The organism is Mycobacterium sp. E3198 (assembly GCF_001667015.1).
In the GTDB taxonomy this organism is placed as follows: Bacteria; Actinomycetota; Actinomycetes; order Mycobacteriales; family Mycobacteriaceae; genus Mycobacterium.
In genome coordinates this window covers 1-54776 of the sequence record NZ_LZIS01000109.1, presented here as the reverse complement: position 1 = coordinate 54776, position 54776 = coordinate 1, and the positions used below count along the sequence as shown (strand labels likewise).

Below are 54776 nucleotides of genomic sequence, written 5' to 3'. Positions count from 1 at the left end.
CCCGGGAATTCGGCGGGGGCGGCCTTTCCCCCATCGAACAGGTGGTGCTGGCCGAGGAGTTCGCCCGGGCCGGCGCGCCCGAGCGGGCCGAAAACGACCTGCTCGGGATCGACCTGCTGGGCAACACGCTGATCGCGCTGGGGTCGCAGGCGCAAAAGGAGCATTTCCTGCCGCGCATCCTCAGCGGCGAAGATCGCTGGTGCCAGGGGTTCTCGGAGCCCGACGCCGGCTCCGATCTGGCCTCGGTACGCACCAGGGCCCTGCTCGACGGCGACAGGTGGGTGATCAACGGGCAGAAGATCTGGACCTCGGCCGGTCACTCGGCCAACTGGATCTTCCTGCTTGCGCGCACGAATCCCGATGCCCCCAAACACCAGGGCCTGTCCTTCCTGTTGGTGCCGATCGAACAACCCGGCGTCGAGGTCCGGCCGATCGTCAACGCCGCCGGACACTCGTCGTTCAGCGAGGTTTTCTTCACCGGTGCCCGTACGGCAGCCGGCAATGTGGTGGGCGGCACGGGAAACGGATGGCCGACCGCGATGACGCTGCTCGGGTTCGAACGCGGCTCCCAAGTCACCACCGCGGCCATCGAATTCGGCCGCGACCTCGAGCGGCTTTGCGAACTCGCCCGCGAACGCGGCATGAACGCCGATCCGCAGATCCGGGCCGGCCTGGCCTGGTGCTTCTCGCGAGTGCAGATCATGCGCTACCGCGGATACCGCGGCCTCACCTTGTCGCTGAACGGGCGGCTGCCCGGTGCGGAGGCGGCGATCAGCAAGGTCATCTGGAGCGAATATTTCCGTCGCTATACCGATCTCGCCGTCGAGATACTCGGCCTCGACGCGCTCGGTCGGCGCGGTCCGGGAAACGGCGGAGCCCGGTTGGTCCCGCAGGCGGGCACGCCCAACTCCCCCGCCTGCTGGATGGACGAGCTCCTCTACGCGCGGGCCGCGACGATCTACGCCGGCAGTTCGCAGATCCAGCGCAACGTGATCGGCGAGCGGCTGCTCGGCCTGCCCAGGGAGCCACGTCTGGAAGCCGTTCGCTGACATGGATTTCCGGTACGACCACGAACAGGAAGCTTTCCGCGCGTCGCTGCGGGGATTCCTCCGCGATCAAGCCCCTGCGGCGCGGGTGCGCGAGGCGGCGGCCGCGGACGGGTGCGACAGGAAGCTATGGCAGCGGCTGTGCACCGAATTGGAGTTGCCCGGTCTGCACACGCCGGACGAGTACGGCGGAGTGGGCGCCACCCTCGTCGAGACCGCGATCGCGTTCGGCGAGCTGGGCCGGGCGCTGACACCCGTCCCTTTTGCGGGCACGACATTCGCGATCGACGCGATTCTGCAGGCGGGCGATGAAGAACAACGCAAGACCCTGCTGCCCGATCTGCTGTGTGGCGAACGGATCGCGGCGTTCGCCGCCAGCGCGCACGATGTCGCGGACCCCGCCGCGGCGACTGTGCGCTCCGAACGCCGGAACGGCCGCACCGTGCTCACCGGCGAGTGCGCGGCGGTGCTGCACGGGCACGTCGCGGACCTCTTCGTCGTCCCTGCGGTGGCCGACGGGGCGGTGGGATTCTATGTCGTAGCGGCGGACGCTCCGGGAGTCGCGGTCGAGCGGCTGCCCTCGTTCGACATCACCCGTCCCGTCGCCCAGCTGCGGCTGGCGCAGGCACCGGCCGAAGCGCTGACCGCCGGCTCACCCGACAACGTGGCGCGGGTGCTCGACGTGGCGCGCGCGCTGCTGGCCGCGGAGATGCTCGGCGGCGCCGAGGCCTGCCTCGACCGTACGGTCGAATACGCAAGGACCCGAAAACAATTCGATCGGCCCATCGGTTCGTTCCAGGCGATCAAACACGCCTGCGCCGACATGATGATCGAGATCGATGCGACCCGTGCGGCGGTGATGTTCGCCGCGATGAGCGCCGCAGCGGGCCGGGAGTTTCACATCAGCGCGCCGCTGGCCAAGGCGCAGGCCGCCGACACCTACGTCCTGTGTGCAGGGTCCGCGATTCAGATTCACGGCGGCATCGCGTTCACCTGGGAACACGACCTGCACCTGTACTTTCGGCGGGCCAAGACGACAGAGGCGCTCTTCGGCAGCAGCGCCCGGCACCGAGCGCTGCTCGCCGACCGCGCCGGGCTGTAGGACCCGACGATGAACGCCCCGGCATGCACCGGCATCACACTCGGCGACGTGCTCGCCCGGCACGCCCAAGTCCGGCCGGACGACGTGGCGTTCGTCGATCCCTACCGGCGGTGCAGCTTCGCCGAGATGAACGAGCGGGTGACGCGGCTGGCGAACGCGTTGTGCGCGGACGGGGTTGGCCAGGGTGACCGGGTCGCGGTGGTCGGACTGAATAGCCTGGACCTCGTCGAAGTATGGTTGGCCGCGCTGCGGCTCGGCGCCGTCGCGGTGCCGCTGAACTTCCGACTGGTGCCCGAAGAAATCGCCTACGTGCTCTCGGACAGCGGAGCCCGCACGGTGGTCACCGACCGCGCTTGCGCACCCGCTGTCGCGCAGGCACACGCCCAGGCGCCGTCGGTGCGCAGCGCCCGCACGATCGGCGGCGACCTGGACGAAATCGCGCTCGACGCGGGCGATCACGCGGATCCAGGCACTGTGGCAGACGACGCGCCCGCATTCCTCATGTACACGTCGGGGACGACGGGCTTCCCGAAGGGCGCGGTGATCACCCACCGCAACCTGTACCTGCATGCCCTGAGCGTGGTTGCCACGCTGGGCTTCCGAAACGACGACGACCGCTGGATGGCGCACGCGCCGCTGTTCCACATCGCCGGTGTCTCGGGGATGTTGCCGACGTTCCTCACGGGCGGCACGGTGATCATCCCGCCCTCCGGTGGCTTTGATCCGCAGGCCGCCGTGCGGACGATCGTCGAGGAGCGAGTCACGTCGTGCTGGATGACGCCGTCGCAATGGCAGGCCGTCTGTGCACTGCCCAGCCTGCCCTCACGCGACCTGAGCCGGCTGCGGCGCGTGTGGTGGGGAGCGGCGCCGGCGTCGACGGCGTTGCTGCGCACGATGATCGACGCATTTCCCCGTGCCGAGATCGTGGCCGCGTTCGGGCAGACCGAATGTAGCCCGATCACCTGCCTGCTCCGCGGGGTGGACGCGATCGAAAAGATCGGTTCGGTGGGCACTCCGATGCTCAACGTCGAGGTGCGCATCGTCGATGACGACATGAACGATGTCCCGCGCGGCGAGATCGGGGAGATCGTGTATCTGGGCCCGCTGGTGATGAAGGGGTACTGGGGCAAAGAGGTCGAGACCGCCGAGGCGTTTCGCGGCGGCTGGTTTCATTCGGGTGACCTCGTCCGGCAGGACGGCGACGGCTACGTCTACGTCGTGGACCGCAAGAAGGACATGATCGTCTCCGGCGGAGAGAACATCTACAGCGCGGAAGTGGAAAACGTGTTGTCCGACCATCCCAAGGTCGCCGAGGTCGCGGTCATCGGAGTGCCCGACCCGAAGTGGGGCGAGACCCCGATGGCGGTCATCGTGCCGCGCGACCCCGATGACCCGCCGACCGACTCCGACCTCGAGGCGCACTGCCGCGCGCGCCTTGCCGGTTACAAGCGTCCGCGCCGCGTCGCAGTCGTCGGTGCGTTGCCGCGCAACGCCGCCGGCAAGGTGCTCAAGAACCGGCTGCGCGACACCTACGCCGGGGCGGATTCCTACGACGTGGGACCGGTCGACACGCCCCTGCTGGAGGAGACCATCGGGACCAACTTCGAGCGAACGGCACTGGCGTACCCCGGGGTCGATGCGCTTGTCGAGGTCGCCGGCGGCCGGCGCTGGACGTACGCGGAGCTGGATGCCGAGATCGACTGTGTGGCGCGCGCATTGATGGCCAGCGGCATCGAGCGCGGCGACCGGGTCGGCGTCTGGTCGCCCAACTGTGCGGAGTGGACGATTCTTCAGTACGCCACGGCCAAGATCGGCGCGATCCTGGTGGCGATCAATCCCGGTTACCGCACCCGCGAGTTGTCGTACGTGCTGAGGCACTCGGGCACTCGACTGTTGGTGTCGGCGGCGGATTACAAGAGTTCCGACTACCGCCGCATGGTCTCCGAAGCGCGATGCGACGTTCCCGGGCCGGTGGACGTCGTGTTCCTCGGAACGGGCGACTGGCAACGGTTCAAAGAATGCGCCGATCGGGTATCCACGGAAGCCTTGCGCGACCGAATGGCCACGATTTCCCCATCCGATCCGGTCAACATCCAGTACACCTCCGGCACAACGGGTTTACCCAAGGCCGCTACCCTGTCGCATCGCAATATCCTCAACAACGGATTCTTCGTCACCGAGCTGATCGGGCTTCGCCCCGGCGACCGGCTCTGCATCCCGGTGCCCTTCTACCACTGCTTCGGCATGGTGATGGGCAACCTGGGCTGCACGGCACACGGCGCCACGATGGTGATTCCGGCGCCCGGCTTCGACCCCGCCGCCACCTTGACGGCAATCGAACGCGAGCGCTGCACCGGCCTGTACGGGGTGCCGACCATGTTCATCGCGATACTCGGCGACCCGCACCTCGGCGATCGCGACGTGTCGTCGCTGCGGACCGGGATCATGGCGGGCGCCTCGTGTCCGGCCGAACTGATGAGGCGCTGCGTCACCGAACTCAACATGGCCGAGCTGGCCATCGCCTACGGCATGACCGAGACGTCCCCCGTGTCGTGCCAAACGCTGATCGACGACGACCTGCACCGCCGGACCTCAACCGTGGGGCGCGCGCATCCGCACGTCGAGGTCAAGATCGTCGACCCGGACAGCGGCGAGATCGTGAAGCGGGGCCAGCCCGGCGAACTGTGCACTCGCGGCTACTCGGTGATGCTGGGCTATTGGCGCGACGAAGCCAAGACGCGCGAAGTCATCGACGACGACGGATGGATGCGTACCGGGGATCTGGCGGTGATGCGAGACGACGGCTATTGCGAGATCGTGGGCCGGAGCAAAGACATGGTGATCCGCGGCGGGGAGAACGTGTATCCCCGGGAGATCGAGGACGTGCTGCTCACCCATCCCGACGTCGAGGACGCGCACGTGATCGGCGTACCCGACGAGACCTACGGCGAGGAGCTGTGCGCGTGGATCAGGATGCGGCCGAATCGCCCGCCCCTGGACACCTACGCGGTGCGGGCCTTCTGCGCGGGAAAGCTCGCGCATTACAAGGTTCCGCGCTATGTCCACATCGCCGACGAGTTCCCGATGACGGCCACCGGCAAGGTCCGCAAGGTGGACATGCGGTCGGAATCGGTGCGGCTGCTGGGGTTGTGAAGGCTACCCCACCGCCGCCAGCGCCGCGTCGTAGTCGGGCTCCTGCGCGATCTCGGGCACCAACTCGGTGTAGGCGACCTTGCCGTCGGCGCCGACCACGACCACGGCGCGCGCCAGCAGCCCGGCCATCGGGCCGTCGACGATGCTGACGCCGTAGTCCTGGCCGAAGCTGTCGCGGAACGCCGATCCCGTCTTGACGTTCTCGATGCCCTCCGCGCCGCAGAATCGCGCCTGCGCGAACGGCAGGTCGTTCGACACGCACAACACGGACGCGCCGCCGTCCGCCGCGCGCTGGTTGAAGGTCCGCACGCTGGTCGCGCACACCGGTGTGTCGATGGACGGAAAGATGTTCAGCACCACGGGCTTACCGCTGAACTGGTCGTTGCTGACCGCGCCCAGGTCCGTGCCGACCAGGGTGAAGGCCGGGGCCGGGGATCCGACGGCAGGAAGCTCGCCGACGGTGTTGATCGGGTTTCCACGCAGGGTTATCTGTGCCATGGGGCACAGTCTGCCAAGCCCGCTGCGGAGGCGTCGGGGCAGGTCGGCATGTCCTAATTTGTGGGGTACTGGGCGTAGACGCCATGACGGGTCCGGGCCGAGACTGAGTCCATGGCTCGCAAGGTGGTGATCGTCGGCTTCCCCGGCGTTCAGGCGCTCGACGTGGTGGGACCCCACGACGTGTTCACCGGCGCATCGCTGCTCACCGAGGGCGGGTACGACGTCCTGGTGGCCTCGCTCGACGGCCGGCCGGTCACCACCGCCACCGGCCTGGCCTTCCTGGCCCAACCGCTGCCCGACCCGAGCGAAGCGATCGACACCGTCGTGCTGCCCGGCGGCGGCGGCGTCGAGGACGCGCGATCCGATCCCGAGTTGCTCGACTGGATCAAACGGGTCACCGGGAACGCCCGCCGCGTGGTCACCGTCTGCACGGGCGCGTTCCTCGCCGCCGAGGCGGGGCTGCTGGACGGCCGGCGGGTGACCACGCACTGGGCGTTCGCCGCGCGGTTGGCCCGCGAGTTTCCCGCCGTCCAGGTCGATCCGGACCCGATTTTCGTCCGCAGCTCGGACACGGTGTGGACGGCCGCGGGGGTCACCGCCGGAATCGACCTCGCGCTGTCCCTGGTCGAGGACGACCACGGCACCGACGTCGCGCAGACGGTCGCCCGCTGGCTCGTGCTGTACCTGCGCCGCCCGGGCGGCCAGACACAGTTCGCGGCGCCGGTGTGGATGCCGCGCGCCAAACGGGCCCCCATTCGCGAGGTGCAGGAGGCCATCGAGGCCCAACCGGGCGGTCAGCACAGCATCGGGGACCTGGCCCGCCGCGCGGCGATGAGCCCGCGCCATTTCACTCGGGTCTTCACCGACGAGGTGGGTGAGGCGCCGGGCCACTACGTCGAACGCATCCGCACCGAGGCCGCGCGCCGGCAGCTGGAGGAGACCGACGACACCGTCGTCGCGATCGCGGCCCGGTGCGGCTTCGGCACCGCGGAAACGATGCGACGCAATTTCATTCGGCGCGTTGGCATCTCGCCGGACCAGTACCGCAAGGCGTTCGCCTGATCGGAGAAAGGATCACCCCGATGTCCCAGACCCAAATCGCCATCGTGGCCTACCCCGGCTTCACGGCGCTGGACATGATCGGCCCGTACGAGGTGCTGCGCAACCTGCCCGGCGCGGAGGTGCGATTCGTGTGGCACGAATCCGGGCCGATCACCGCCGATTCCGGCGTGCTGGTCATCGGCGCCACCCATTCGCTGGCCGAAACCCCCTCCCCCGACGTGATTCTGGTGCCGGGCGGCCCGTCGACGCCGGTGCACGCGCGCGACGAGGCGCTGCTGGAGTGGCTGCGCCGGGCGCACGCGACCGCCGACTGGACGGCGTCGGTGTGCTCGGGTTCGGTGATCCTGGCGGCCGCCGGGTTGCTCAAGGACCGCCGCGCCACCTCGCACTGGATCGCCCTTCCCGCGTTGAAGGCATTCGGCGTCACCCCCGTGTCCGACGAGCGGATCGTGCACCAGGACAACGTGATCACGAGCGCGGGCGTGTCCGCCGGGCTGGACCTGGCGCTGTGGCTGGCCGGGCAGATCGCCGGGGAGGGCCGTGCCAAGGCGATCCAGCTCGCGATCGAATACGACCCGCAGCCGCCCTTCGACTCCGGGCACATGTCCAAGGCGTCGGCGAGCACGAAGGCCGCCGCCACGGCGCTGCTGTCCAGGGACAGTGTCAAGCCCGCCCACCTGAAGGCCACCACCCTGCTGGCCTGGGATCGGGCGCTGGGTGCGGTCCGGTCGCGCCGACGCAGGCGGGTCACCGCCGCGGCGGCCGTGCCGGTCGGCAGATCGTGATGCGCGCGGGGCTTGACTTCGTTGTTTAGCGATCCCTAAATTTAGAGGATGCTTAACAACGAGTCGCCCGATCCCGTATCGCTCTACCGCGCCGCAACATCGCGTGCCGTCGCCGCCGTGGAAGCGGTCAGCCACGACCAGCTCGGCTGGCCGACCCCATGTTCCGAGTGGTCGGTGCGCCAGCTCATCGACCACCTGGTCGGTGGCGCCGACTACCTTCTCGCGTCGGCGACCGGCGCCGAGCCGGTCCCATCGACCGGCGCGCCCGGCACCGACTACCGAACCGGTGTCGAGCGCGTCCTGACCGCGCTGGAATCGCCCGGCGCGCTGGAGCGCGTTTGCGTGTCACCGCTCGGCTTCGACTGGTCGGTGTCGGACGCGGTCGCCGGGACGTTCATGGACGTATTGATCCACACCTGGGACCTGGCCCGGGCGACGGGTCAGGACGAACGGCTCGACGCGGGCCTGGTGGAGGCCTGCGCGGCGATGTTCCTCCCCGAAATGCCAAGGCGCGGGCGCGAAGCCGGGATCATCGGCCCCGAGGTGGCGCTCGGCGAGGGCGCTTCGGCGCAGGACCGACTCCTGGCGGCGATGGGCCGCACACCATGACCGAGCCGGCCGTCGAGGACGCCATCAGGGCGCTGGCCCACCCGGGCCGGCGCACCATGCTGCGGCTCGTGTGGGATCAGGAGCGACCCGCGTCCGCGCTCGCCGAGGCCGCGGGGCTGTCGAAATCGGCTGCCAGCCAGCACCTCAAGATCTTGCGCGACGCGGGTTTGGTCGACGTCCGCGTCGATGCGACACGTCGTTTGTACCGCGCCGACCTGGCGCGGGTCGCCGAGGTGGCGGCGCTGCTGGACGACTTCTGGGCGGCGCCGCTGCAACGGCTCCGCACCGCCGCCGAGGGCGAAGCGCCGTGAAGCTGGTCATCCAGCAACTGGCGGTGCGGGCCACGCGCGAGCGTGTCTTCGAATTGTTCACCGACCCAGAGCAATTCGGTCAATGGATGGCCGAGGGCGCAGCCTTGGACGCAACCCCGGGCGGCGTCGTCCGCTGGACACACCCCAACGGCGACACCGTGTCGGGGCGCTACGTCGAGGTCGACCCGCCGCGGCGGATCGTGTTCACCTACGGCTGGGAGCGCGCCGACGTCGGGATCCCGCCCGGCTCAACCACCGTCGAGATCGACCTCACCTCCCAGGCCGACGGCACCACGCTCGTCAAGCTGGTCCATCGCGGTCTCGACGACGGGGCCGCGCGAGCTCACGACGGCGGCTGGACTCACTACCTCGATCGGCTGCGCCGCAACGCCGAGGGCGACGATGTCGGCGCCGACCCGTGGGCCGACCGCTGCGTGCCGAGCCGTGCGGAACGACGTCGGTGATCGGCGGGCCCACCGAAGCCCGGTTCTGGTCGGTCGCCGAACCGCTGTTGGCCGACGCCGCCGTCACCCGGTCGACCATGATGGGCCTCCCCTGCCTGCGGGCCGACGGCCGATTTTTCGCCTCTTTCGACCGGCGCAACACCGCGCTGCTCGTCAAGCTGCCGGCGGCCAGGGTCGACGAGCTCGTCGAATCCGGTGCGGCCGAACCGTTCGCGCCGTCGGGTCGGCGCTTTCGCGAGTGGGCCTCCATCGGGTCGGGACGCCCGGACGCGTGGCCCGCGCTGCTTCGCGAAGCGTTCGCGTTCGTCGCGGGCCAGGGGTCTTCGGGCGATTAGCCCTTATGCGCTGGGCTGCAGGAATTCGGTCGACGCCAGTTGGCCGCCGGCCTGCATCCAGGCCGCGACCACCCGGGGCGCGTCCCGGTTCGGGTTGTAGATGTCCTCCTCGCTGGAGAACAGGCCGTCGCCGGCGTAGACCAGCCGGGTCCAGTTGGGGAACCAGAACGGCTCGCCCTTCGGATCGGTCGGATGGTCGAGCAGGTTCTTGATCATGATGACGACGGCGTCGTTGTCGTCGTCGTAGGCAATCCAGTCATTCGGAAAACGCATGTGCGGGAAAGGCGCCATCACCGCGACGATCCAGTCCCGCACCGCCTCGCGGCCGTGGAAGACGCCGTAGTGGTGCTCGGTGTAGACGACGTCCTCGGTGAAGAGATCCGCGAACGGTCTCCAGTCGCCGGAGGCGCTGCACCCCTCGACGACCGTGGTGTAGTTGTCGACGGCTTGCTCGATTTCGGCCCTGCTGAATTTGCCCATAGCGGACACACTAGAACGTGTTTCGATGCAAGGTGACTGCTCTGAATGGGGACAAAGCATGAGCGTGCTGAACTTGTTCGACTTGCACGGCAAGAAGGCTCTGGTCACCGGGGCGTCCAGTGGCATCGGGAAGGAAGTGGCGCTGGCCTACGTCCAGGCCGGCGCGGAAGTGGCGATCGCGGCGCGACACGCCGAGGCCTTGGACGAGGCCGCCGCGGAGCTGACGGCGGCCGGCGGGCGGGTCGTGCCCATCAGTTGCGACGTGACCCGGCCGGACCAGGTCGACAGCATGCTCGACCGGGTGACCGCGGAACTGGGCGGCGTCGACATCGCGGTCTGCAACGCCGGGATCATCACCGTCACACCGATGCTGGACATGGCGCCCGAGGAATTTCAGCGCATCCAGGACACCAACGTGACGGGCGTGTTCCTCACCGCCCGGGCCGCCGCGCGGGCGATGGTCGCGCAGGGGCGGGGTGGGACCATCATCACCACCGCCTCGATGTCCGGACACATCATCAACATCCCGCAGCAGGTCGGCCACTACTGCGCCTCCAAGGCGGCGGTCATCCACCTGACCAAGGCCATGGCCGTCGAGTTCGCGCCGCACAAGATCCGGGTGAACAGCGTCAGTCCCGGCTACATCCTCACCGAGCTCGTCATGCCCATGGTCGACCTGCACGCCCAGTGGGAGCCGAAGATACCGATGGGCCGCCTGGGCCGGCCCGACGAACTCGCCGCCCTGTACGTGTATCTGGCCAGCGAGGCGTCCAGCTACATGACCGGCTCCGACATCGTGATCGACGGCGGTTACTCCTGCCCGTGATCGGGGATCAGGCCACGAGGCACGGGCGACCGAAACGCGCCCGCACGCCGTCGGAAAACAGGGCACGCAGGCGCTCGCCGGCGGGTCGCACCCCGCTCGCACCCACCAACTCGTCGCTCAGGGCGACGATCTCGGCCGCGCGCATCGGCCACGGGTCGTGCTCGTTCGGCACCCACCAGGTGCGGCCGGCCTTGCGGGTGTGCGCGCCCCACCGCGCGGTCAGCCAGACCTCCAGCGGCGTCGGCTCGACCACCTCACCGAGGGCAACCGTCACCCGGTTGCGCAGGCCGCGCTGGGGCCAGCGGCGCACGCTGTCGTAGGTCACGTGGTCGCCGCGGCGCGTCACCCGCATCCTCGCCCAGGTGTAGGGCACGCCGAGGCCGATGCGGATCGCGGGCACCGCGGCCAGGCGCGCGGTTTCGAGCGACCGGAACAACACGCCGTGCCGGTCGGAGGCGTCGATCGAATAGAGCCGGACGTTGGTCTCGGCAAAGCGGCCGAAGTACGGCAGCGGCAGCGCGGTGCCAACCCGGGTGCTGGCGAGCACGAACGGGATCAGCGACACGTAGGTCATCCCGTCGGCGAAGACGTCCGGGCGGGTGCCCGGCGGGTACAGGGCTTCGACGCTTTCCGGCCGCACCGGCCAGTGGATGAAGGTCAGATCGGCCCAGCGCTGCTCGAAGGTGACTCGACCGGGAAGCGGCGGCGGCGCCACCGGGTAGCCGGCGAGACCCGGTGGGGCTACCGGAAGGTCGGGCGGGACGGTCATTCGATCATCGTGGCACGCCTTTGCCGGCTATGACCGTCCGATGCGCGATGATGAGTTCGGCGAACCGTTGCTGGAAACATTGCTTATTTGCGGCCTAAGGTGTCTATTACGGCGGGCGACTTCGAATAGCGGGCCGCCCAAACGCGTAATGGAGCACCCATGAAGATCACCACGATGATAACGACAGCGGTAGCGATGGTGGGCATGGCGACGATCGCTTTCACCAGTGCACCGATTGCGAAGTGTGCCTATCCCAATACCGGCAAACTCGGCAGCGAATTGACCATGACCGATTCGGTCGGGCAGGTGGAACTCGGCTGGACGGTCAGCGACCTCAAGTCCAGCGCCGATACCGTTCCGGGCTATCCCGTGGCGGGCCAGTTGTGGGAGGCCACGGCCACCGTCAAGGCCATTCGCGGCACCGTCACCCCGGCCATCTCGCAGTTCAACGCCCGCACCGCCGGCGGCGTGAACTACCGGGTCCTGTGGCAGGTCGCGGGTCCGAACACGATTAGCGGGGCCACCATCCCGCAGGGCGCACAATCGACCGGCAAAATTTATTTCGACGTCACCGGTCCATCGCCGACGATCGTCGCGATGAACAATGGAATGGAAGATTTGCTGATCTGGGGTCCGTAGCGCGGTAGCCGGGCGGGCTACGGGCCGCCGATAATCCACCGGCGCGCTTCCTCGACCTGCCCGGCGGGAAAGTGCTGGATCGTGGCCGACACAAAGTGCGAGCCCAGATGCTCGGCCACATCCGCGAGGTGCGAGTCGGTGACCACTGCGATTTTCTTGATGTGCTTGTGGTGATCCCGGACGAAGCGGAAGTGGGTGACCATCGCCTTGAAACTGTCCCAGCCGGGGAACGACGGCGCGCTGATGATGAGCCCGGCGAGGTCGCCGTTGGCCTCGATGTGCGGGTCGACGGCCTTGGCGAGTTCGGCGAAGTCGCTTGCGTCGAGCGCGGACTCCGAGTGTACCAGCAGGATGTTGTGCTCGCTGTCCAGCTCGTAATCGATCATGGCGTCATGATGCGCGCAGCCGCCCGCACCGGTTAGAGGCGAAAGTCATCCCTCCAGCTGACCGGAGATCCCCCGTTCGATGCTGGCCTGCGTGGTGGAGGGCAACACGATCAGGCCGTCGAGTTCCTTGCGGGCCAGGTCGAAGGCTTTCTGCCGTTCCTGCGGCGCCGCGGCGGGGTCCGCGGCCACCCGCAACAGGCTCTGGGCGCGCGCGATCCGCTGCCGGCCCTCGGCGGAGAAGTCGCTGCGGCGCCTGCGCGTCGCCTCGGCCTCGGCGACGTTGAACGCGGTCACGTAGTCCTCGACCGCGGATTGATACCGGGTCGCGGACTCCCGGTCGTCGAGGAGGTCTTCGGCCTTGACGGGGCGCAGAAAGTCCGCACGGAGCTTGGCTTTGTGGAAGCCGATCGTGAGTGGATCGCGCATGTCGGTCATCAGCGGGAAGTCGAGCAGCTTGGCGACGTCGAGTTCGTACTCGAGCCACCGCGCGTCGGTGCGGCCGTGCTCCTCGATGACGCGCCGCAGCGAACGCCATTGCGCCGCTTGGCTAGTGGCGTTCCCGACCGGCGCTCCCGCAGCTTCCGCCGGGCGCGTCTGGTCCAGCTCCCGCGGCTGTTCGGCGCGGCGCTTGTTGGCGGTGAACGCCCGCACCGCGGCGATCACCATGCCCGTCAACGGCAGGATCACGATCAGGAGCTCCGCCAACCGGATGATCAGACCCATCCCGCCAGGATGCCACCGCTGCGCCTTCCGGCGGGCTCGCCCGGCCGCTAATGCGCTCCCAGTGCGCCGCTGAGGTATTGCGCGCGGCAGGCTCGGCGGGCCAGTTTGCCGCTGGTGGTGCGTGGAATGCCACCGGCGGGCAGGAAACGCACGTCGGAGACCGGCACGCCGTGCCGGCGTGACACCGCGTTGCCGATCGCCGCGATCGCCGGCCGGGGATCGTCGCGACTGGTGCCGGCGGCGCGTTCGGCGATCACCACGAGGCGCTGTTCACCGTCGCGCGGCACGGAGAACGCGGTCACATATCCGCGTCGCACCATGGGCGAGGCTTCGGCGACGGTGGCCTCGATGTCCTGCGGGTAGTGGTTGCGGTCCGCGATGGTGATCAGGTCCGCGATGCGACCCGTCACGTAGATCTCGCCGTCGAGGTACACGCCGAGGTCTCCGGTCCGTAGCCAGGGCCGCCCGGGCGTCGAGCCGTCGGCGTGGCTGCCGTGGGCGAGCCGCGACCGCAGCGTGGCGCCGAAGGCCAGCCGTGTTTCGTCGGGTAGCCCCCAATACCCGCGACCCACGTTGTTGCCCTGCAGCCAGATCTCGCCGATAGCGCCGTCGGGCAGTTCGGATCCGCTGTCGGGGTCGACGATCACCGCCCATAGGCTGCGAGCGACCCGGCCGCAGGACACCTGCGCCACCGCGTTCGGGGCGTCGGCCGGGACGCGAACCGCGTGACCGGCGCTCAACCGTTCGCGGTCGAGATACACGACGGACGCCTCCGCGGAGGCATCGATGGTCGCGATCATCAGGGTGGCCTCCGCGATGCCGTACGAGGGCTTGAATGCCGTGCGCGGCAACCCATACGGGGCGAAGGCCTTGTTGAAGGTCCGGATCGCCTCGATGCTGACCGGTTCGGAACCGATGATCAGCACGACATTGCTGAGGTCGACGTCGTCGCCGGGTGCGGGCAGCCCGCGCTGGGCCGTCCACTCGTAGGCGAAGTTCGGGGCGGCGGTCACCACCCGGCCCTGCTTCGACCCGGCGGAGAGCGCGTGGACCCAGCGCAGCGGCCTGCGGACGAACGCGGTGGGCGACATCAGGGTGGAGTGCCCGCCGTACACGGCGGGAAAGCCGATCATCGACAGGCCCATGTCGTGGTAGAGCGGTAACCAGCTGACGCCGTGGGTGTTCCGGTCCAGCAGGTCGATCGAGAGGATCATCTGCACGAGGTTGGTGCCGACGGCGCGATGGGTGATCTCGACCCCGACCGGGGGCCGCGTCGCACCCGAGGTGTATTGCAGGTGCGACACCCGGTCGATGTCGAGTTCGACGGGCACGAACAGCTCCCCGGCCGCGTCGGGTATCTCGTCGATGACGATCAGCTGCGGCTTCCGCAAGTCCGGCAGGTTGGCGAGAAAGTTCTCCACCGCCTCTTTCGCGGCCGCGGTGGTGAGCACCGCCGCGGGTCGGGAGTCGCGCAGCGCCGTCTCCAGACGTTCGGCGTGGCCGGGGAGTTCGGGCGCGAACAACGGCACCGCGGTGGTCCCGGCCTTGATGGCGGCGTAGAAGCCGGCGACGTAGTCGATGCCCTGCGGCGCCAGGATCGCCACCCGGTCGCCCTCGCCGGCGAACTGCTGTACCCGCGCGGCGATGGCCCCCAACCGCACCCCGAATTGGGCCCAGGTCACCTCGATGGCGTGTCCTTCGGCGCGGGCGTAGTCCAGGAAGCGATACGCCACGGCGTCGCCGACATTGGCGATGTTGCGCTCGATGAGCGAGATCAGGGTGGTGCCCGGCGGCAGCACGATGCCGCCCTCGGCGTCGAGGCAGTCCTCTATCAGTAGCAGGCCCTTTGGAGCCGCGGCGCTGTGCTCCGAACCGCAATCCATGAGCGCAGTCTAGGTGCCCGGCGGGAAGGCTCCGGCGGCGTGGCGCCGCCGGCGGCGCTCAGCGAGGGACGTGTCGGCGGCCGAAGAGGGCAAGCAGCTGGTCACTCGGCGGGGCGGCCGCCGGTGCGGCCAGCGGTTCGGCGAAGACGTGCGCGGCCAGCCCGGCCCGGGCCAGGGGTGGCGAAACCCACAACAGGGCCGAGGCGATTCCGGAGGGAATGGGCCGATCGATTCCACACGCCTCGGCGATATCCCACGCGTGCACGACCATCTCGATGGCCCCAACGTGGACAACGGTTTTGGCGGGTAGCGTCCGGCCCTGGATCTCGCACCACGGCCCGGCAAACCCGGGCGCGGCCCGGTGCGCCCGGGCCGCGAGCACAGAGTCGACGATCGCGGCCCGCACCGCGCCCACCGGATCGGACGCTGCCGCCGGCCCGGTCCGCTCGGCGAAGTCGCGCGCCGTCAGCACGTCGGCGACCTCCGCCAGCGAGGTGCCGACGTGGCGCAGCAGGCCGCGCAGGTCCCACGCCGGGCACGGCGTCGGCGCCGCGAGGTCGGCCTCCCGAACCAGAAGGAGGTTTTGGAACAGGTAGCGGGCCGCTTCCGTCAGCACGGCCCGCTCGTCGGTGTCGGACACGGTCCGGGCCTTCAGCTCCCCGCCGCCGCGAACGTCTCGGGCAGACCGAACTTTGCCACCAACGCCGCGTCGTTGAAGGCGACGATGCGCGAGATGCGACCGCCGACCAGCGACAGCACGTCCAGCCCATGGGCTTGGAAGGAACCGTCCGGCGCCCGCCTGTACATGGCGAGGGCCGGGGCGCCGTTGGCGCGGGTGGGCGCGAGCCGCCATGAATCCGCCGTGCGCAGCACGACCCGGGACAGGAACGCGCACACCGCATCTCGTCCCGTGAACCAGGTCGGAATGGGCGGCATTTCGAGCTCGACGTCGGCGCGCAGCAGTTCGGCCAACGCGTCGACGTCGGCGTGTTCGAAGGCGGCCATGTAGCGGTCGAGCACGTCGCGCAGTTCGGGTTCGGTGGGTTCGCCGAGCTCGTCGAGCGTCGGGCCGGCCTGCGCCAATCGCGCGCGGGCGCGTTGCAAGGCGCTGTTGACGGCCGCGGTGGACGTCTCCAGCATTTCGGCGACTTCGCCGGCCTGCCAACCCAATACGTCGCGCAGCACCAAGACCGCGCGCTGCAAGGGCGACAAATGCTGCAGGGCGGCGACGAACGCCAACCGGACGCTGCTGCGCACGGACACGACGACGGCGGGGTCGTCGGTTGCGCCGTACAACAGGCTGTCCGGTGCGGGTTGCAGCCACGGGATGTCCGATTGTGCTGGAGCGAGCGCGACCGCCGCGCTGTCGGCCGGGGCGCCGAGCCCGGAGGGAAGCGGACGGCGCCTGCGGGTCTGTAACACGTTCAAGTACGTGTTCGTGGCAATCTTGTACAGCCACAGCCGGACTGAGGATCGGCCCTCGAACCGGTCGTAGGCCTGCCACGCCCGCAGGTAGGTGTCCTGCACGAGATCCTCGCACTCGTCGACGGATCCGACCATGCGGTAGCAGTACGCCCGCAACTCGGGCCGGTACCGTTCGGCGACTTGTGCGAAATCATCGATGCGGGCGTCCGCCATGCCTGAAGCCTTTCACGAGTCCCGGCGTGGCGGCCGGGGATCGTTGGGGTTGCGCTCGCCCGGGTCGGGATCGTCCCACCACTGCTGTTGCTCCTCGCCGTAGGCGTCGTGCCAGTTCCACCACGCATACGCGGGGCTCTGCGGGTATCCCTCCGGGGAGTCCTCCCAATCCTCCTGCCGCCCAAGCGCGGTCATGTCCAGGTAACTCCAGGTGGTGCCCAGCGCCTCGTCGCCGCGGTTGTTGATGAAGTACGTGCGGAACACCCGGTCGCCGTCGCGGATGAAGGCGTTGGTGCCGTGCCACTCGTCGACGCCGAAGTCGCGGTCGAAGTCGTCGGTGATGGTGTACCACGGCATGTGCCAGCCCATCCGGGCCTTCACCCGGGCGATGTCGGGCTGGCCGGCGCGGGAGGCGAACACCAGCGTGGTGTTGCGGGCGTTCAGGTGCGCCAGGTTGCCGATGTGGTCGGCGATCATCGAGCAGCCCCGGCAGGCATGGTCGGGCCAGCCGTCCACCCCGGGTTCCAGGAAGGCTCGGTAGACGATCAGCTGGCGCCGGCCGGCGAACAGGTCAAGCAGGCCGACACTGCCGTCGGGCCCGTCGAATTGGTAGGGCTTGTCCACCGGCAGCCACGGCATGCGCCGGCGCTGGGCGGCCAGCGCGTCGCGCGCCCGGGACAGCTCTTTTTCCTTGACCAGCAGCCGCTGCCGTGCGGCCTCCCAGTCCCGCGCCGATACGATCGGGGGTGTCTGCATGTTCATCTGCATGTTCATCGTCGGCCTTTCGCTTGTGGTGCAGTACTTTTGGACGATTGGGCGCGCGTCAGGCGAGCTTCTGCAGCCCCGCGCCGGTCAGCAGGTAGCCGGGAGCAACGCCGGCGCTGTCCGCCTGCGCCAGCTCCAGCACCGCCGCACCGGCCGACCCCGGGCTGACCGGTTCGCCGAGCTGCCTGACGTATTCCTCCTCGGATTGACCGCTGCGGGCCGCGTACGCCCGCACGGCGGGGCGGCCGAGGTCGGTCAGCGGGGTGATCCGCGGCAGCACGGCCGTGAAGGTGATGCCGAGGCCCGCGCGGTCCGCCTCCTCCTGCGCGTAGCCGCTGATGAAGCGTTGGGTGGCCTTGGCGCCGGCGTACCCGCCGCTGAGCGGCGAGCCGGCCAGCGCGGCGCCGCTGCTGACGACCACCACCGTGCTGCCGGGCCGCAGCGGTTTGAGCAGGGCCTCCCGCAGCCAGTGAAAGGCGATCCGGACGTCGGTGTTCCAGTTGGCCGAAAACGTCTCCCAGGTGTGGTGCTGCAGTGGGCGGATCAGCGGGGTCGCCCCGGCCACCACGACCAGCAGCTGCGGATCGTATTGGTCGAGCAGGCCGCCCGGCACCGTGGGATCGGCCGCATCGGCGGCGACCGCTTGAATGCTGCCGGCGCCGCCGGGCTCGGGAAACGTTGTCGCGCTGCGGGACACGGCGATCACCGAGGCGCCCGCCGCGGCCGTGGCGACTGCGATGCCCCGCCCCAGCCCGCGGCTGGCGCCGACGACGAGTGCCGTCTTGCCCGAGAGGTTGTTCATCTTGTCCTCCTGCTGTGTTGTCAGGCGTGTTGTCTTGTCAGGCGTGCGTGGCGAGCAGCTGGGCGTACTGCCGCTCGAGCTCCTTGGCCGGGCCGCTGTGCCAGCCCTCGGCGATGGATTGCGACACGGGGTCGGGGAAGATGTCGAGTTGGCCGCGTTGCAGGGCGTCGAAGACGGCGGCCGCGACGGACCGGGGGGTTGCTTTCGGGATGTCGAGGGCCCGGGTCATGTCGGTGTCCACGGGACCGGTGAACATCGCGTGGACCCGCACGCCTTGCGGAGCCAGCAAGGCGCGCAGCGACTGGGTGAGGCTGAGCGCGGCCGCCTTGGAGACCGAGTACGCGGGAATCAGCGGAAGGGGCGCCAACGCGTTGACCGACAGGTTGTTGATCACCGCGCCCTGGGATCGGATCAGCGCCGGCAGGAAGCCCCGCGTCACCGCGTAGGTGCCGAACAGGTTGACGGCCAGGTGCCGCTCGAGCACCCCGGGCTCGCCGAGGTCGTCGTAGAGCGCGATGCCGGCGTTGTTGATCAGCACGTCGAGCGACCCCGCCGCGGCGACGGCCGCACGGATCTGCGCGGCGTCGGTCACGTCGAGCGTCAGCGGGACCACCCGCTCGTCTGGCGACGGCGACACGCCCCGCGTGCCGGCGTACACCCGCCGCGCCCCCCTGCGCAGCGCCTCCGCCACGAGGGCCCGGCCGATGCCGCGATTGGCACCGGTGATCAAAACTGCCTTGTCCGCGATCGGGTCCATCACACGCCTCTCTCAACTGGAAAAGCCCCCGCACGGAGGTGCAGGGGCTTCGAACTACTCATATAGACAAGTCCCGAGACCGAAACTCATCGCGATATGGCGCCTCAGTTTCGCGCGGCAGCCGCGGGGCGGCCGGCTCGGTCTGGCAACCTCGGTTGTCATCGCCCCCGAGTCCCGCCTAATTCACCCGGCCGAAATAAATTTGGGGTTGCCTTGGGCCGGGCTTGTCAGAACGCATAGACGAAGGACACAGATGACCACAACGCAGGCGCGACCGGTCGAACGACGCGGCTTGATCCAGCGGTTCACCGAGGTGTGCGTCCGGTACGTCGAGCGCCTCATGCCCGACCCCTACTTGTTCGCGGTCATCCTCACGCTCATCGTGGTCGGGCTGGTTGCGCTGCTCGTCCGGGGCGCGACGGCGGCGGGCGTGCTCAAGGCGTGGTACGGCGGGGTGTGGGGTGCGCAGAACATCTTCACCTTCGCGTTCCAGATGGTGCTGGTTCTCGTGACCGGTTACACGCTCGCCGAGGCGCCCGTCCTGAAGCGCGCGATCGTGCGCGTGGCGGGCAAGCCGACGAACCAGGTGCAGGGGGCGCTGCTGTGTTTCGGTGTCAGCACGGTCTTTTCGCTGTTGAACTGGGGCCTGGGCCTGGTGGCCGGGGCGCTGGTCGCGCGGCAGGTGGCAAAACGGCTGCAGGGTGCGCACTTCGGTTACCTCATCGCCACCGGGTTCATGGGATACATCGTCTGGACGCAGGGCCTGTCGTCGTCGATCGCGCTGGCCAACACCGACACGACGAGCCCCATCAACGTGATTCACAAGATCACCGGCATGACGGTGCCGTTGACGTTGACGATCTTCCAGCCCTACAACTGGGCCGCGGTGATCGCCGTGGCCGCCCTGCTCACCATCGCGATCTGGCGCATGGCGCCCACACAGGGTCTCGAGCCGGATCCGGCCGTCTTCGACGAGGAGCCGGAACCCGTTGCGCCCACGGGCGATCGGACGTTCGCGGAGTGGCTGGAGAACCTGTGGATTCTCAACGTCATGGTCTTCGCCGCGGGCATCACGTACTTCGCGCTGAGCGGGTTCGCGCTGAACATCTCGTCGATGATCATGCTGTTCACCATCACCAGCGCCCTGCTGCACCGGACGCCGATCCGGTTCATCCGCGCTTTCTCGGGCGCGGCCAAGGTGTCCGGCCCGCTGCTGCTGCAGTACCCGCTGTACGGCGGGATCGTCGGCCTGCTGGGCTATCTGCCGACGGGATCGGGCAAGGCGCTGCAGGCGGTGCTCGCCGAGGCGGTGGTCCGCGGCGCCGACCAGTACACGTTGCCGTTCCTGACCTTCGTCGGCTCGGTCCTCATCTCGTTGTTCGTCCCGTCCGGTGGTGGGCACTGGGCGGTGCAGGGGCCGATCGCGGTCGACTCGGCGCTGGCCATCGGGCAGCACTCGCGGACCTACCTCGGGTTGATCTCGATGTCGGTCGCCGACGGCGAGGCGGTCGCGAACATGATTCAGCCCTTCTGGCTGCTGCCGGTGCTCGCCATCGCGAAGCTCAATGTCCGCCAGGTGATGGGCTTTACCGTCATCGCCTTCCTGGTCGGGTTCGCCGTCTCCAGCCTTGCGGTACTGGTTGCGCCGCACCTGCTGTGAAACCGCGCCGCTCCCCCGTCGAGCGGGTGGGCGCCGCGTATCGGCGCATCGCCGACGTCGACCGGCCGGAGGTCTGGATCACGCTGCGCGACCGGGCCGACGTGCTGGCCGAGGCCGCTGCGATCGAGCAGCGGCTCGCCGCGGGCGAGGTCCTGCCGTTGGCCGGATCGGTGGTCGCGGTGAAGGACAACATCGACGTCGCGGGCCTGCCCACCACCGCGGGGTGCCCCGAGTTCGCCTACGCACCGGCGACCACCGCCGCCGCCGTCCAGCGGCTTCGCGGCGCCGGGGCGATCGTCCTCGGTAAGACCAATCTCGACCAATTCGGCACCGGCCTGGTCGGCACCCGCAGTCCCTATGGCGCCGTTCGCAATTCGCGCGATCCCGAGCTCATCGCCGGCGGGTCCAGCTCCGGCTCAGCGGTGGCCGTCGCGCTGGGCATCGCCGACATCGGCGTCGGCACCGACACCGCGGGATCGGTCCGGGTCCCCGCCGCACTCAACGGCATCGTCGGGGTCAAACCCACGCTCGGGATCATCCCGACGCACGGCGTCGTTCCGGCCAGCGCCAACTTCGACGCCGTCTCCGTTCTCGCGGCCGACCTCGGCCTCGCCGCGGCGGCGGCCGCGGCGATGGCCGGTCCCGACTCCCGCGACCCCCGCGGCCGCCGCTGGCCCGCCGACGTCCCCCTGGCCGCGCCCCGGGCGCCGCGGCTGGCGATTCCGGAGGCGGCCAACCTCGGCGCGCTCGGCGACGCCTACCGGCGCGCGTTCGAGCGGACCGTCGCCCGTGCCGGCGAGACCGGGTTGCGCGTCGAACCGGTCGACATCTCGGTGCTGCTGGACGCGGCCCGGCTGCTCTACGACGGCGCGTTGGTCGCCGAGCGGTACGCCGCCGTCGGCGAATTCCTCGACACCGCACCGGCGGGCGCTGATCCTGTCGTGGCGTCGATCATCACGGCCGCGCGCGCGATCACCGGCCCCGCCTTCGCCGCCGATCTGGGTGCGCTGGCCCGCGCGCGGGCGGACGCCGCGGAGCTGCTCGCCGGGTTCGACGCGGTGCTGCTCCCGACCACCACCGAACATCCCACGCTGGCCCGGGTGCGGGCGGATCCCTATTCGATCAACCGCCGGATGGGCACCTACACCAATTTCTGCAACCCGCTCGACATGGCCGCGGTCGCCGTCCCGGGCGCGCCGAGCGCCGCCGGCGGCCCGTTCGGGGTGACGGTCGTCGTCCCCGCGTTCCATGACCAGGTCGCGGTCGACATCGCCGCACGGCTGGGCGGGGTGACGGCCCCGCTTCTCGTCGAAACCGGCTGCGACATAGCGCTGTTCGGTGCGCCATCCGTCCGCGGACTACTCGAACAATTCGGTGCCCGCCATACCGGCGAGCTCGGCGCTACGCGGGCGCGGTCGGGTGGGGAGCTGTTCCGGATCTCGGAAGCCGGCCTGGGGCGGCTGATCGCCGGTCTGCCCGCGCCGATGGCGCTGCGCAGGATCGAGCTCGAGGACGGCCGCGCCGTGACCGGACTCGTAGGCCCCACACTCGACGCGTAGGGTACAGCGGCATGTCGGGTCGCAAGTATTCGTTCGAAATCAACCGCACCAGCAGCGCGCCCGCCGCGACGTTGTTCCGGCTGGTCGCCGACGGAGCCAACTGGTCGAAGTGGGCCAAGCCGATCGTCCTTCAGTCGAGTTGGGCGAGACAGGGGGATCCGGCGCCGGGCGGCGTCGGGGCCGTCCGGCAGGTCGGAATGTGGCCGCTGCTCGTGCAGGAGGAAACCGTCGCCTACGAGCAGGACCGCCGCCACGCCTACAAGCTGGTCGGGCCGCCCAGCCCGGCCAAGGATTACTTCGGCGAGGTGGTCTTCACGCCGAACGCGTCGGGCGGCACCGACATCCGCTGGACGGGCGAGTTCGTCGAAGGGGCGCGCGGGACGGGCCCGGTGATGCGGGCCGCGCTCGGCGGGGCGGTCCGGTTCTTCTCGGGCCGGCTGGTGCAGGCGGCCGAGCGCGAATCGGCGGGGGGCCGGTAGGAATCGCCCTGCGGCTCCGGGTATTTCACGGCAACGGGTTGTTGGCCTGCTGCTCGTCGAGCTGCGCCTGCTGCATGCCCTGCAGGAATTGCTGCTGAGCCTGTTCGTTTTGTTCCTCGGCCTGCTGCATGGACTGCTGCAGCTGTTGCTGGGCGAGCTGTTGCTGTAGCTGCGCCTGGTCGTCGCCGCCGTCGGCGGCGAAGCCCCCAACGGGGCCGCCGACCGGAGCGGCCAGGGCCACGGCGGGATGCGTCGCGCCGAACAGCGCAAGCGTCGCGAGGGCCGCGGCCCCGGCGCAAAGCAGTTGGATCCGCCGCCATTGCCGACGCATGCCGGTTTTCTGGATGGTCATGCTTGGAGGCTCGCGCCCGCGACTAGCCGCGAGCTGGGAAGCGGCTATCGCCGCACTATGAGTTATTGATCGAAAACCGCGACGCGGTGACCGGAAATCTGGGCTAATAAGGCAATGGGCCGAGGTTTGAGTGAGACACCGGGAGGTGAATTACCAAGGACGTCGAAGATGATGCGACGTCGGCCGCTGTGAAGAGGTGAACGAATGAAACGATTCGCTATTTTCGCCATAGTGGCCGCCGCATGGCTAGGTCTGAGTGTTCCGGTGGCGCAGGCGGATATCGGCGGAAACGTCCCCGGCCCCGGGTTGTGCGACTACCCCGGCGTGGGGGGATCGGGCATGGAGATGGGCGCCTACCACTACTGGTGCGATTTCCCAACTGAGGAGAACGGCAGTCGCTGGCATTGCGAATACGGCGGCGGTGCCGTGCAGGGTATCGGCGGCGTCAACATCTTCATTTTCAATGCGTCGGTCATCACGCCACTGGGGGCGCTGGAGGGTTCGTGTTCGTTCCGCTGTCCCGACGGTTCGCTGTCGGCCCCGCCGAACCCGCCCGGCGCATGGAAAAACGCGCTCAAACCGAAAAAATGCGTTTCGGTGGAAGTCGCACCGGAGTCTGAACCCAATACCGGGCTGCCGCCTTGGCCGGGCCAACTTCCCGGTGTCACAAATCCGGCGACCCCCAACCCGGTGACTACGGAAAACCCTTAGCGGCACTCGGGTTCGACCGCGGTCAGGGCGTATGGCCGGGCCGCTTCTCGCTTTCGTACTTCTTGGCCATGTGCTCGACCGCCTGCAGCTGAGACTGCGCCAGGTCGTCGCGCACCTGCCCGGCCCGGGAAGCGGCGTCCAGCGTCGGCTGCGCCAGGCCCTGAAAGTGCGGCATGACCTCGGCGGCGAACAGTTCGGCCGACCGCTTGGTGGCCGCGGGGTTGGCCCACTCGTGGCCCATCTGCAAAAAGCAGCCGAAACCGCCGGACTGATCCCAGAGCCGCTGCACCTGGGCGCGAGCCCGCTCCGGGGTGCCGATGACGCCCGCCCCGTTCTCGTTGATGATGTCGATCATCTCGTCGAGCTGCTCGCCCGGCATGGTCATCTGGGGGAAGGCCGCCACCTTCTGGAAGTAGTTGAACCACGACTCGATGCCGAATTTGACGTCGGCGCGGGCTTGTTCGTCGGTCTCGGCGATGTGCATGGGCCCGACCAGGCTCCAGTTCTTGCGGTCGACCTGCGTGCCGAAGGCCGCGGCGCGCTCCTCGACGATGTTCCAGTGATACGACAGCGCGTCGAAGCCTTCGACGATCAGCGTCGCCCCGATGGACAGCAGCCCGATGCCGTGCTTGCCGGCCAGCCGGGCGCCGGTCGGCGAGGCGACCGCGGCGACCGCCAGCGGTATCCCGCCTTCGGAGTAGGGGGCCAGCTGCAGTTTGGCGTCGAAAAGCTGGTGCGTCGGGGTCTTTGCGCTCACCGTCTCCCCCGCCAGCAACCGAACGACGATGTCGAGGTTGGTCTCGAGGAGCTCGCGGGTGTCGGTGGGATTCAGCCCGATCATCGAAGAATCCGTGGGCAGCGAACCGGGACCCACCCCGCCGATGATGCGCCCATGGGTGAGGTGGTCCAGCAGCATCAACCGGTCGGCGACCCAGAGCGGGTTGTGGTAGGACAGCGAAATGACGCCGGTCCCAAAGCGAATGCGCTTGGCCCGCTCGGCGGCCGCCGCGATGAAGACTTCCGGGGAACTGATGATCTCGCTGCCGGCGGAGTGATGCTCGCCGATCCAGGCTTCGTCGAAGCCGAGCGCGTCGAGATGTTCGACGAACTCGAGATCGCGTTGCAAGGCAAGGGTCGGGTTGGTGCCGGCCCGGTGGAACGGGGCGATGAAGTATCCAAACCTCAGCTTGGCCATGGGCGTCCCCTTGCAGTCGAGTTGCGGAGAACCATAACTCAACTCGCCCCGGGTTAGGCCAAAGGGAGGACCCGCAACACTGCTCAGCCGGCGGGGCCAGATTCACATGGCCCCACCGGCTATCGGAGCACGTCTTTAGCGACGAGGGATCAGTAGCCGCCGCAGAGGTTGCCGACGCAACCGCCGCCGCCGCCGGGTCCGCCGCCACCACCGCCGACGCCGGGGATGGTGCCGCCGCCGCCGCCGGGACCGCCGCCGCCGGTCGGACCGCCCGGGATGCTGCCGCCGCCGCCGCCGGGACCGCCACCGCCGGTCGGACCGCCCGGGACGCTGCCGCCGCCGCCGCCCGGTCCACCGCCACCGGTGGGGCCACCCGGGGCGCCGCCGCCCCCGCCCGGTGCGGTGGACGGCGCGACGCTGGAGGTAGGCGTGGTCGTGGTCGATGGCGTCGTGCTGCTGCTGCTCGGCCCTTTGTTGCCGCCGCCGCATCCGACGGCCAACACGAGCATCGCCGAACCGCCCAACAGCGCGACCGCGTTCCTGGCTCCAGATCTCATCAGCTTCCCCAATCTTCCCTCGCACCACTCGCCTGCAGTCCACTTCTCCGTACCCCGGCGCGCGGCGCCGCAAACGGTCGGGAACGCCGCAGCGCAGTGATGCGCGGCGGCGGCGCGCCGCGCATCGTCGTTGGACTGCCCCCGGACCAAGCCGGCGCGATCAGGAGCGCCGCCGAACCGGTAAATCCGCGCTTATAAAAAGGCTAATGGATTGACATCGACCGCTTTGAATTCCAAAATTCCGGCCCGGTGTAAACAAACTTTACAGCCGCCGGAGACATCATAACGTTTATATAACAGTTCGATAATCATTTAATAACTTAACTCGGCTGCCACGGGGAATGCCGCGTAACTTATGCGCAATCAAAAAGCTCTCTGACGACGCGTTGGGTTCAGCCGTCGCCATATTGCCGTGCGCTCCGTTGCCCCGATGTCGATGGGAAGGTCGAAAGAAATGAGCTTCTTAGTGCTGCCGCCTGAGATCAATTCGGCAAACCTGTTCACCGGCGCGGGATCGGCGCCGATGTTGGCCGCGGCGACGGCCTGGGACGGGTTGGCGGCCGAATTGGCCGCGGCTGGGTCCTCCTTCGGCGCGGTCACGTCCGGTCTCACCGAGGGCGCGTGGCAAGGCGCGTCTTCGGCGGCGATGGCGGCCGCGGCCCGCCCGCACGCGCGCTGGCTGGTGGCGGCGGCAACCGAGGCCGAGTGGGCAGCCGCGCAGGCCCGCGCGATCGTGAGTGGGTTCGAGTCGGCACAGGCGGCGATGGTGCAGCCGGCGCTGGTGGCGGCCAACCGGTCTCAGCTGGTGGAGCTGGTGATGTCGAACCTCTTCGGGCAGAACGCCCACGCCATCGCGACCGCCGAGGCGGAATACGAGTTGATGTGGGCACACGCGGCGGCCACCATGTCGAATTACCACGCCGGGGCGTCGGAGGCCGTCGCGGCGTTGGCGCCGTTCACGTCGCCGCGCGGCGCAAGCGCCGGCGCCGCCGCGCCCAAGGCGACCACCCTCAACCTGGGCCTCGCCAACGTCGGTGGCGGCAACGTGGGTAGCGCCAACGTGGGCCTCGGCAACCTCGGCGGCGCCAACCTGGGCAATTCCAACGGTGGCTTCGGAAACTCCGGCAACTCCAACTTCGGCTTCGGCAACCTGGGGGCCGGCAACGTCGGCTTCGGCAACGCGGGCGCCGGCAACGTCGGTGCCGGGAACTCCGGCAGCGCCAACATCGGCATCGCGAACACCGGCAGCAACAACGTCGGCATCGGCCTGATGGGCAACAATCGGATCGGCCTCGGCGACACCTACATCGGCCTCGGCCCTGCGGGCATCACCGAGTTCAACCTCGGCGGGCTGAATTCGGGCAGCGGCAACCTCGGCTTGTTCAACTCAGGCACCGGAAACATCGGCTTCTTCAACTCCGGCACCGGAAACTTCGGCATCGGGAACTCCGGCAGCTACAACACAGGTATCGGGAACGCGGGCGTGGCGAACACGGGCCTGTTCAACACGGGCTCGTTCAACACCGGTGCGTTCGACGCCGGCTCGGCCAACACCGGCAACCTCGACCCCGGGAACTACAACAGCGGCAACTTCAACCCGGGCGCGTCCAACACCGGCAGTTTCAACACCGGAAGCGCGAACACCGGCTTCTTCAATACCGGCAACATCAACACCGGTGCGTTCAACACGGGCGACATGAACAACGGCCTGTACAACAGCGGCGAGCTGAATACCGGCGTCCTCTACCGGGGCATCGGCCAGGGCGGACTCCATTGGGCGTTCACGACGCCCGACCTCACGCTCCCGCCGCTCGAGATACCCGGAATATCCATTCCCGCATTCAATCTGCCCGCCATCGGCCTCCCGTCCATCAGCATTCCCGCGTTGCAGTCGCCGCCGAATGTGACGGTGGGCGCGTTTAGTCTGCCGGAGATTACCTTGCCGTCGTTTACCTTTCCGGCGTTGACGTCGCCGCCCAATGTTGCGGTGAGCCCGTTTGCGCTGCCGGAAATTACGTTGCCGTCGTTTACCTTTCCGGCGTTGACGTCGCCGCCCAACGTTGGGGTCGGTGGGTTCAGTTTGCCGGAGATTACGCTGCCGTCGTTTACCTTTCCGGCGTTGACGTCGCCGCCCAACGTCGGAGTGGCCGGGTTCAGTCTGCCCGAGATCACGTTGCCGTCGTTGACGATTCCGCCGCTTGTCTCGCCGGCTGACGTGACCGTGGGAGGCTTTAGCCTGCCAACGATACACACGCCGTCCATTACGATAAACGGCATAACCACAGCCTCGTTCACTACTCCACGAATACTCACGACGATTACCCTCGGATATTTCGGCCTGCCCGAGATCGAAATCGACAACATACACATCTTTATTCCCAACAATCTTTCTTTTGTGCAAACGGGCATCCCCGGGGTCTACCCCGAGATCGGCGGCAACTACATCTCCGGCCTCGACTCTCACGGACAGCCCATTTACTCCGGGGCGCCCGATGCATATATCACGATCGGCGGCGGCCACGTCAGCGGGTTCTATTTTCCCGTCGCCATAGAGTCGTTCACGTTCCCGGCATTGAACCTGCCGGCCATCACCATCCCCAGCGTCACCATCGACCCGATCACCCTGAGCGGCTTTACCCTCCCGCAGGTCTCCACCCCCGCGGTGACGACGACGCCGTACACGGTGCCCTCGATCGGGTTGGGTGGGTTCACGCTGCCGCAGGTGAGTACTCCGGCGGTGACGACGACGCCGTACACGGTGCCGTCGATCGGGTTGGGTGGGTTCACGCTGCCGCAGGTGAGTACTCCGGCGGTGACGACGACGCCGTACACGGTGCCCTCGATCGGGTTGGGTGGGTTCACGCTGCCGCAGGTGAGCACTCCGGCGGTGACGACGACGCCCTACACGGTGCCCTCGATCGGGCTGGGCGGGTTCACCCTCCCCCAGGTCAACGTGCCCCCCATCACGACGCAGCCCTTCACCGTCCCGCCGGTCGGCCTCGGGAGTTTCACCACCCCGTCGCTCACCGTCGGAAGCATCCACCTGCCCAGCACCACCATCGCGGGCATCGACATCCCGTCGGCTCCGGGCGTCTTCAACTCCAGCACCGCGCCGTCCTCGGGGTTCTTCAACACGGGAGCCGGCGGCGACTCCGGCTTCGGCAACAACGGTGCGGGGCTTTCGGGCTGGTTCAACGCGAACCCCGGGGCGGGGCTGCTCGGCGGCTCCGGTTACCAGAACTACGGCAGCCTGATTTCGGGCTTCAACAATCTGGGCGGCGGTGTCTCGGGGTTCCTCAACACCGGCGCGCTGCCGTTCTCGGTGACCAGCCTCGTTTCGGGGGCCGAAAACGTGGGCTCCGAGTTGTCCGGCCTGTTCTTCGCGGACTGACCGGCCAGGGCGGCGACCTAACCCTCCTTGGTGATCAGCTTCCGCAGTGCCACGCGGTCGGGCGTCAGCAGCTCGCTGATGCGCGGGCGGTTCACCTCGGCGACGATGATCTCGCCGACCTCCTGATAGACCTCGCTGAAGATGCCGTGGGACTTCATCTTCGACGTCTGATAGAGGTTGTCCTCGGTCGGCGTCACGTAGATCACCGCGTCGGCCTTGAAGCGGTGCACCAGCCACAGGTGGATCAAGGTCATCAGCCGCTTCTGCCGCAGCTTCTCGGCGAAGGTGTTCTGGTCGCGCACCTGAAGGATGCTGCGGCCGTGCCGGTCCTTGATCGGGTCGACGACGACGTTCGCCAGCTGCTCCTCGCCGTCGCCGTAGATGCCGAGCTCGAGCACGTCCGAGCCGGCCCGGCGCGGGCGCAGCTGCACGCGCAGCTTCTCGCCCAGCTGGTAGTACTCGCTCCACATCGCCAGCCACTCCTCGAGCAGCTTCTTGGGCACCTCGGTCTGCACCAGGTGCTGGTGCTGGGTCGAACCCTCGCCCATCGCCTTGGTGGTGGCGGTCCGGCCCGAGGACGCGGTCAAAGCCGCATCGCTGCGCGGGCCGCCGACCAGGGTTTGCGGTGTGCGGTAAGGGGATTCGACCAGGCGCATCTTGCGCTGCAGCCGGGCCAGCGCCAGCATGCCGTCCTGCCGCAGCGCGGTGGCGAACTCCTCGGCGGCGACGCCGTCGATCTGGTGTCCGCCGTAGGTGATGAAGTTGAAGACGAATCCCATCTTGCCGAGCTCTTCGGGGAACTCCTTCATCTGCTCGTCGGTCATGCCGGTGGTGTCCCAGTTGAACGACGGCGACAGGTTGTAGGCCAGCATCTGGTCGGGGAACTCGGCGTGGATGGCGTCGGCGAACTGCTTGGCGTCGGCCAGATCCGCGGTCTTCGTCTCCATCCAGAGGATGTCGGCGAACGGCGCCGCCGCCAATGACTTGGCGATCGCGTACGGGATGCCGCCGCGGATCTGGTAGTAGCCCTCGGGGGTCTTCGCCAGCTCGCAATCCCAACCGGGGTTGACGCCCAACTCCTTCGCCTTCGCCCGGGCGGCGTAGAGCGAGGCGCGCGCGGCGAAGGCGCGCCACTCGTCGGAGCCCATCTCGCGCGGCTCGCCCTCGCTGGCGTCGAAGTCGAGCACGTCGGCCACGGCCTCGCCGTAGGTCATCAGCCCCGCGTCGTCCTCCCAGGCGGCAATGAACCGCGACTCGACCTGGTCGAAGAGGTCGTCGATCGATTGGCTTCCGTTCTCGCGCAACGCATTCACCGCGTCGGAGATCAGGCTTTGGATGCCCTGGCGCTCCAGCCACGCGGTGGCCGCGGCGTATTCGCCTTCGGGAAGCGCGTAGAGAAGGTGACCGTTGAGGTCCTTGACGCCCAGTTCGTAGAAGCGGCGCACCATCGCCAAAAAGCACGCCTTGTAAGAAGGAATGTCGAGGTTGGTGACGCCCAGCAGGAACGGCTGGTCGCGCTCGTCGGCGCGGCTGTCCAGCAGGTTGGCCGCCTCGGCGTCGGTGCGCGCGACGATGATGCCGGGCACCCGCATGACGTCGAGCTGGAACCGGGCCGCGTTGAGGCGCTTGATCTGTTCGTCCGACGGCACCAGGACCTTGCCGCCTTGATGGCCGCACTTCTTGGTGCCGGGGCGCTGGTCTTCGATGTGATACCCCGGCACACCGACCTCGACGAAGCGGCGGATCAGGTTGCGCACGTGCGGGTCACCGCCATGGCCGGTGTCGGCGTCGGCGATGATGAACGGCCGGAAGTCGTACTCCTTGGCGGCGGCGCGCTTCTGTTCGCTCATCTGCAGACGCTGGTACTGCTGATTGCGGTCCGCCGTCAGCAGGGCGCGCACCAGCACCGCCGCATCGTCGGGCACCTGGCTGAGCGGGTAGCTCGCGAGGTCGGGCCCGGGGTCCTCGGTGGTGGAGCCCTTCGCCGAGGTCGCCCACCCGCCGAGGTAGATGGCCTCGATGCCCATCCGCTTCATGCTCACCGCCTGGCCGGGCGAATAGGGACCGAACGTCGTGATGCTCTTCTTGGCCGCGAAGAGTTCGCGCAGCCGGTCGTAGAACGCCGCCGCCGCTTCGCGCGCCACGGGGTAGTCGGTCGGGATGGTGCCGCGCTGCTCGGCGACCTGGCGGGCCGTGTACAGGCGGGTGATCCCGGCGAAGCGCGAACCTTCGAAGTATCGCTGCGTAGCCTCGACGTCGTGCTCGAACGGCGTGCGGACCGGTGTGTCCGTCTCGATGATGGCCATGGGGTTTACGCTCCTCTTCACGATTTCCGCTGCAGGTGAGTTTATCCCCGGAGCAGGCGGTTCAATCAGGGGTCAATGGTCCCGAGCCGAAACCGTTGCCGTGCCGTGCCGGCGGGTCCGTCAGCGCGGCCCGCCGCGGGCACGCAACCAATCCCGCTGCCGGCGGATGAACTCCGCGTCGACGACCCGCCCGTGCCCCGGGACATAGCGGGCCTGGGGGCCGCCGATGGCGAGCAGCCGATCCAGCGTTGCCGGCCAGGCCGCCAGGTCGGAATCGGCGTCGATGTACGGGTCGGCCGATTCCTCGACCAGGTCGCCGGTGAACACCACGACCGGCTCGTCTTCGCCGTCCCGGGCGGGCACCACCACGACCAGGTCCGCGGTCGTGTGGCCGCGCCCCACGTGCGTCACCGTGACGGTGCGATCGCCGAGGTCGATCGCGGCGTTGTAGCGCCCGCGCCGGGGCGGCCGCAACGCCGAAATCGCGCGATCGACTTCGGCGGCCTGCGCGCCGTAGCTCAGCGCGTGTTCGCGAAGGCGGTCGGTCGCCGACGACAGGTATTCGACAACTTCGGGCGCGCAATGGATTTCGGCAGCGCCGAACGCCGACGAACCCAGGACATGGTCGAAGTGTTGGTGGGTCAGCACAACGTGGGTCACCCGGCGCCCCGTGACTTGACGTGCGTCGGCCTCGATCGCCGCGGCTTCGGCGAGGGTGGTGCCGGTGTCGATGATCAGCGCTCCGCCGCTGCCGCGCACCAGCCCGATCGTGACGTCGCAGAACGCCAGCCGGCAGCGGTGGACCGAGTCGGTCAGCCGCTCCCACGCGAAGTGCACACAAAGGACGGTAGCCGCAGCGCGGGCGCGGCGGGACACGTCGGAAAAAGTTGACATGTCGGAAATGCCCGACATATCTTGGCGGGGTGGCCACGGCCGATCGCGTCTTTGTCGCCCTGGCGAACCCGGTGCGCCGGGAGTTGCTGGAGCTCCTCACCGCGCGGCCGCTGTCCGCGGGCGAACTCAGCGACCGGTTCGAGCTCAGCCGCCCGGCCGTCGCCGAGCACCTCAGGGTGTTGCGCGACGCCGGGCTGGTGGCCGACGAGCCGCAAGGCCGCCGGCGCATCTACCGCCTGACCGCGGAGCCGCTGGCCCAACTCGGTGAGTGGCTGCACCCGTTCGAGAAATTCTGGCGCGCCCGGCTGGCCGGCCTCGCCCAGGAAGCGCAGGAGCTGGAATGACCGAAACACCCATAGCGGGAAAGGCGCCCGCCATTATCCGGGTCGACCAATTCGTTGCCGCACCACCGGCGAAGGTGTGGCGGCTGCTGACCGAACCGGAGCTGATGCGACGGTGGTGGGCCGAGGGGAACGTGGCCGCCGTCGTCGGCCACGAGTTCACCCTGGACATGCCCGGCTACGGCAGGCAACCGTGCAAGGTGCTCGAGGTGGATCCCCCGCGCCGCTTCGTCTATACCTTCACTGCGGCCTGGACGCTGACCTGGCGCCTGGAGCCGGAAGGGGTCGGAACCCGAGTGTTCCTGGAGCACAGCGGTTTTGACCTCAATGACAAAAGGATGGCCGAGGCCTTCGACCGCATGGGCCCCGGTTGGCGCGACGTCGTTCTCCCCCGGCTGTCCGGCGCCGCAACGCAGGCTTGAGCCCTCGAGGAGGAACCACGATGCGCGCAATCGTCATCCCCAAGCACGGCGATCCCTCCGTCTTGCGGGTCGAGCAGCGGCCCGACCCGCCGCCGCCGGGTCCGGGCCAGCTGCGGGTCGCCGTGCGCGCCGCAGGGGTGAACTTCGCCGACCACCTCGCCCGCGTCGGCATGTACCCCGACGCCCCGAAATTGCCCGCGGTGGTCGGCTACGAAGTCGCCGGGACGGTCGACGCGGTCGGCGACGGTGTCGACGCCGGGCGCGTCGGCGAACGGGTGCTGGCCGGCACGCGATTCGGTGGCTACGCCGAGGTTGTCAATGTCGCGGCGAACGATTCCGTACGGCTCCCCGACGCGTTGAGCTTCGAACAGGGCGCGGCGGTTCCCGTCAACTACGCGACCAGCCTGGGCCGCGCTGCACGGTTACGGCTCGCTGCGCGCCGGTGAGCGGGTCCTGGTGCACGCCGCCGCCGGCGGCGTCGGCATCGCCGCGGTGCAGTTCGCGACGGCCGCGGGGGCCGACGTGCACGGCACCGCCTCGCCGGCCAAGCACGCGAAGTTGGCCGAGCTGGGCGTGGACCGGGCGATCGACTATCGCCGCGACGGCTGGTGGAAGGGGCTCGGCCCGTACGACGTGGTGCTCGACGCGCTGGGCGGCACGTCGCTGCGCCGGTCGTATGCCCTGCTGCGCCCGGGCGGAAGGCTGGTGGGTTACGGGGTTTCGGCGATGCAGCACGGGGAGAAGCGGTCGCTGCGCGCGGCCGCGCCGCACGCGCTGGCGATGCTGCGCGGGTTCAACCTGCTCGATCAGCTCTCGGAGTCGAAGGCCGTGATCGGCCTCAACATGCTGCGGCTGTGGGACGATCGCGGCACGCTCGAGCCCTGGATCACTCCCCTGGCCAAGGCCCTCGACGACGGGACGATCGCCCCCGTCGTGCACGCGGCGGTCCCGTTCGCCGAGGCGCCCGAGGCCCATCGCATCCTGGCGGCGCGGGAGAACGTCGGCAAGGTCGTCCTGGTGCCGTGAGTTTTCGCCACGGCGGCAGTGGCTATTTAATCCGTTATGGCTATCACCGATTCCCGCGAAGTCGTCATCGACGCGACCCCGGACGAGATCATGGACGTGCTGTTCGACCTCGAGTCGTTGACCGAGTGGTCGTCGTTTCACAAGAAGGTTGAAATCCTCGAGCGCGACGACGAGGGCCATCCGAGCAAATCGCGGCAGACGGTGAAGATCGTGGGCGTCAGCGATGAGCAGGTCCTCGACTATTCCGTCCACGACGACGGCGTGGGCTGGACGCTGGAAAGCTCGAAGCAGCAACGCGCGCAGGAGGGCCGTTACACGCTGACGCCCGATGGCGATTCCACCCGGGTGCGCTTCGACCTCACCGTCGACTTGTCCGTCCCGGTCCCGGGATTCCTCGTCAAACGGGGCGCCAAGGGGCTGATGGAAACGGCGACCGACGGCCTGCGCAAGCGCGTGCTCGAAGTCAAGGGCGGCAAGTAGCTTCCGGAACCCGTGCCTCCGGAGCGAGACTGTCCTGTATGGAATCGATACCGGCGAGCACGTTTCACCGCATCGCATCGGTCGGCGCCGCTCTGGTGCTTCTGGCGGCGCTGCCGGGCTGCGGCGGCAAGGGTGGCAGCCGCGAGACGGGTTCGTCGACGCCGAAGGTGACCACCCTGGGTCGCACCGTCGCGCAGGCGCCGGGCACCGGACCCGTGACCATCAGCAGTCCGGCGTTTGCCGACGGCGCTCCGATTCCCGTGCAGTACACCTGCAAGGGGGCCGACGTCGCGCCGCCCTTGACGTGGTCGGCGCCGTTGGGCGCGGCGCTCGTCGTCGACGACCCGGACGCAGTGGGCGGACTGTATATCCACTGGATCGTTGTCGGCATCCCTCAGGGGCCCGGCAGTACGGCGGACGGTCAGACTCCCGCCGGAGGTACCAGCCTGCCGAACTCGGGTGGACGGGCCTCCTACAGCGGGCCGTGCCCACCCGCGGGCACCGGAGTGCACCACTATAGGTTCACCCTGTATCAACTCCCCGCCACCTTCGAGCTCCCGCCGGCGCTTGCCGGCGCGCAAGCGGCGCAGGCGATAACACAGGCCTCAGCCGGACACGGACGGGCGCAGTTCACCGGGACGTTCGCGGGCTGATGCCTTCGACCCCGCCGGCGTTCGACGCAGCGAAGGCAATCGAATTCGGCCAACTCGTCAACGCCACCTACGCGACGCCGCCGGGCGATCTGACCAACCGGGCCGGCCAGACGCTGACCGCCGGCGGCATCGACTACACCGTGGTCACGACGATCTACGCCAATGACCTTGCGACCGACATGAACCCGGGCCGGGCCGACGCCGAGGTGTCCATCGGACTGATCTGCCAGCGGGACAAGACCGGCGATGTGGCGATCGCGCTCCGCGGCACCGAGGGGACGCTGGAATGGATTCACGACGCCGATTTTCTCCAGGTGCCCTGCCCCTTCCTGACCGGCGCCGGCCGCACGGAAGACGGCTTCACCGACATGTACCAGTCCCTGCGGACGGGCACCGAACCGGGGGCGCCGACTGTCGTCAAAGCGCTTGCAACGCTTCCTTTTTCGCAACCCGTCGGTGTCGTCACGATCTGCGGGTACAGCCTGGGCGGGGCCCTGGCGACGCTGCTTGCCCTCGACGTCGCGGCCAACACGGCATTCACCGACCCGGCCGTCTACACCTATGCCAGTCCCCGCGTTGGGGATTCGCTGTTCGCCAGCACCTTTGACCAGGTGGTCAAGAACTCCTACCGCGTCGCGAACCGGCTGGACGTCGTCCCCGCGCTGCCGCCGCCCTTCGGCTACGAGCACGTCCTCACGCGCCACGACCTGAACCCGATTCGGCTGGTGCCGCTGCCGCCGAAGGTGCTGGTGAAATACTCGGTGCTATGCGAACATTCGCTGGCGACCTACCTGTATCTGCTGTCCCTGCAATCGGGCGGGCCGGTGCTGCCGCTGGAGCCGGCGTGCAAGCCGTGACGGGCGCTTGCTCACATCGTCAGCAGCCCCGGGCGCCCGGCTCAGTACAGGGGTGACCAGTCCGACGTCCGCAGCAGCCGGCTCTGCCACTGATCGCGGAACTTCAGCGCTTCGAACATGTAGCTGCCCGGCGCCCGATGCTCGGCCGGGACCTCCTTGGTGAGCAGATGGACGAGGGCCGCGTAGTTGTTGGAGTCGTCAATCTTCTGCCACAGCATGGCTTCTCGACGACGAGAGCTGCCGTGGGCCACCTGGAAGCACGCCTGGATGTCGAGGATGCGCATCCGGGCCGGCGCCTGCGACAGCGGCCGGTAGTAGATCTCGTCCCAGGAGCGGATGTAGTCGTCCAAGGGCGCATGGGGCCAGCCGGTGTCCTCCATGAACATGGTCAGTGGGTGGGTCTGGACGGTGGTGGGCACGCCGGCCAGGTCGACGGTCTGCAGCGGCGACCACGCGACCGGCAGCAGCAGCTTGCCCGTCACCTCGTGGCGGAGGTTGTCCAGTTCGCGCATCCACGGGCGAAGGTCCCCGGTCTGGGCCCGGCGGGCCAGGCTTTCCCAGGCCGCGCCGTCGCTGATCCCGGTGATGGTGACGACGTTGTAGGACGCCCCGCTGCCGTGGGCGTGGTTGGTGTACCAGAGCAGCCGCGCGCTGTCCTCGCCGGCCAGCGTGGGCATCCAGCCGTCGCGGTAGGCGGCTTCGAATTCGTCCTGCCGCGCGCCCACCACCTTGTGGGTCTCGTGAAGAAACAGCACTGGCACTCCCGGGTTTTCAGGTGTTAGGTCAGGTCTCGTGCACGATGAGCGCGGCGATCTGGCGGCGGCTCACTTTGCCGGTCGCGTTGTAGGGAATCTCTTCGACGATCGCCAGCTGCTCGGGCAGCTTGAAGTAGGCGATCAGCTCGCGGCAGTGCGCCCGCAACTGCTCGAGTGTCACTGGGGCGCAAGCCACTACGGCCGCCCCGACCCGTTGGCCGAGCTCCTCGTCGGCGAGCCCGGCGACCGCGACGTCGCTGACCGCGGGGTGGGACCGCAACGCCTCCTCGACCTCGACCGGCCCGAACTTCTCGCCACCCCGGTTGATGGTGTCGCTGAGCCGGCCGGACGGGAAGATGTAGCCGTCCGCATCTTGGCGGGCGAGATCGCCGGTGCGCAGCCAGCCTTCGGTCACGTTCTGGGTGGTGTTCACCCACAGCTCCCCCACCGCTCCGCGCGCAACGTCGTTGCCGGTGGCCGGGTCGACCACGCGCACCTCCACCCCGGGCAGCGGGCGGCCGACCGAACCCGTCCGGGCCGGGTCCCGGTGATCACCGGGCAGCAGGGTCGTGTACGCCCCGAGCGTCTCGGTCTGGCCGAACACGTTGGCGAACGCGACGTGCGGTAGCGCGGCCATCGCCCTGCGCACCAGCGCGATCGGCGCGGCGGCGGCCCCATACGCGATGGCGACCAAGGACGTCAGATCGGTGTGCGGGAAGTCCGGGTGGTCGAGGATGCGCTGCAGCATCGTCGGCACCATGAAGGTGGTCGCCACCCGGTGCTCCGCCACCAGGCGCAGCCATTCGCCGGCGTCGAAGCGTGGCTGCACCACCGAGGTGTTGCCCGAGTACAGACCGCCGAGCGTGCCCAGCGCGCCACCGACATGGAAAAACGGGACGCACATCATCCCCAGCGCGGGTTTGGCTCCGGCCCGGAAGGGCGCCGCCATTCCCGTGATCCGGGCGGTCAGCCGCCGGCCCGTGATGCCGACGGCCTTGGGCAGCCCGGTCGTGCCGCTGGTGAACAGCACGAGGGCGTCCCGGTCGGCGGCGTCGCCGGCGGGCGGCGCCGGGTCGGGCCCCTCCTCGGGGAGGTCGGACTCCGTCAGCACGCCCGGCGCGCCCGCGTCCCGCAGGCGCCCGACGTACGGCTCCCCCGCGACCGCCACGCCGGCGCAGCCGGCGTTTTTCATGAGCCCCTGCAGCTCGGGCGGCGTCAGCGCGGGGTTCATCAAGGCGGCGGCGGCGCCGATGCGCGCCGCGCCGAGCACCGTCGCGATCGACAGCAGGCTGCCGTTGTCGACGACGGCGACGCGCTGGCCGGCGACGACCCCGCGAGCGGCCAGGGCGGCGGCGCAGCGCCGCACCGTCGCCGCCAGGTCGCCGTAGCTGATGAAGCGCCCGTCGATGATGAGCGCGGTCCGGGCCGGGTCGCCTGTCGCGGCGGCGTCGAGGATGGTCCCGGTGTTCATCTAGGGGCCTAATACAGGGGTGACCACGCGGAGGTGCGCAGCAGCCGGCTGGTCCACTGGTCGCGCAGATCCAGGGCGTCGTGCATCCACGTGCCCGGCGCGCGGTATTCCGACGGGATGTGGGTCCGGAGCAGCTCCAGCAGTTGCTCCGGCCGTTTGATGCGCTGCATCAGGATGACCTCGCGGCGCAGGTGGCTGCCCAGCGCGGGCTGAAAGGCCGCCTGGATGGTCAGCATCGAGGACGGCCGCTCCAGGCTGCGGGCGTAGACGTCGCCGCAGCGGTCGATGTATTCCTCGAACTTGTCCTGGTAGGGCCACATGGTGTCTTCCATGTAGAGCGTCAGCTCGTGCTCCCGGCCGTCGGTCGGTACGTCGTCGAACGACACTTCCTGCAGGGGCGACCACACGAGCGGGACCAACAGCTTCGCCTCCACCTCGTGGCGCAGTTCGTCGAGGCCGCGGATCCACTTCTGCAGGTCGCCCTGCTGCACCCGCAGGGCGAGCCGTTCCCACGCCGCCCCGTCGCGCACCGCGGTGACGGTGACGACGGTGTAGGCGGGGCCGCTGCCCTGGGCGTGATCGGCATACCACAGCAGCCGGGCGTCGTCGTCCGCGCCGAGCATGGGCATCCAGCCCTCGCGAAACGCGGCCTCGAAGTCGTCTTCGGCGCGGCCGCGCACCCTGTGTACCTCGTGCATGAACAGCACGCCGAGACCTCCAAACACGGGACGCTCTGGTTTTGAACGCCCTCGTTTCACGGACGGTAACCCGGCCGCTCTCCGGCGTCCGCGCCGGGTCTACAAATGCACAATGCGGCGCGTTCGCCGACCTAGACAGCCGAGTCGAGAATCTGGTTTGCTTCGTTACGGTAACGACATTCACCGGGCAGGAGTTCACGGATGGCCCGACTCGATGTGCCGGACGGTCCCGGCGGCGAACCCGCCATGATCTGGACGCTGCGGCCACAGCTCGGCGGCATGGTCGAGCGGATGATCCGGGGCGCGTATGAGCAAAGCATCCTGCCGGCCGAGGAGCGGGAACTGGCGAGGATGCGCATCGCCCAGATCAACGACTGCGTCGCCTGCTCGGATTTTCGCGCCCAGTCCGTGCTGAACGCCGGCGTTGCCCCCGAGCTCTACGACCACGTCGCCGCCTACGCCAGCTACCCCGGTTACACGCCGCGTCAGCGTCTTGCCATCGAGTTCGCGGAACGCTTCGCCAACGACCACGCGTCGATGGACGACGCGTTCTTCGGTCGGCTGCGCGCCGCGTTCTCCGACGAGGAGATCCTCGATCTGACGCTCTGCGTGGCGGTGTTCCTCGGCCTGGGTCGCTCGCTGGCGGTGCTCGGCGTCGACCAGTCCTGCGCCATCGAGCTTTGATCCGGCTTCGACCAACAACAGTAAGGATCCGATGGACATCGCGACGGTCGATGAGTTGCTGAGCACCACTCGCGCCGTCCGCAAACGCCTCGACCTCGACCGACCCGTCGGCCGTGAAGTCATCCTCGAATGCATACGGCTCGCCATGCAGGCGCCGACCGCGAGTAACGCGCAGGACTGGCGCTGGCTGGTGATCACCGATGCCGACAAGCGCGCGGCGATCGCCGAGATCTATCGCCGCGTCGGCGCCGAATACCTGGCGTACGCGGCCAACGAGGCGTCCGATCCGCAGACCCAGCGCGTGTATGCCGGCGCGTTGGCCCTGACCGAGACGCTGGCCCGCGTTCCCGTGCACGTCATCCCCTGCCTGGACAACCGCATCGACAACTCGAACCTGCTGACGGCCGCGTCGGCCTGGGCCTCGATCATCCCGGCCGGCTGGAGTTTCCTGCTTGCCCTGCGGTCGCGCGGCCTCGGGTCGGTGTGGACGACGATGCACCTGGCCAGGGAGCAAGAGGTGGCCGAGCTGCTCGGCATCCCCGACACGGCCACCCAGGCCGCGCTGTTCCCCGTGGCCTACACGATCGGCACCGACTTCCGGCCGGCCAAGCGGCCACCCGCGGAGACCATCACTTACTGGGACACCTGGGGACACCCCGCTGGAGAACGCTGATGCAGTCCTATACCGTGCGATTCCACGTCGACGCGCCGCCGAGGAAAGTGTGGCGGGTGCTTCATCCGCCCGTTCCACCGAACGCGCCCCGGCCGCGGGTGCTCACGTGGCCCACGGGCAGCATGGAGATCCTCAACGAGGGCAACGAGGCAGGTGAGGGGTTGGTCCGCACCTGCATCTTCCCGGTCCCCAAGTACCTGCTGTCGGGCGGCCGAGCGCGGTCGTGGGAGACCGTGACCGAGGCGGAAATGTACAAGCTGTCGCGCTATGTTGCGGTCGGCGCGCCGTTGTGGTCCCGCGCCGAGGGTTATCACGAACTCGAGGAGCAGCCCGACGGCACCACCGTGCTGACCTTTCACGAGACCTACCACGCCTACAACCCGGTGCTGCGCTTCTTCCTCGAGCGCCCGGTGCACGCGAGGATTTCCCGCGACAACCTTGACACGTACGAGCACGCGTTGGGCTACGCCGGCAAAGTGCGCCGCCTGACGTAAGAACCGCCTTCCACCCCAACGCTTTTCGCCATCCGCGAGCCGCGTGCGGTCAAAGATGTCGGTGGCCAAACCCGGTGCCCGGCTCGCCCTCCCCGGTCCGACGCTGGTGCAGCTCGTCGAGGTCGAATAAGCCGATGCGCGCATGAGCGCCGCGATCGCCCGGCACGGGGTCGCGACGCGAGGCTTTCAACTCGCCTGGCCGGACCGGCGGGGGCGGTGGCCGTGGTCGGCGAGCGGGCCGCTCCCGGCCGCGCGAACGGTCGGCGGCGACTGCTCGAACTTAGCTCCCCGCGAATGCCCGCAGTACACCGAGCGAGCGCGCTTTGCTCGGCCGAGACCTTTCCCGCTCGCGACCCAAGATTTGGTTGATGGTGGGGATGGGGGACCTAAAAAGAGGTCCGCGATTTGTCGAAAACTCACCACAAGGTGCCAAAGGACCCTAACCTGAGTTCCGCCGCGAAAACTAAGCTATGGAAACGGTATTCATCGGCGCCACGACGTCAACCGCTTTCCCGGTTTGATGAAGGGTCAGAGGCTTGATCAATTCCAGAAAAGACCTTCTCCTGGTTCAGATGCCCTCGGTGGCGCGCTATGCGGAGCGTCTTCGTTCGGCCGATCTGCGGGTGACACGCCCGCGCATCGCCGTGCTTCATTCGGTGCAGCTGAACCCGCACGCCGACACGGAAACGATCATCGGAGCCGTGCGCGCGTGCCTGCCCGACGTGTCCCGGCAGGCCGTCTACGACATCCTGCACGCGCTGACCGATGTCGGTCTCTTGCGACGGGTCCAGCCCCCGGGCTCGGTCGCACGCTACGAAACTCGCGTAGGCGACAACCACCATCACATGGTCTGCCGGAGTTGCGGGGCCATCGCCGACGTCGACTGCGCCATCGGTGGGGCTCCCTGCCTCTCCGTCGCGGACACCAACGGCTTTCAGCTCGACGGGGCGGAGGTCATCTATTGGGGTCGCTGTCCCGGCTGCTCGGAAACACTCGTGTCTCAACCCATCGAGGATCACAGCCCCACCGAACAACTCCCCGACGGCATGCTCGATTCGGGCGATAGCGGCAACCCCCCACCGGGCAATGGCCAACTGGTGCCGGCGCCAACGCCAACCCCGGCGCCGGGGGAATGGCGCGCCCCCGGCCCGCTCACGCCCATCACGGGGTTGAAGGCGGCCGGAATTGGGACAGGCGGGCTGGGAGCCAATGCCGGGTGGGCGCGCTACGACATCGCTGATGCCACAGTGGCCAGCAACGGGCCTCGCATCGAGCCGTCCGTTTCGCCCTCGTCAACGTCCACATGAAATGGGTTGCTCGCACCGGTAAACTGCTGCCTCGTGGGGTTCAAGGTTAAAGCATCCGTGACGGCACGATCGGTGACCGCGGGGCTGCTGCTTGCCGGCTGGGCGGCAGCGTCGGCGGCCGTCGCCGGCGCCGATCCGGAGCCGACTCCCCCACCAGGGCCGAAGACCACGATGGACCACGATGGGACGTTCGCGGTCGGCAGCGACATCGCTCCGGGCATCTACAGCTCGGCGGGACCCGTCGGAGACGGCACCTGCTACTGGAAGCGGACGGGCAACCCCGACGGCAACCTCGTCGACAACGCCCTGAGCAAGAAGCCGCAGGTAGTGCAGATCGAGCCCACGGACAAATCGTTCAAGACCTCGGGGTGCCAGCCCTGGCAGCTGACGCCCGACGCCGCACTGCCCCCCAGCGCCCCGCCTGCCGGTGTGCAAGGCACCCTCGGCATCCTCAACGGGCTGCTCGGCGGCCAGAACGGCCCGCCACCCCCCCATTCCTGACGGGAGCTTGCCGGCCATTGGCGACTGACGCGGGTGACCCCCAGCCTGTTCTCGTCATCGGTGCCGGCGTCAGCGGTTTGACGTCCGCGATCTGCCTGGCCGAGGCGGGCCGACCGGTGCGCGTGTGGGCGGCCGCGATGCCGCAAGAGACGACGTCCGTGGTGGCCGGTGCGGTCTGGGCGCCCCCGCGCCCGGCCGAACGCGCCGCGGCGACCCTGGACTGGACCGCGCATTCGCTGCGGGTGTTTCGCGACCTGGCCGACGAGCCCGGCACCGGGGTGCTCCTGGCGCCGGCGCTGGCCGTCGGCGAATTCATCGGGGCCGAGGCGGCCTCGCCCGCGGCCAAGCTGATCCCCGACCTGCGGCCGGCCGACCCCGCCGACGTGCCGGACGGCTTCGGCGCCGGGTTTCGCGCCAGCATGCCGATGATCGACATGCCGCGCTATCTCGACTACCTGACCCGCCGGCTGGACGCGGCCGGCGGTGAGATCGAGGTGCGATCGGTCGGGTCGCTGGGCGAGGCCGCCGACGCCGCGCCGATCGTCGTCAACTGCGCCGGGCTCGGCGCGGCAGCGCTGACCGGCGACGACTCCGTGCGGCCGGTGTTCGGCCAGCACGTCGTCCTGACGAATCCCGGTGTGCGGCAACTGTTTATCGAGTTGAGCCATGGCCGGGAATGGACGTGCTTTTTCCCGCATCCGCAGCGGGTGGTGTGCGGTGGCGTCAGCATTCCAGGCCGCTGGGACACCACCCCGGATCCCGAGGTGACCGACCGGATCCTGCAGCGGTGCCGCGGTATCGAACCGCGGCTGTGCGGGGCGGAGGTGATCGAGACGATCACCGGGCTGCGCCCGGACCGGCCGGCCGTGCGGTTGGAGGCCGAGCAGCTGGGGCGGGCCCGGTGCGTGCACAACTACGGGCACGGCGGCAACGGCGTGACGCTGTCGTGGGGTTGCGCGCGCGACGTGCTGCGCCTGGTCGATCACCCGGAGGGGCGATGAGCATTGACTACTCGCTGCAGGCCCACGTCGCGACCATCACGATCAACCGTCCCGAGACGCGCAACTCCTTGGACATGGAGCACTTCCGCGACCTGGCCCACGCGTGGGCGGCATTCCGCGACGACGATCGCGCCTGGGTGGCGGTGATCACCGGCGTCGGCCGGGACTTCTGCACGGGCGCCGACCTGAAGAAATTCATCCCGGAACTCACCGGCGACCTGCCCAAGCCCGAGGGCTGGAACAAGGACGACGCGATCCACGCCGTCCTGCATCGGTTCCCGGTGTACAAGCCGATCGTCGCGGCCGTCAACGGCACCTGCGTCGCGGGCGGCTTCGAGATGCTGACCTCCACGGACATTCGCGTCGCCGTGCCCGAGGCGCGTTTCGCGGTGATGGAGCCGAAGCGCGGCCTGTTCGCCGGCGGCGGGAGCACCGTCCGGCTGCCCCGCCAGATGCCGTACCCGCTGGCGATGGAGTTGCTGCTGACGGCCGACATGGTGGACGCGGAGCGGGCCCTGGCCATGGGGCTGATCAACCGGGTGGTGCCCGCCGACCAACTGATGGACACCGCGTACGACTACGCCGAGCGCATCGCGGCCAACGCGCCGCTCGCCGTCTTTGCGACGAAACAGTCGGCCGTCGAGGGTCTGTCGCTCGAGCTCGGGGCGGCCTACGACAACGAAACACGGCACAGCGACCGGGTTTTCGAGACCGAGGACGCCAAGGAGGGGCCCCGCGCGTTCGCCGAGAAGCGGCCGCCGCGCTGGCAGGGCCGCTGACGATCTAGGCGCGCGTGACGTCGCGGATGACCAGCGACAGCACCCAGCTCACGATCGACAACAGGATGGCGGCCCAGATCGCCGTCCACCAGAAGTGGTCGATCTGCAGCCCCCAGTGCGTGGTGTGCGCGGTGATCCACGCGGTGATCCACAACATCAAGGCGTTGATCACGACGTGGATGAGCCCGAGGGTGAGGATGTACAGGGGAATCGACAGGATCTGGACGACCGGCTTGATGAACGCGTTGACCAGACCGAAGATCACGGCGACGACGAAGATGATCGCGACCGTCTGCAGCGTGGTGTTGCCGCCGACGAATCTCATCCCGTGCATGAAGAGGGTGACGATCCACATGGCGAGGCCGGTCAACGCGGCGCGAAGCAGAAAAGGACCCATGCGAAGGATCCTCCCACGCGGTCCCGTTCGTTCGTGCGCTCGAAATGCAACCCGGCGGAATTATCTCTAACGGCGGTGGTGAAAACGGCCCCCTACAGGCCTAGCATTGAGGGCGCTATCCCCGATTCGGCGGGACGTGGGCGTCCGGGATTGGGTCCGCCGGCTAGGACGTGGGCGTCCGCGGCTTATGCAAATTCCTTCCAGTCGAGAAGGTGCCATGAAGCAGCTCTGTGATGACCTGCATCGGTTCGCCATCGAGGTGCGTCAGCTCGGATACTCCCTGCAGGGCGGTCTGGGCGAGCGGGAATGCCTGGCTCTCAGCGATCGCATGCTCGCCGCAGTCGAGGACGCCGAGGCCAGATTGGCCGGTCCGATTTCCAGTCCGGCAGTTTCGGCTCAGCGTTGATCGATCGCGGGACCGAGAACATGATGACAACCAACCGCACCGCACACCTCCGCGACAACGAGCGGCGTGAGCGGATGGAGCAAATCGAAGGAATCCTCCGCCGCCTCAACCCAGAGCTGACCGATGAGCAACTCGCCGAGCTGATCGCCCGGTTCTGGCAGCGGTCGGGTTTCGGCGACGGCTGAGGCCATTCAGTTCAGGCTGTAGAAGCGCTGGGCGTTGAGCCCGCCGATCTTTTCGCGCGCCTCCTCGCTGATGTCGGCGCGGGTACGCAGGTGCTTGGTGCTCTCCGGCCATTCGCCGTCCCAGTGCGGGTAGTCGCTGGCGAACATGATGAAGTCGGCACCGAGCACGTCGATCACGCCGGGCAGGATCGGTTCTTCGGGCTCACACGTCACGAAGATGTTGCCGGCGGCCAGGTATTCGTGCGGGTCGCGGCGCCAGCCGCGCTCGACCCAGTCGCCGCGCTTTTCGTAATGCTCGTGCAGGCGATCGATGAAGAACGGCACCCAGCCGGCGCCCGCCTCGAGGAAGGCGACGCGCAACCGGGGATGCCGTTCGAAGACGCCGCCGGAGACCATGGCGGTCATGGCCGTCATCTGGTCGAACGGAAAGCTGATGCAGTGCACCTGGATGTAGTTGGTGAACCGGTCCACCCCGATCTTCGGCAGGTGAATCCCGGGCGCCCCATGGACGCCCAGCGGCATCTGAAGGTCGACGGCGGCGGCGTAGAAGGGGTCGAGGTCGGGGTGATCCAGGTTGCGGGTCTTGAGCGCGGGCGGCACCAGGGTCGCCACCAGCCCGAGCTCCTTGGCCTCGGTCATGACGTCGATGGCCGCCTGGCCGTGCTCGATCGGGGTCACCGCGACCCCGCGCAACCGGCCACCGGAGGAGGCACAGTAATCCGCGATCCACTGGTTGTAGAGCCGCGAGAATCCCGCGGCGAAGTCCGGATCCTCGAGGCTGGGCGCGCACAGCCCCATGCTCGGGTACAGCACCATCGTGTCGATGTGGTCGCGGTCGGCGTCGCCCAGCACGCCCTCGGGTGACCGGCAATTGATGTCGGGCGCCTTGCTGATCCCGTGCTCGGGCGGGCACCCCGCTCCCGGACCCTGATCCTCCGGGTAATTGCGGCCCTCCAGCGTCAACCGCAGCCGCCCGTCGGTGCTGGGCTTGACGTGGTCGGGCCAGCGCTTGATCGCTTCGATCGCCAGTGAGGAGTTCTCGGCGACGTGTCCATCGGCGTCGATGATTCGCATATCCGGAACTTACTCTCGCGCATCGCCGCCCGGTACTGCACGATTGCTCAGGTGAGCGCGCAACGTCCGGAAAACAAGCTGACATCCGATCAGCGGAATTCGTTCGTCGCGGCGTTGCTGGGCTGGACGATGGACGCTTTCGATTACTTCATCGTCGTGCTCGTCTACGCCGACATCGCCAAGACTTTCCATATCAGCAAGGCCGAGGTCGCGTTCGTCACCACCGCCACGCTGCTCATGCGCCCCGTCGGCGCGCTGATATTCGGCCTGTGGGCCGACCGCATCGGGCGGCGGCTTCCGCTGATGGTCGACGTGATCTTCTACTCCGTCGTCGGATTCCTGTGCGCGTTCGCGCCGAACTTCACCGTGCTGGTGATCCTGCGCCTGCTCTACGGCATCGGGATGGGCGGCGAGTGGGGGCTGGGTGCGGCGCTGGCGATGGAGAAGGTGCCCGTCGAGCGGCGCGGGTTCTTCTCCGGGCTGCTGCAGGAGGGCTACGCCTTCGGCTATCTGCTCGCGAGCGTCGCCTCGCTGGTGGTGATGAATTGGCTCGGCCTGTCGTGGCGCTGGCTGTTCGGGCTGAGCATCATCCCGGCGCTGGTCAGCCTGATCATCCGCTATCGCGTGGAGGAATCCGAGGTCTGGGAGGCCGCACAGGACCGAATGAGGCTGACCAGCACCAGGATTCGCGACGTGCTGCGGGACGGCGCGATCGTCCGCCGATTCGTTTACCTGGTGCTGCTGATGACGGCGTTCAACTGGATGAGCCACGGGACGCAGGACGTCTACCCGACCTTCCTGGGGGCGACGACCAACCATGGCGCCGGCTTGTCCAGCGTGACCGTCAAATGGATCGTGATCGTCTACAACCTCGGCGCCATCCTCGGCGGTCTGGTGTTCGGGACGGCGTCCCAGCGCTTCGGCCGCCGTCACACGATCATCTTCTGCGCGTTGTTGGGGCTGCCGATCGTGCCCTTGTTCGCCTACTCGCACAGCGCGGCGATGCTGTGTCTCGGCTCGTTTCTGATGCAGGTGTGCGTGCAGGGCGCGTGGGGCGTGATCCCCGCGCATCTGACGGAGATGTCGCCCGACGCGATCCGCGGCCTCTATCCCGGCGTGACATACCAGCTGGGAAACCTGCTGGCCGCGTTCAACCTGCCCATCCAGGAACGCCTGGCCGAGTCGCATGGCTACCCCTTCGCGCTGGCCGCGACGATCGTGCCGGTGCTGATCGCCGTGGCATTCCTGACGATGATCGGCAAGGACGCCACGGGTATTCGCTTCGGTACGGCCGAAAGCGCTTTCCTGCCAACCGAAATGGCGTGAACTCAGTCGGCGTCGGTCAGGATGCGCCGCAGCAGGTGCATCGCCACCGTCGTCGATCGTTCCCGCACGTCGGACCGGTTGCCCGGCAGCCGCAGCGTCCGGGTGTCCGTGCGGCCGTCCGCCAGCGCGACCGTGAAACACACCGTGCCGACCGGCTTTTCCGGCGTTCCGCCACCGGGACCGGCGATCCCGGTGATCGCTACCGCGGTGTCGGCGCCGAAACGTTGCAGCGCACCTCGTGCCATCGCCTCGGCCACCGGCTCCGAGACCGCGCCGTGTTTGTCGATCAGAGCCTTCTCGACGCCGAGGACGTCCGCTTTCGCCTCGTTGGAATAGGACACCACGCCGCCCATCACGTAGTCCGACGAGCCGGCCCGATCGGTCAGCCGCGCCGCCAGCAGTCCGGCGGTGCAGGATTCCGCCGTCGCGATCCGGCGGCCCGACAACAGTTTTGCGACCAGCTCGTCGATGCTCGAGCCGTCTTCGGAGAAGATCTGCTGTGCGTGCCTTTCGCGCAGTAGCCGGGTCAGCTGCTGATAGGCGTCCGCGGCGACCGGCTCGTACCGGGTGACCATTTCCACCTCGCCGCGCCGCAGGCAGGTGGTGATCTCCAGCGCGCCGAAGCCGTCGACCGCCTTCTCGGCGTCGCGCAGCGTTTCCGCCAGCCCCGACTCCGGCAAACCGAACATGCGAATCATCTTCTGCTCGTATGTCGTTCGGCCCGCAATCGCTTCTTGGGCGGCCGGGGTTTGGATGGCCCGGCGCCACATCGGCTGCAGCTCGCGCGGCGGCCCCGGAAGCACGATCACCGCCGGCTTGCCCCCTACGACGACGCCCGGCGCGGTGCCCACCGGGTCGAGCACCTGGGCACCGGCGGGGATCATCGCCTGCTTGCGGTTGGCGGCGCGTACGGCCTCGAAGTCGACGCCCTCGAAGCGCGCCATCATGTGTTTCAGGATGTCGGCGATCTTGTTCTCGGTTGCCTCGTCGAGGATTAACTCGCGGCCGCAGAAGCGGGCGACGATCTCGACGGTCATGTCGTCGGCGGTGGGCCCCAGGCCGCCGCTGGTGATGATCAGGTCCACGCCCTGCTCGGCCATGAACCGCAGCTGGGCCTCGATATCGGCGGGCCGGTCGCCGCAGATGGTGATGTGCGCCAGTTCCACGCCCAGCTCCAGCAGGCGATCGGCGATCCAGGGGCCGTTGGCGTCTTGGACGCGTCCGGTGAGGACTTCGGTTCCGGTGACGACGATGCCCGCGCGTGCGCTCACCGGGATGAGCCTACTGAACGGGCCTCAAGCCGCGGCGAGGCTCCGCAGCCTCGCGACGCCGTCGCCGCCCCGGCCGCCATCACCGCCGCGACCGCCGGCACCGCCGGCGCCCCCTGCTCCCCCGGTCCCGCCTCGGCCGCCGGCGCCGCCGCGACCGCCGGGCGCACCGGGCGCGCTCGCCTCGCCGGGCCCGCCACTCCTAGGTGTTTCGCTGGTCATTCCGATCGCGCCCGCCTGTCTGTGGAGCCCGACCAGCCTATTCTCCGCGGTTTCGACCGGATCCGGTGACGGGCGCCGACGCCGTGCGGCGCGCGACAATGAACGAATGATCGAGTTAGAAGTCGTTCAGGCCGACATCACCACGCTCGAACTCGACGCGATCACCAACGCCGCCAATACCCAGCTGCGGCACGGGGGCGGCGTGGCCGCGGCCATTGCCCGCGCCGGCGGGCCCGAGGTGCAGCGCGAGTCGACCGACAAGGCGCCGATCGGGCTCGGGGAAGCCGTGGAGACCACCGCCGGCGACATGCCGGCGCGCTACGTCATCCACGCGGCGACCATGGAGCTCGGCGGCCCGACCTCGGCCGAGATCATCGCCCGGGCGACCGCCGCCACCTTGCGCAAGGCCGACGAGCTCGGCTGCCGCTCGCTGGCGCTGGTGGCGTTCGGCACCGGTGTCGGCGGGTTCCCGCTCGACGAAGCGGCGCGGCTGATGGTCGGGGCCGTCCGGCAACACCGGGCGAGCTCGCTGGAAAAGGTGGTCTTCGCCGTGCACGGTGACGCGGCGGAGGGGGCGTTCCGCGACGCGGTTCGCGGTTAGCCGCCGGACAGATGGCGCTCGACGGAGGCGACCTTCTGCGTCATCGCGCCCCGGGCCGAAGCCCGCGAGTCCACCTTGATCACCGTGCTGACTCGGGGCGCCCGCGCGGCCACCGCCTCGACGGCGCGCTGCACGACGGCCATCGCTTCCGCCCAGGTGTCACCCTCGATCACGGTGAACATCGAATTCGTCTCGTTGGGCAGGCCGGATTCGCGGACCACCCGAACGGCTTCGGCAACGATCTCTCCGACGCCCTCGCCCACGCCGAGCGGGGTGACGGAAAAAGCGACGAGCACGGACACGTCACGAGCCTACCCACGGCTTTCTCCCCCCGCCTGGCAGCATCGAAGACCATGCGGGTTCTGGTGCAACGGGTCTCATCGGCGTCGGTGTCGGTCGACGGCCACGTGGTAAGCGCTATCCGGCCGGCCGGGCAGGGCTTGTTGGCTTTCGTCGGCGTCACTCACGACGACGATCCCGGCAAGGCGCGACGGCTGGCCGAAAAGCTTTGGTATCTACGCATTCTCGCCGATGAACGGTCCGCCGCCGACGTCAGCGCGCCGATCTTGGTGGTCAGCCAGTTCACTTTGTACGCCGACACCGCGAAGGGCCGGCGGCCGTCCTGGAACGCGGCGGCCCCCGGAGCCGTGGCCGAACCGCTGGTCGACGCGTTCGCCGGGGCGTTGCACGCGCTGGGCGCCGACGTGCAGACGGGCGTGTTCGGCGCGAATATGCAGGTCGAACTGGTGAACGACGGACCGGTGACGGTGCTCCTGGAAGCGTGAGCGGCGTACGTTGGGAGGCGAACGGGAGGCATCAATTGAGCACCAAACCAGAATTCGGGTCGCTCCGCTCCGACGACGACCAGTGGGACATCGTCAGCGGGGTGGGCTACACCGCGTTGCTGGTGGCGGGATGGCGTGCGCTGCATGCCATCAGCCCGCGGCCGCTGGTCCGCGACGAATACGCGCAGCTTTTCATCGCCGCCGCGCAGGACCCGTATCTGGCGGGCGTGCTCGCCAATCCGGGAACCTCCGAGGACGAGACGGCCTTCCCACGCCTCTACGGTGTGCAGACCCGGTTCTTCGACGACTTCTTCGCCGCCGCCGGCGGGGCGGGCATCCGACAGGCGGTGATCGTCGCCGCCGGATTGGACTCCCGCGCATACCGCCTTGACTGGGCCGCTGGCACAACGGTTTTCGAGGTTGACCTGCCGAAGGTCCTCGAATTCAAGACGGGCGTGCTCGGCGAGCACGGCGCTGCGCCCAAAGCCCGCAGGGTCGAGGTCGCGGCCGATCTGCGCACCGACTGGTCGCGGGGGTTGGAGGCGGCGGGCTTCGAAACGGAAGCCCCCAGCGCCTGGTCGGTGGAGGGCGTGCTGCCGTACCTGACCGGCGAAGCCCAGCACGCGCTCTTCACCCGCATCGGCGGGCTCAGCGCGCCGGACAGCCGAATCGCCATCGGCGCGTTGGGCTCCCGTCTGGACCGCGAGCGGCTCGCCGCCCTCGAGACGGACCACCCCGGCGTCAACATGTCCGGTGATGTGGACTTCTCCGCGCTGACCTACGAGCCCAAGGGTGACCCCGCGGAATGGCTCGCCGCGCACGGCTGGGCCGTCGAACCCGTCCGCACTACGCTCGACCTGCAGGCCGGCTACGGGATGACCCCGCCGCCGGTGGACGTCAAGATCGACGCGTTCATGCGCTCCCAATACATCACGGCGACGCGGTCGGGCTGACAGCGCCGGAGGCGGCGTTAGGGCGTCAGCAGGACCTTCACCTCGTCGCCGGACCGCGACTGGGCGGTCGCGTAGCCCTTGGCCGCCTCGTCCAGCGACAGGGTGGTGGTGAAGACGCCGTCGACGTCGAGCCGGCCGGCTTGCAGCAGCGGGATCAATTCCGGCCAGGTGCGCTGCACCGGCGCCGTGGTCATCCGCAGGGTGATGCTGCGAATCAGACAGCCCAGCGCGTTGAGCGGAAACGGGTTCATATCGTGCACGCCGACAACCGAGACGGTGCCGCCCGGCCGCACCGCATTCAGCGCGTCGGTCAGGGACGCGTCGGTGGCGACGGCGTCGATGACGGCGTCGGCGCCGCGTCCGCCCGTGGCCGCCAGGATGGCTTCGACCGCCGGCGGCTTGACCGGCGTCGCTCCCCACGCGGCGGCGCGGTCCAGCCGCCCGTCGACGCGGTCGACGGCGAAAACCGTTGCGGCGCCGTGAAAAAAAGCGCAACGCAGCGCGCAGAGGCCCACCGCGCCCAGGCCGATGACCGCCACCGTGCCACCGGGCGGAATATCGGCCCGTTGGGCCGCCGCCCAGCCGGTGGCCAGGTTATCGGTGAGCAACAGCGCCTGCTCGGTGCTGATCCCTTCGGGCGTCTCGAGCAACTGGAAGTCGGCCGCGGGCACTGCGAGCAGGTCGGCCTGCGCGCCCGGAAGCACGCCGCCACCGAAAATCTGAAACCCGGAAAAGCACATCACCGGGTCGCGGGTGGCACATCCCGGGCAGGCGCCGCAGCCGGTCACCGAGGACACCATGACCCGGTCGCCGACCTTGACGGTGCGCACGTCGGGCCCGACTTCGACGACGGTGCCGACCGCCTCGTGGCCGAGCGTCATGGGCGCGACCAGCGGATAGTCGCCCTCGTAGAAATGCAGATCGGACCCGCAGATCCCGGCGGCGGTGACCGACACGATCGCCCCGTCGGGACCGGGGAGCGCCGGATCGGGGCGCGTGTCGACCTCGATGTTGTGGGGTCCGTCGAGGACTACCGTTCGCATGGTGGCGTGCTCACTTTCTTTTTCGCACAACGAAGTTGGACCAGTCGGGGGTGCGCACCGCGGCCCAGTACTCGTTGAGGCGCCACGGGCTGACGGTGTGGATCTCCCCGTCGGCGTTCTTGAAGTAGGAGTGCTTGACGGCGGGGTGCGACCACACCATCTTCTTGATCTGGGTCTGCGTCCGCTGATGCCAGGCGGTGGCGGCTTCGGCTTTTGGTTCCACCGAGTGCAGCTGCTCCCGGGCCAGCCGCTGCAGGCACTGGTCGATGTAGCGCATCTGGAGTTCGGACTGGAAAATGAGGCTGCCGCCATGGGCGAGATGGGTTCCGGGCCCGTAGATGATGAAGAAGTTCGGAAATCCCGGCACCGTGATGCCGAGGTAGGCGTTCGGCCGGCTGCCCCACATCTGGTGCAGGTCAACCCCGTTGCGGCCGGTCACTTTCAGCGGCCACAACACATCGGTGTGGCGAAACCCGGTCGCGTAGACGATGACGTCGGCCTCGTGCGTCACGCCGTCCTCGGTGACCACGCCGTGCGATGCGATCCGCTGGATCGGCGTGCGCACCAACTCGACGTTGTCGCGCTGCAGCGTCTGCAGCCAGCTGCCGTTGTCCTGCAGTGTCCGTTTCCCGGTGGCGGGATAGTCGGGCAACACCTTGTCCAACAATTCGTGACCTTCGCCGACCTGGCTGGTGATCCACTGGGAGAACATCATTCGGGCGGCGGCATTGATGTCGCTGACGGCGTAGTCCTGATCGGCGTAGTTGGGGTCGCCCTCCGCGGCGTCGAGTCCCTTGTCGGCGCCCGGCCAGAGCACCAGGAACCGGTACCACCGGCCGTAGCAGGGCAGGTGGCGCATCGCCCAGCGCACCCCGTCGCCGACCTCGTCGTGGTACATGGTGTTGGGGAACATCCACTGGGCGGTGCGCTGGAACACGGTGAGCTGCTCGACCTGGCCGGCGATCGCGGGTGCGATCTGAAAGCCGCTGGCGCCGGCGCCGACGAGCGCGACGCGTTTTCCGGTCAGATCAACCGAGTGGTCCCAGGCCGCCGAGTGAAATGACGGGCCCTCGAAGGTGTCCGCGCCGTCGAATGCGGGGATATTGGGCCGGTTGAGCTGACCGACCGCGGTCAGGACGGCCCGCGCGGTGATCGTGCTGGTCTGGCCGTCGGGGCCGCGCAGCGAGACGTTCCACAACCCGTCGTCGTCGTTCCACTGCGCCGCGAGCACCTCGGTGTTCCACCGGATGTGCTCGGCCAGGCCGTGCGTGTTCATCACCCCGGTGAAGTAGTCCTGCAGCTCGTATTGCTCGGCGAAGAAGTGTGTCCAATCGTTGTTGGGTTCGAAGCTGTAGCAATAGAAATGGTTCGCGACGTCCACGCGGGCGCCGGGATAGCTGTTCTCCCACCATGTTCCGCCGGGCCCGGCGTTCTTTTCGACGATGGTGAAGGGGATGTTGGCCTGTTTGAGCCGGATCCCGGCCAGTAGGCCGGACTCGCCGCATCCGACCACCAGGACGGGAAGGTCGGCCGCGGACTCCGGCGGGAGGGCGGCCGGACGGCGCGGATCGAGGCCATCGAGATCCATCTCTTCCAGGATCAGCGGCAGGTAATCGTCGGTGACGTGTTCGCAGGCCGCCCAGTCCATCATCTCGCGAATGAGTTCGAGGCCCAGCGGTTCGGGTTCGGGGCAACCGCGGTCCCGGTAGTCGGCGAGTACCGGGAGCGCCGCCGCGCGGGCCCGCGCCTTGTCCTCCTCGGACATGAACCCCTGAACCTCGTTGAGGAAAATCCCCATGGGCTTGAAGTCTCGGATGAACCGGGGGTCGCCGGTGATGTGGACGAGGGAGAGCAGCAGGGTCGGGATGCTGACATCCTCGAGGGCGGCCGCGATCTCGTCCGTCGGCGTGGTGAAGGGATGGCCGGCATAGCGGCTGCGCATCAAGCCGATCCTTCCGGTAGGCGGGGCCTGCGAATTACGCTACTGCGCGTTTCGTAATTGCCGGCACCACGCTACCCCGTTGCGCCGCAGCGGATCAAGGAGCCGAGCGCCGCCCGTCGGATGCTGTTAAGGCTTTCCGTTCGCGCCGGGGGCGCCGAAGTCACCGCCCAGGCCTCCCATGCCGCCATGCCCGGTAGCGGTCCCATTACCGCCGTTGCCGCCGAGACCGAATATCGACGGGTTGTAGGTGCCCATGTCGATGATCCCGGCGTTGCCGCCGTTGCCGCCGTTGGCG

General features: G+C 68.6%; 58 protein-coding genes and 3 pseudogenes (1 of these 61 running past the window's edge). 36 read left to right on the top strand and 25 right to left on the bottom strand.

Annotated features, from left to right (window positions below; translation table 11 throughout):
- The 4 genes and pseudogenes from A5673_RS12660 to A5673_RS30610 all read left to right on the top strand — a co-directional run.
- Nucleotides 1–1049 carry the 3' portion of an acyl-CoA dehydrogenase family protein gene (locus A5673_RS12660; RefSeq protein ID WP_068232240.1) on the top strand. It extends 181 nt beyond the left edge of the window, so only the last 1049 of its 1230 coding nucleotides appear in the window; the start codon falls outside the window, past its left edge; the stop codon is at nt 1047–1049.
- 1 nt (nt 1050) lies between these two features.
- Nucleotides 1051–2148: an acyl-CoA dehydrogenase family protein gene (locus A5673_RS12655; protein WP_068232237.1), complete on the top strand. Its 1098-nt coding sequence runs from the start codon at nt 1051–1053 to the stop codon at nt 2146–2148.
- A 9-nt stretch (nt 2149–2157) separates the two neighbouring features.
- Nucleotides 2158–3639 (top strand): annotated as a pseudogene (locus A5673_RS30615) (long-chain-fatty-acid--CoA ligase); the annotation flags it as partial.
- A 27-nt stretch (nt 3640–3666) separates the two neighbouring features.
- Complete coding sequence (locus tag A5673_RS30610) at nt 3667–5301, top strand: AMP-binding protein (protein WP_369806479.1); 1635 nt, start codon at nt 3667–3669, stop codon at nt 5299–5301.
- Nucleotides 5302–5304: 3 nt separating this feature from the next.
- Here the strand turns inward: A5673_RS30610 and tpx are convergent, their stop codons facing one another.
- Complete coding sequence (gene tpx / locus A5673_RS12645) at nt 5305–5799, bottom strand: thiol peroxidase (protein WP_068232234.1); 495 nt, start codon at nt 5797–5799, stop codon at nt 5305–5307.
- A gap of 111 nt (nt 5800–5910) precedes the next feature.
- Between tpx and A5673_RS12640 the strand changes: the two genes are divergently transcribed.
- Genes A5673_RS12640 through A5673_RS12615 form a run of 6 tightly spaced genes read left to right on the top strand, consistent with a single transcriptional unit; the run spans nt 5911 to nt 9365 of the window.
- Nucleotides 5911–6861: a GlxA family transcriptional regulator gene (locus A5673_RS12640; RefSeq protein WP_068232231.1), complete on the top strand. Its 951-nt coding sequence runs from the start codon at nt 5911–5913 to the stop codon at nt 6859–6861.
- Between the two features lie 20 nt (nt 6862–6881).
- The gene (locus A5673_RS12635) at nt 6882–7646 is read left to right on the top strand and encodes a DJ-1/PfpI family protein (RefSeq protein WP_068232228.1); all 765 of its coding nucleotides are present in this window, start codon (nt 6882–6884) and stop codon (nt 7644–7646) included.
- A 48-nt stretch (nt 7647–7694) separates the two neighbouring features.
- On the top strand, nt 7695–8255 hold the full coding sequence (locus tag A5673_RS12630; RefSeq protein ID WP_068232225.1) for a TIGR03086 family metal-binding protein: 561 nt from the start codon (nt 7695–7697) through the stop codon (nt 8253–8255).
- Nucleotides 8252–8566: a helix-turn-helix transcriptional regulator gene (locus A5673_RS12625; protein WP_068232222.1), complete on the top strand. Its 315-nt coding sequence runs from the start codon at nt 8252–8254 to the stop codon at nt 8564–8566. Before A5673_RS12630 ends, A5673_RS12625 begins: the two co-directional genes overlap by 4 nt.
- Nucleotides 8563–9030, top strand: coding sequence for an SRPBCC domain-containing protein (locus tag A5673_RS12620; protein WP_068232217.1), 468 nt, complete (start codon nt 8563–8565; stop codon nt 9028–9030). The genes A5673_RS12625 and A5673_RS12620 overlap by 4 nt, the downstream gene beginning before the upstream one ends.
- On the top strand, nt 9027–9365 hold the full coding sequence (locus tag A5673_RS12615) for a hypothetical protein (protein WP_068232214.1): 339 nt from the start codon (nt 9027–9029) through the stop codon (nt 9363–9365). The genes A5673_RS12620 and A5673_RS12615 overlap by 4 nt, the downstream gene beginning before the upstream one ends.
- Nucleotides 9366–9368: 3 nt before the next feature.
- Here the strand turns inward: A5673_RS12615 and A5673_RS12610 are convergent, their stop codons facing one another.
- Complete coding sequence (locus A5673_RS12610; RefSeq protein ID WP_068232211.1) at nt 9369–9845, bottom strand: nuclear transport factor 2 family protein; 477 nt, start codon at nt 9843–9845, stop codon at nt 9369–9371.
- Nucleotides 9846–9903: 58 nt separating this feature from the next.
- Between A5673_RS12610 and A5673_RS12605 the strand changes: the two genes are divergently transcribed.
- The gene (locus A5673_RS12605; protein WP_068232209.1) at nt 9904–10671 is read left to right on the top strand and encodes an SDR family oxidoreductase; all 768 of its coding nucleotides are present in this window, start codon (nt 9904–9906) and stop codon (nt 10669–10671) included.
- Between the two features lie 7 nt (nt 10672–10678).
- Here A5673_RS12605 and A5673_RS12600 read toward each other — a convergent pair whose 3' ends face one another.
- Complete coding sequence (locus tag A5673_RS12600) at nt 10679–11440, bottom strand: YqjF family protein (RefSeq protein WP_068232206.1); 762 nt, start codon at nt 11438–11440, stop codon at nt 10679–10681.
- A gap of 159 nt (nt 11441–11599) precedes the next feature.
- Between A5673_RS12600 and A5673_RS12595 the strand changes: the two genes are divergently transcribed.
- Nucleotides 11600–12079 carry an MPT63 family protein gene (locus tag A5673_RS12595; RefSeq protein WP_068232204.1) on the top strand — a complete coding sequence of 160 codons (480 nt, stop codon included), beginning with the start codon at nt 11600–11602 and terminating at the stop codon, nt 12077–12079.
- A gap of 17 nt (nt 12080–12096) precedes the next feature.
- On the opposite strand, the gene A5673_RS29080 is transcribed toward A5673_RS12595, so the two are convergent.
- The 8 genes from A5673_RS29080 to A5673_RS12555 form a co-directional block, all read right to left on the bottom strand.
- Nucleotides 12097–12465 (bottom strand): STAS/SEC14 domain-containing protein, encoded by a 369-nt coding sequence (locus A5673_RS29080; RefSeq protein WP_068232201.1) that lies wholly within the window; start codon nt 12463–12465, stop codon nt 12097–12099.
- 45 nt (nt 12466–12510) lie between these two features.
- A complete protein-coding gene (locus tag A5673_RS29075) occupies nt 12511–13188 on the bottom strand; it encodes a hypothetical protein (protein WP_068232198.1) in 678 nt (225 codons plus the stop codon).
- A gap of 47 nt (nt 13189–13235) precedes the next feature.
- Entirely contained in the window at nt 13236–15071 is a 1836-nt protein-coding gene (locus A5673_RS12580; RefSeq protein ID WP_068232194.1) for a fatty acyl-AMP ligase, read from the bottom strand.
- Nucleotides 15072–15129: 58 nt separating this feature from the next.
- Nucleotides 15130–15711, bottom strand: a complete 582-nt coding sequence (locus A5673_RS12575; RefSeq protein ID WP_068232192.1) for a TIGR03086 family metal-binding protein — start codon at nt 15709–15711, stop codon at nt 15130–15132.
- Between the two features lie 11 nt (nt 15712–15722).
- Entirely contained in the window at nt 15723–16709 is a 987-nt protein-coding gene (locus tag A5673_RS12570; protein WP_068232191.1) for a sigma-70 family RNA polymerase sigma factor, read from the bottom strand.
- Nucleotides 16710–16721: 12 nt separating this feature from the next.
- Nucleotides 16722–17465, bottom strand: a complete 744-nt coding sequence (locus tag A5673_RS12565) for a DUF899 domain-containing protein (RefSeq protein WP_068232263.1) — start codon at nt 17463–17465, stop codon at nt 16722–16724.
- Nucleotides 17466–17532: 67 nt separating this feature from the next.
- Nucleotides 17533–18276, bottom strand: coding sequence for an SDR family oxidoreductase (locus A5673_RS12560; protein ID WP_068232188.1), 744 nt, complete (start codon nt 18274–18276; stop codon nt 17533–17535).
- 37 nt (nt 18277–18313) lie between these two features.
- Nucleotides 18314–19033, bottom strand: coding sequence for an SDR family NAD(P)-dependent oxidoreductase (locus A5673_RS12555; protein ID WP_068232186.1), 720 nt, complete (start codon nt 19031–19033; stop codon nt 18314–18316).
- 253 nt (nt 19034–19286) lie between these two features.
- Between A5673_RS12555 and A5673_RS12550 the strand changes: the two genes are divergently transcribed.
- Genes A5673_RS12550 through A5673_RS12540 form a run of 3 tightly spaced genes read left to right on the top strand, consistent with a single transcriptional unit; the run spans nt 19287 to nt 22731 of the window.
- Nucleotides 19287–20693 (top strand): TIGR00366 family protein, encoded by a 1407-nt coding sequence (locus A5673_RS12550; RefSeq protein WP_068232184.1) that lies wholly within the window; start codon nt 19287–19289, stop codon nt 20691–20693.
- Complete coding sequence (locus A5673_RS12545) at nt 20690–22252, top strand: allophanate hydrolase (RefSeq protein WP_068232180.1); 1563 nt, start codon at nt 20690–20692, stop codon at nt 22250–22252. Before A5673_RS12550 ends, A5673_RS12545 begins: the two co-directional genes overlap by 4 nt.
- A gap of 11 nt (nt 22253–22263) precedes the next feature.
- Nucleotides 22264–22731 (top strand): SRPBCC family protein, encoded by a 468-nt coding sequence (locus A5673_RS12540; protein ID WP_068232177.1) that lies wholly within the window; start codon nt 22264–22266, stop codon nt 22729–22731.
- A gap of 25 nt (nt 22732–22756) precedes the next feature.
- Here the strand turns inward: A5673_RS12540 and A5673_RS12535 are convergent, their stop codons facing one another.
- A complete protein-coding gene (locus tag A5673_RS12535; RefSeq protein WP_068232174.1) occupies nt 22757–23083 on the bottom strand; it encodes a hypothetical protein in 327 nt (108 codons plus the stop codon).
- A 204-nt stretch (nt 23084–23287) separates the two neighbouring features.
- Between A5673_RS12535 and A5673_RS12530 the strand changes: the two genes are divergently transcribed.
- Entirely contained in the window at nt 23288–23794 is a 507-nt protein-coding gene (locus tag A5673_RS12530) for a hypothetical protein (protein ID WP_156748139.1), read from the top strand.
- Nucleotides 23795–23816: 22 nt separating this feature from the next.
- On the opposite strand, the gene A5673_RS12525 is transcribed toward A5673_RS12530, so the two are convergent.
- Nucleotides 23817–24989 (bottom strand): LLM class flavin-dependent oxidoreductase, encoded by a 1173-nt coding sequence (locus tag A5673_RS12525; RefSeq protein WP_068232169.1) that lies wholly within the window; start codon nt 24987–24989, stop codon nt 23817–23819.
- Between the two features lie 149 nt (nt 24990–25138).
- The gene (locus A5673_RS29070) at nt 25139–25546 is read right to left on the bottom strand and encodes a hypothetical protein (protein ID WP_068232165.1); all 408 of its coding nucleotides are present in this window, start codon (nt 25544–25546) and stop codon (nt 25139–25141) included.
- 454 nt (nt 25547–26000) lie between these two features.
- Between A5673_RS29070 and A5673_RS12515 the strand changes: the two genes are divergently transcribed.
- Nucleotides 26001–28937, top strand: coding sequence for a PPE family protein (locus A5673_RS12515; RefSeq protein WP_068232161.1), 2937 nt, complete (start codon nt 26001–26003; stop codon nt 28935–28937).
- A 17-nt stretch (nt 28938–28954) separates the two neighbouring features.
- On the opposite strand, the gene aceA is transcribed toward A5673_RS12515, so the two are convergent.
- Together aceA and A5673_RS12505 are read right to left on the bottom strand one after the other, a co-directional pair.
- Nucleotides 28955–31243, bottom strand: coding sequence for an isocitrate lyase ICL2 (gene aceA / locus A5673_RS12510; protein WP_068232158.1), 2289 nt, complete (start codon nt 31241–31243; stop codon nt 28955–28957).
- Nucleotides 31244–31363: 120 nt separating this feature from the next.
- Nucleotides 31364–32080, bottom strand: coding sequence for an MBL fold metallo-hydrolase (locus tag A5673_RS12505; protein WP_068232155.1), 717 nt, complete (start codon nt 32078–32080; stop codon nt 31364–31366).
- Nucleotides 32081–32166: 86 nt separating this feature from the next.
- Between A5673_RS12505 and A5673_RS12500 the strand changes: the two genes are divergently transcribed.
- The 6 genes and pseudogenes from A5673_RS12500 to A5673_RS12475 all read left to right on the top strand — a co-directional run bounded on the left by A5673_RS12500 (nt 32167) and on the right by A5673_RS12475 (nt 35916).
- Complete coding sequence (locus A5673_RS12500; RefSeq protein WP_068232152.1) at nt 32167–32481, top strand: helix-turn-helix transcriptional regulator; 315 nt, start codon at nt 32167–32169, stop codon at nt 32479–32481.
- The gene (locus A5673_RS12495) at nt 32478–32900 is read left to right on the top strand and encodes an SRPBCC domain-containing protein (protein WP_068232149.1); all 423 of its coding nucleotides are present in this window, start codon (nt 32478–32480) and stop codon (nt 32898–32900) included. The genes A5673_RS12500 and A5673_RS12495 overlap by 4 nt, the downstream gene beginning before the upstream one ends.
- 20 nt (nt 32901–32920) lie before the next feature.
- Nucleotides 32921–33926, top strand: a pseudogene (locus A5673_RS12490) (zinc-binding dehydrogenase).
- 36 nt (nt 33927–33962) lie between these two features.
- Nucleotides 33963–34406 (top strand): SRPBCC family protein, encoded by a 444-nt coding sequence (locus tag A5673_RS12485; RefSeq protein WP_068232146.1) that lies wholly within the window; start codon nt 33963–33965, stop codon nt 34404–34406.
- Between the two features lie 38 nt (nt 34407–34444).
- On the top strand, nt 34445–35059 hold the full coding sequence (locus A5673_RS12480; RefSeq protein WP_068232142.1) for a YbhB/YbcL family Raf kinase inhibitor-like protein: 615 nt from the start codon (nt 34445–34447) through the stop codon (nt 35057–35059).
- The gene (locus A5673_RS12475) at nt 35059–35916 is read left to right on the top strand and encodes a lipase family protein (protein WP_068232139.1); all 858 of its coding nucleotides are present in this window, start codon (nt 35059–35061) and stop codon (nt 35914–35916) included. Before A5673_RS12480 ends, A5673_RS12475 begins: the two co-directional genes overlap by 1 nt.
- 41 nt (nt 35917–35957) lie before the next feature.
- On the opposite strand, the gene A5673_RS12470 is transcribed toward A5673_RS12475, so the two are convergent.
- The 3 genes from A5673_RS12470 to A5673_RS12460 are packed head-to-tail and all read right to left on the bottom strand — an operon-like array spanning nt 35958 to nt 38867.
- Nucleotides 35958–36671, bottom strand: a complete 714-nt coding sequence (locus A5673_RS12470; protein WP_068232137.1) for a hypothetical protein — start codon at nt 36669–36671, stop codon at nt 35958–35960.
- 28 nt (nt 36672–36699) lie between these two features.
- The gene (locus A5673_RS12465; protein WP_068232134.1) at nt 36700–38142 is read right to left on the bottom strand and encodes a class I adenylate-forming enzyme family protein; all 1443 of its coding nucleotides are present in this window, start codon (nt 38140–38142) and stop codon (nt 36700–36702) included.
- Between the two features lie 8 nt (nt 38143–38150).
- Nucleotides 38151–38867 (bottom strand): hypothetical protein, encoded by a 717-nt coding sequence (locus A5673_RS12460; RefSeq protein WP_231971037.1) that lies wholly within the window; start codon nt 38865–38867, stop codon nt 38151–38153.
- 174 nt (nt 38868–39041) lie between these two features.
- On the opposite strand from A5673_RS12460, the gene A5673_RS12455 reads away from it, so the two are divergent.
- The 7 genes and pseudogenes from A5673_RS12455 (at nt 39042) to A5673_RS12425 (ending at nt 44279) form a co-directional block, all read left to right on the top strand.
- On the top strand, nt 39042–39524 hold the full coding sequence (locus A5673_RS12455; protein ID WP_068232126.1) for a carboxymuconolactone decarboxylase family protein: 483 nt from the start codon (nt 39042–39044) through the stop codon (nt 39522–39524).
- 31 nt (nt 39525–39555) lie between these two features.
- A complete protein-coding gene (locus tag A5673_RS12450) occupies nt 39556–40197 on the top strand; it encodes a nitroreductase family protein (RefSeq protein ID WP_068232123.1) in 642 nt (213 codons plus the stop codon).
- The gene (locus tag A5673_RS12445) at nt 40197–40691 is read left to right on the top strand and encodes an SRPBCC family protein (RefSeq protein ID WP_068232120.1); all 495 of its coding nucleotides are present in this window, start codon (nt 40197–40199) and stop codon (nt 40689–40691) included. Before A5673_RS12450 ends, A5673_RS12445 begins: the two co-directional genes overlap by 1 nt.
- A gap of 572 nt (nt 40692–41263) precedes the next feature.
- Nucleotides 41264–41701 (top strand): annotated as a pseudogene (locus A5673_RS30000) (Fur family transcriptional regulator); the annotation flags it as partial.
- A 330-nt stretch (nt 41702–42031) separates the two neighbouring features.
- Nucleotides 42032–42499: a hypothetical protein gene (locus A5673_RS12435; protein ID WP_068232115.1), complete on the top strand. Its 468-nt coding sequence runs from the start codon at nt 42032–42034 to the stop codon at nt 42497–42499.
- Between the two features lie 17 nt (nt 42500–42516).
- On the top strand, nt 42517–43500 hold the full coding sequence (locus A5673_RS12430) for an FAD-dependent oxidoreductase (protein WP_082958694.1): 984 nt from the start codon (nt 42517–42519) through the stop codon (nt 43498–43500).
- Entirely contained in the window at nt 43497–44279 is a 783-nt protein-coding gene (locus A5673_RS12425; protein WP_068232110.1) for an enoyl-CoA hydratase/isomerase family protein, read from the top strand. The genes A5673_RS12430 and A5673_RS12425 overlap by 4 nt, the downstream gene beginning before the upstream one ends.
- Nucleotides 44280–44283: 4 nt before the next feature.
- On the opposite strand, the gene A5673_RS12420 is transcribed toward A5673_RS12425, so the two are convergent.
- Nucleotides 44284–44676, bottom strand: a complete 393-nt coding sequence (locus A5673_RS12420; RefSeq protein WP_068232107.1) for a phage holin family protein — start codon at nt 44674–44676, stop codon at nt 44284–44286.
- Nucleotides 44677–44893: 217 nt separating this feature from the next.
- On the opposite strand from A5673_RS12420, the gene A5673_RS12415 reads away from it, so the two are divergent.
- Nucleotides 44894–45082: a hypothetical protein gene (locus tag A5673_RS12415; protein ID WP_068232104.1), complete on the top strand. Its 189-nt coding sequence runs from the start codon at nt 44894–44896 to the stop codon at nt 45080–45082.
- Nucleotides 45083–45105: 23 nt separating this feature from the next.
- Nucleotides 45106–45267, top strand: coding sequence for a hypothetical protein (locus A5673_RS12410; RefSeq protein ID WP_197518363.1), 162 nt, complete (start codon nt 45106–45108; stop codon nt 45265–45267).
- Between the two features lie 6 nt (nt 45268–45273).
- Here A5673_RS12410 and A5673_RS12405 read toward each other — a convergent pair whose 3' ends face one another.
- A complete protein-coding gene (locus A5673_RS12405) occupies nt 45274–46341 on the bottom strand; it encodes an amidohydrolase family protein (protein WP_068232098.1) in 1068 nt (355 codons plus the stop codon).
- A 51-nt stretch (nt 46342–46392) separates the two neighbouring features.
- Here A5673_RS12405 and A5673_RS12400 point away from each other — a divergent pair, with 51 nt between their 5' ends.
- Nucleotides 46393–47667, top strand: a complete 1275-nt coding sequence (locus tag A5673_RS12400) for an MFS transporter (RefSeq protein WP_197518362.1) — start codon at nt 46393–46395, stop codon at nt 47665–47667.
- A gap of 2 nt (nt 47668–47669) precedes the next feature.
- Here the strand turns inward: A5673_RS12400 and A5673_RS12395 are convergent, their stop codons facing one another.
- Nucleotides 47670–48944, bottom strand: coding sequence for a competence/damage-inducible protein A (locus tag A5673_RS12395; protein ID WP_068232096.1), 1275 nt, complete (start codon nt 48942–48944; stop codon nt 47670–47672).
- Nucleotides 48945–49263: 319 nt separating this feature from the next.
- Here A5673_RS12395 and A5673_RS12390 point away from each other — a divergent pair, with 319 nt between their 5' ends.
- The gene (locus A5673_RS12390) at nt 49264–49758 is read left to right on the top strand and encodes a macro domain-containing protein (RefSeq protein ID WP_068232094.1); all 495 of its coding nucleotides are present in this window, start codon (nt 49264–49266) and stop codon (nt 49756–49758) included.
- On the opposite strand, the gene A5673_RS12385 is transcribed toward A5673_RS12390, so the two are convergent.
- The gene (locus tag A5673_RS12385) at nt 49755–50060 is read right to left on the bottom strand and encodes an MTH1187 family thiamine-binding protein (protein ID WP_068232091.1); all 306 of its coding nucleotides are present in this window, start codon (nt 50058–50060) and stop codon (nt 49755–49757) included. The two genes, A5673_RS12390 and A5673_RS12385, sit on opposite strands and share 4 nt — an antisense overlap.
- A 51-nt stretch (nt 50061–50111) precedes the next feature.
- Here A5673_RS12385 and dtd point away from each other — a divergent pair, with 51 nt between their 5' ends.
- Both dtd and A5673_RS12375 read left to right on the top strand, forming a co-directional pair.
- On the top strand, nt 50112–50543 hold the full coding sequence (gene dtd, locus A5673_RS12380; protein WP_068232086.1) for a D-aminoacyl-tRNA deacylase: 432 nt from the start codon (nt 50112–50114) through the stop codon (nt 50541–50543).
- Between the two features lie 35 nt (nt 50544–50578).
- On the top strand, nt 50579–51496 hold the full coding sequence (locus A5673_RS12375; RefSeq protein WP_068232084.1) for a class I SAM-dependent methyltransferase: 918 nt from the start codon (nt 50579–50581) through the stop codon (nt 51494–51496).
- Between the two features lie 17 nt (nt 51497–51513).
- Here the strand turns inward: A5673_RS12375 and A5673_RS12370 are convergent, their stop codons facing one another.
- Both A5673_RS12370 and A5673_RS12365 read right to left on the bottom strand, forming a co-directional pair.
- Entirely contained in the window at nt 51514–52539 is a 1026-nt protein-coding gene (locus A5673_RS12370) for an alcohol dehydrogenase family protein (protein WP_068232081.1), read from the bottom strand.
- 10 nt (nt 52540–52549) lie between these two features.
- Nucleotides 52550–54481 carry an NAD(P)/FAD-dependent oxidoreductase gene (locus A5673_RS12365; protein WP_068232079.1) on the bottom strand — a complete coding sequence of 644 codons (1932 nt, stop codon included), beginning with the start codon at nt 54479–54481 and terminating at the stop codon, nt 52550–52552.
- Between the last annotated feature and the right edge of the window lie 295 nt (nt 54482–54776).

Excerpts from the sequence above, each read along its gene's own strand:
- A5673_RS12410 (WP_197518363.1), top strand. The coding sequence starts at position 45,106 with ATGACAACCAACCGCACCGCACACCTCCGCGACAACGAGCGGCGTGAG.
- A5673_RS12630 (WP_068232225.1), top strand. The coding sequence starts at position 7,695 with ATGCTTAACAACGAGTCGCCCGATCCCGTATCGCTCTACCGCGCCGCA.
- A5673_RS12580 (WP_068232194.1), bottom strand. The coding sequence starts at position 15,071 with ATGGATTGCGGTTCGGAGCACAGCGCCGCGGCTCCAAAGGGCCTGCTA.
- A5673_RS12550 (WP_068232184.1), top strand. The coding sequence starts at position 19,287 with ATGACCACAACGCAGGCGCGACCGGTCGAACGACGCGGCTTGATCCAG.
- A5673_RS12535 (WP_068232174.1), bottom strand. The coding sequence starts at position 23,083 with ATGACCATCCAGAAAACCGGCATGCGTCGGCAATGGCGGCGGATCCAA.
- A5673_RS12640 (WP_068232231.1), top strand. The coding sequence starts at position 5,911 with ATGGCTCGCAAGGTGGTGATCGTCGGCTTCCCCGGCGTTCAGGCGCTC.
- A5673_RS12465 (WP_068232134.1), bottom strand. The coding sequence starts at position 38,142 with ATGAACACCGGGACCATCCTCGACGCCGCCGCGACAGGCGACCCGGCC.
- A5673_RS12530 (WP_156748139.1), top strand. The coding sequence starts at position 23,288 with ATGAAACGATTCGCTATTTTCGCCATAGTGGCCGCCGCATGGCTAGGT.
- A5673_RS12515 (WP_068232161.1), top strand. The coding sequence starts at position 26,001 with ATGAGCTTCTTAGTGCTGCCGCCTGAGATCAATTCGGCAAACCTGTTC.
- dtd (WP_068232086.1), top strand. The coding sequence starts at position 50,112 with ATGCGGGTTCTGGTGCAACGGGTCTCATCGGCGTCGGTGTCGGTCGAC.
- A5673_RS12495 (WP_068232149.1), top strand. The coding sequence starts at position 32,478 with ATGACCGAAACACCCATAGCGGGAAAGGCGCCCGCCATTATCCGGGTC.
- A5673_RS12485 (WP_068232146.1), top strand. The coding sequence starts at position 33,963 with ATGGCTATCACCGATTCCCGCGAAGTCGTCATCGACGCGACCCCGGAC.
- A5673_RS12555 (WP_068232186.1), bottom strand. The coding sequence starts at position 19,033 with ATGGACCCGATCGCGGACAAGGCAGTTTTGATCACCGGTGCCAATCGC.
- A5673_RS12600 (WP_068232206.1), bottom strand. The coding sequence starts at position 11,440 with ATGACCGTCCCGCCCGACCTTCCGGTAGCCCCACCGGGTCTCGCCGGC.
- A5673_RS12475 (WP_068232139.1), top strand. The coding sequence starts at position 35,059 with ATGCCTTCGACCCCGCCGGCGTTCGACGCAGCGAAGGCAATCGAATTC.
- tpx (WP_068232234.1), bottom strand. The coding sequence starts at position 5,799 with ATGGCACAGATAACCCTGCGTGGAAACCCGATCAACACCGTCGGCGAG.
- A5673_RS12415 (WP_068232104.1), top strand. The coding sequence starts at position 44,894 with ATGAAGCAGCTCTGTGATGACCTGCATCGGTTCGCCATCGAGGTGCGT.
- A5673_RS12425 (WP_068232110.1), top strand. The coding sequence starts at position 43,497 with ATGAGCATTGACTACTCGCTGCAGGCCCACGTCGCGACCATCACGATC.
- A5673_RS12445 (WP_068232120.1), top strand. The coding sequence starts at position 40,197 with ATGCAGTCCTATACCGTGCGATTCCACGTCGACGCGCCGCCGAGGAAA.
- A5673_RS12540 (WP_068232177.1), top strand. The coding sequence starts at position 22,264 with ATGTCGGGTCGCAAGTATTCGTTCGAAATCAACCGCACCAGCAGCGCG.
- aceA (WP_068232158.1), bottom strand. The coding sequence starts at position 31,243 with ATGGCCATCATCGAGACGGACACACCGGTCCGCACGCCGTTCGAGCAC.
- A5673_RS12610 (WP_068232211.1), bottom strand. The coding sequence starts at position 9,845 with ATGGGCAAATTCAGCAGGGCCGAAATCGAGCAAGCCGTCGACAACTAC.
- A5673_RS12565 (WP_068232263.1), bottom strand. The coding sequence starts at position 17,465 with ATGCAGACACCCCCGATCGTATCGGCGCGGGACTGGGAGGCCGCACGG.
- A5673_RS12605 (WP_068232209.1), top strand. The coding sequence starts at position 9,904 with ATGAGCGTGCTGAACTTGTTCGACTTGCACGGCAAGAAGGCTCTGGTC.
- A5673_RS12655 (WP_068232237.1), top strand. The coding sequence starts at position 1,051 with ATGGATTTCCGGTACGACCACGAACAGGAAGCTTTCCGCGCGTCGCTG.
- A5673_RS12525 (WP_068232169.1), bottom strand. The coding sequence starts at position 24,989 with ATGGCCAAGCTGAGGTTTGGATACTTCATCGCCCCGTTCCACCGGGCC.
- A5673_RS12570 (WP_068232191.1), bottom strand. The coding sequence starts at position 16,709 with ATGGCGGACGCCCGCATCGATGATTTCGCACAAGTCGCCGAACGGTAC.
- A5673_RS12635 (WP_068232228.1), top strand. The coding sequence starts at position 6,882 with ATGTCCCAGACCCAAATCGCCATCGTGGCCTACCCCGGCTTCACGGCG.
- A5673_RS12420 (WP_068232107.1), bottom strand. The coding sequence starts at position 44,676 with ATGGGTCCTTTTCTGCTTCGCGCCGCGTTGACCGGCCTCGCCATGTGG.
- A5673_RS12365 (WP_068232079.1), bottom strand. The coding sequence starts at position 54,481 with ATGCGCAGCCGCTATGCCGGCCATCCCTTCACCACGCCGACGGACGAG.
- A5673_RS29075 (WP_068232198.1), bottom strand. The coding sequence starts at position 13,188 with ATGGGTCTGATCATCCGGTTGGCGGAGCTCCTGATCGTGATCCTGCCG.
- A5673_RS12450 (WP_068232123.1), top strand. The coding sequence starts at position 39,556 with ATGGACATCGCGACGGTCGATGAGTTGCTGAGCACCACTCGCGCCGTC.
- A5673_RS12560 (WP_068232188.1), bottom strand. The coding sequence starts at position 18,276 with ATGAACAACCTCTCGGGCAAGACGGCACTCGTCGTCGGCGCCAGCCGC.
- A5673_RS12595 (WP_068232204.1), top strand. The coding sequence starts at position 11,600 with ATGAAGATCACCACGATGATAACGACAGCGGTAGCGATGGTGGGCATG.
- A5673_RS12405 (WP_068232098.1), bottom strand. The coding sequence starts at position 46,341 with ATGCGAATCATCGACGCCGATGGACACGTCGCCGAGAACTCCTCACTG.
- A5673_RS12455 (WP_068232126.1), top strand. The coding sequence starts at position 39,042 with ATGGCCCGACTCGATGTGCCGGACGGTCCCGGCGGCGAACCCGCCATG.
- A5673_RS12480 (WP_068232142.1), top strand. The coding sequence starts at position 34,445 with ATGGAATCGATACCGGCGAGCACGTTTCACCGCATCGCATCGGTCGGC.
- A5673_RS12370 (WP_068232081.1), bottom strand. The coding sequence starts at position 52,539 with ATGCGAACGGTAGTCCTCGACGGACCCCACAACATCGAGGTCGACACG.
- A5673_RS12625 (WP_068232222.1), top strand. The coding sequence starts at position 8,252 with ATGACCGAGCCGGCCGTCGAGGACGCCATCAGGGCGCTGGCCCACCCG.
- A5673_RS29070 (WP_068232165.1), bottom strand. The coding sequence starts at position 25,546 with ATGAGATCTGGAGCCAGGAACGCGGTCGCGCTGTTGGGCGGTTCGGCG.
- A5673_RS12390 (WP_068232094.1), top strand. The coding sequence starts at position 49,264 with ATGATCGAGTTAGAAGTCGTTCAGGCCGACATCACCACGCTCGAACTC.
- A5673_RS29080 (WP_068232201.1), bottom strand. The coding sequence starts at position 12,465 with ATGATCGATTACGAGCTGGACAGCGAGCACAACATCCTGCTGGTACAC.